This window comes from Actinophytocola sp. (assembly GCF_035762905.1).
Taxonomy (GTDB): domain Bacteria; phylum Actinomycetota; class Actinomycetes; order Mycobacteriales; family Pseudonocardiaceae; genus DASYTH01.
The window spans coordinates 1-57,671 of record NZ_DASUCC010000149.1; the positions used below are offsets into that span (position 1 = coordinate 1).

Here is a 57,671-nt window from a genome sequence, read left to right on the forward strand (position 1 = left end):
TTCGGCGCCGGCATCGCCACCACCTACGGCCTCCTCACCGGCGCCGGCATCGCCTACGGCCTCTTCTTCGCCACCGCCACCATCTGCCTCATCCGCGGCGGCTACCACTGGACCCTCCACATCACCAACAAAACCCGCACCCAGACACAGGCGGCGCCGGCGCCCGCGGCCACCGGCGACGAGCCCGGACCGGCGCAGATCAGGCTGGCGGCGTGACGATGACCGAGCCGCACCGCACCCCGCCCGGGCCGCCGCGCCGGGCGACGCTCGGCCTGCTGCGCAAGCTGAAGAACGACCGGCTGGCGTTGATGAGCCAGGCCCGGGCGGAGTACGGCGACGCGGTCCGGGTGGTCATCGGACCGAAGACGCTCTACATCTTCAACCATCCGGACCACGCCAAGCGGGTCCTGGCCGACAACGCCGCCAACTACCACAAGGGAATCGGCTACATCGAGTCCAAGCGGGCGCTCGGCGACGGGCTGCTCACCAGCGAGGGCGAGCTGTGGCGCAAGCAGCGGCGCACGATCCAGCCGGTGTTCCAGCACAAGCGGATCGCCGCGCAGGCCGACGTGATCGTCGAGGAGGCGGCCAAGCTGGTCGCCCGGCTCGGCGCGGCGCAGGGCGGTACGCCGGTGGACGTGCTCGAGGAGGTCACCGGGCTGACCCTCGGGGTGCTCGGCCGCACGCTGCTCGACGCGGACCTCGGCGCGTACGAGTCGATCGGGCACTCCTTCGAGGCCGTGCAGGACCAGGCCATGTTCGACATGGAGACGATGGGCATGGTGCCGGCCTGGGTGCCGCACGCCAAGCAGCGGCAGTTCCGCACGGCGCGGGCCGACCTGACCCGCATCGTTGAGCTGCTGGTCGCCGAGCGGACCGCGAACCCGCGGCCGGCGGCCGACGACGTGCTCAGCCGGCTGATCACCTCCACCGCCGAGGAGACCGACCCGCGGGTGGCGCAGGCGCGGATGCGGGACGAGCTGATCACCTTGCTGCTGGCCGGACACGAGACCACCGCGAGCACCATCGGCTGGACGCTGTTCCTGGTGAACCAGCATCCCGAGGTGGGCGAGGCGCTGCACGCCGAGGCGGTCGAGGTGCTCGGCGACCGGCGGCCAGGTTACCCCGATCTGGCCAAGTTCCGTTACACCGCAATGGTTCTGAACGAGGTCATGCGGTTGTTCCCGCCGGTGTGGATCCTCACCCGCAAGGCGGTCGACGCGGACGAGGTGGGCGGATTCCACGTGCCGGCCGGATCGGACGTGCTGATCTGCCCGTACACCCTGCACCGGCATCCGGACTTCTGGACCGAGCCGGACCGGTTCGACCCGGAGCGGTTCGACCCCGACCGCACCACCAACCGGCCGCGCTACGCCTACATCCCGTTCGGCGCCGGACCGCGATTCTGTGTCGGCAACCATCTCGGCCTGATGGAGGCCACGTTCGTCATCGCCATGCTGTTCCGGGACCTGCGGCTGGCCACCGTCGCCGGCCACACGGTCACCCCGGAGCCGATGCTCTCCCTCCGCCTGGGCGGCGGACTCCCGGTCACGGTCCAGCACCGCTGACCGGGTTCTGAAAGGAGGGGTTGCCGCGGCCGGCGGCAACCCCTCATGCCCGTTGCACTCCGCCGCACCCGAACCCCGCTCGGGTGCGGCTTTTTCCTGCCGGCAGCACCGCACGATCGAAGAAGCCCATTGGTTGCGTGACACAACTCTGAACCGTAGCATTTAGGTTGCGTGACGAAACCATATGTGGGACCAGGAGGCGATCACGATGCTGCAGCAGGGGAAACCGGTGCGGCTGACCGCCGGGCTGGCCGAGTTGGACGCTTGGGCGGCGGGAGCTCGCCAGTCCCAGAAGAATGTGCTCTACAAGGCACTGTTCGCGGTGACGGACGGAACAGTCTACCACCGCTACGACATTCTGCAGGACGCGGTGAACGCCTCGGAACATTTCGTTCTGATTCGCGAGGATCTGGTTCTCAAGTTTTCCTACGCAGACGGCGAGAACTTCGGGATTCTCTACATCGGCCCGCTGGAGAGCGCACCCGGACTTGATCTAGCTCTCGATCTTGCCTGACTCCATTCGGACCTTGAGCTTGTGTTGGTGATGTGCAAGTCTGGCGATGACGGGCGAAGGGCGCAAACGATTCAGAATTTCTTCGCAAGATCGCGGGGAGGTTGCATGTCCTCAATGGATGTGCCCGGCCTGGACGTGGCCGGGCGGGTACGAGCGCGTGACATTCAGATGGCCGCGGTCGCCGACGTCCGCCGCAGAGTCCTCATGGTGTCCGGAGCCATCGACGCCATCGACCACGACGTGTCGGTCTGCATCAACCTGCCCGAGCCGGGCCGCTGGCAGATCATCAAGTCGGAGACCAACCTGACCGAGCAGACCTGGGTCGCCATGCAGGTCACCACCGACGAGGACACGCACTTCGTGGACGACTCGGACGCGATGATCCTGTCCCGCCAGTTCGCCAAGACATTCATGACCCCGGACCTGCGCCGGCTCACCTTCTACGAGGGCGAGGTGCGGCCGGGCGAGGCGGTGCTCAAGGTCTTCGAGATCGAGTCGTCCAGCCGGCGCCCGATGTACGCACACGCCAGATACAGCCCGATCTCCACGGAGACCGCCGAAGCGTCTTCCGAAAAGTTGCAGAAACTGATTGCGGACGGAATGCCGCAGCGACCGGTCCTCGAGCTGATCGTTCCCGTTACGGTTATCGGGTAATATGCGGCGCGCCGAGCCGCACATGCCGTGACCACATTCATTCCCGAACCGCATCTGTTGCGTTCGCCCCGCGGCCGGGACTGGCCGGTCCTGCCCGGAGCGGCCCCGGTCCCGGAGCCTGCGGCACCGCCCCGGCGGGTCGACGTCGCGATCGTCGGCGCCGGGCTGGCCGGGCTCGCGGTGACCTCGGCCCTGTGGCACCTCGGCGTGCACGACGTGGCGCTGCTGGACGCCACCGGCCGCACCGCGGGCCGGTTCTTCGACCGGGTGGACATGCTGCGCCAGCACGTGCTGCGCTCGCCCTACGAGCATCACCCGGGGGTCGAGGGCTACCGCGACTGCGAGTTGCTGGACTTCGCCCGCCTGCACTGGGCCCGGCTGACCAGGGTGGAGCGCCGGGAGATCCGGATGGCGCAGGCCGGGCACCGCTCGGTGGTGCCGGTCGACGTGTTCGAAGCGTACTGCCGGCACGTGGCCGCCATTCACCACGCGGACGAACGGCTCTGGCCGGCGGTGGTGCGCGCCGTGCGGCCGGACGAGGACGGCGTCGTCCTGCGGGCCGACGGGTTCGAGCTGACCGCCCGGTTCGCCATCCTGTGCCTCGGCGAGGAGCGCCGCGCCGCGCCCGAGTCCTGGTGGTCCGGCCGGCGGCCGGCCGGGGTCGGCTACTGGGACGAGCCGGTGCCGGACGCCGCCGAGAGCCTGGTCGTGCTCGGCGCCGGGCTCAGCTCGGCGCACCTGATCATGAACGGGCTGGCGGCCGGGCGCCGGGTGCACTGGGTGTTGCGCGCGGAGGCCGAACGGTTCCAGTGCGCCGACGTCAACTCCTCGTTCTTCCGCGCGGAGGGTCGGCACCGGTTCGACGGCGTGCCGTGGCCGGACCGGCTGACCCTGATGCGGCGCGAGCGGCGGGCGTCGGTGATGTTCGAGTTCCGGCCGCTGCTGGCGCGGGCCGAAGCGGACGGCCGGCTGGTCGTGCACCGCGGCCGGCCGGTCAGCGCGGTCACCGCGAAGCCGCACGGCCCGGTGCGCACCGAGCTCGCCGACGGCACCTGGGTGGAGGGCGACCACCTGGTGCTGGCGCTGGGCACCACGGTGTCCACCGGCGCGGCCCTGCTGCCGGACGGACTCGCCGGGCCGCGCGACGGCTGGCCGGACCTGGACGAGCGGACCCTGGCCTACCGCAACGCATCCCGGGTGTTCACGGTGGGCGCCGCGGCCGGCATGGTGCTCGGCCCGGCGGCCCGGAACATCGACGGCCACCGGGTGGCCACCGCCAGGGTGGCCGCCACGGTCGCCGCCCGGTTGGCCGGCGAGCCACCGGTCCCGGCCGACGAGAAGGCGCGTTCCCTTGTCTGACAACGAATCCTTCGACTCGCGCTTCACCCTGCCGGCGGTCGACGATCCGGCGGCGGTCGAGGTCGGCGTGATACTTCTTGGTCTGGACGCGGAACGGTTGCTCGCCGGGCTCGGCGTGGCCAGCATGGCCGACGACCCGACCACGGTCGCGCTGCTGGTCGACCGGATCCGGCACGGCGTGCCGGCCGGCATCACGCTGGCCGGCATGGTGCCGGCCGGGGTACACCGCTGGCGGTCGGTGCGCGCCGCGCTGGCCGGCACGGTCACCGGGGCGGCCGCCGTCCGGGCGGCCTGGGCAGAGGCGGTGCGGACGGTGGACGCCGCCGGCCGGACCGATCTCGGCCCGGCCAGCCGCGCCTACCTCGCCGCCTGCTGGATCCGTCAGTCCGAAGTGGACAGATATCTGGAGGATCACCATGCCGTACCTGAGGTCCCTGCCTGACGACGCGGTTCTGCTGCAGGTCTTCCAGCGCTATCCCGAGTACTCCCGGCCGGTGATCGACTACCACGAACTGGTGATGCGCGGCCCGTCGCCGTTCACCGTTGCCGAGCGCGAGCTGATCGCCGCCTACGTGTCCGGAGTGAACGCCTGCGCCTACTGCCACGGCGTGCACACCGCGACCGCGGAGGCGTTCGGGGTGCCGCCCGGGCTGCTCGCCGACGCCCTCGCCGACCTCGACTCGTCCGCCGTGGACGAGCGGCTGCGACCGGTGCTGCGCTACGTGGGCAAACTGACCAGCGCGCCGTCCCGGGTCGGCCCGGACGATGCCGACGCGGTGTTCGGCGCCGGCTGGGACGAGACCGCGCTGTACCACGCGGTGCTGGTCTGCGCGCTGTTCAACTTCATGAACCGGATGGTGGACGGCCTGGGCATCCGGGCGGACGAAAGCTACTACGCCGTTTCCGGAAACCGGCTGCACTCGGTCGGCTACGCCGGCCTGCAATCGCTGTTGGACGTCTCCTGACGTGCGGAAATGAGCACGCTCCGAGAAGGGATGCTTACTTGTCACCCTTTAGCGTGAATTAGGCACCCAACGGGATCGAGGAGGGGCAATGGGCGGCGTCATCGTCCGCACCGCACTGCGCGGCGCCCTGAAAACCGTCCGGCATGTCGCACCGGTCCGGCCGGGCCGGGCCGACGGCCTGGTCCGCCGGGTCTACCGCCAGGTCGAGCGGGACTTCGGGATGCTCGCCCCACCCATCGCGCTGCACTCCCCCGCCCCGGAGGTGCTGGCCGCGAGCTGGCTGATGCTGCGCGAGACGCTGATCGCCACCGGGTCGGCGGACCGGGCCACCAAGGAGGCCGTGGCCACCGCGGTGTCGGCCGCCAACGCCTGCCCCTACTGCGTCGAGGTGCACGACGCCACGCTGACCGGGCTGGGCGCGGCAGTGCCCACCGAACCCGACCCGGTCTCGGCCTGGGCCGCCGGCAGCGGGCTGCGGGCCGGCGGCGCGCTGCCGTTCCCGGCCGGGCAGGCGCCCGAGCTGGTCGGGGTCGCGGTCACCTTCCAGTACCTCAACCGGATGGTGAGCGTGTTCCTCGGCGACTCTCCCCTGCCACCCCGGGTCCCGGCCGGTGCCCGGGCGGGCGCCCGGGCCTTTCTCGGCCGGTTCATGAGCGGACCGGCCCGCGCCCGACACACTCCGGGCGCCTCGCTCGACCTGCTCCCCGACGCCCCGGTTCCGGACGATCTCGCCTGGGCCGCGGGCAGCCCGGAGATCGGCGGCGCGTTCGCCAGGGCGGCGGCGGCGATCGAAGCGGCCGGACACCGCTCGGTGCCGGCGCCGGTGCGCGCCCTGGTGGCCGCCGAGCTGGCCGGCTGGGACGGCCGGCCGGCCGGAATCGACCGCTCCTGGGTGAACCGGGCCGTGGCGGACCTGCCCGAGCCGGACCGGCCGGCCGGCCGGCTTGCCCTGCTCACCGCGGTCGCCGCCTACCAGGTGAACGACCGGATCGTCGCCGAGTACCGGGCGGCCGGGGCGGACGACCGGGCGCTGGTCGAGCTCACCGCATGGGTCAGCCTGGCCGCCGCGCGGCAGGTCGGCGGTTGGATCTGGGCGGGACAGCCGTATAGCTTGGGATAACGAGGCACTAACCTCGGAGGCGCCACAATGATCAAAGTACTGATCGCCGAGGACATGCACATGGTCCGTGGTGCTCTCGTCGCCCTGCTCAAGCTGGAAAGCGACATCGAGGTCGTCGCCGAGGTGTGGTCCGGAAACGAGATCATGCCCGCCGCTCGCGCGCATCATCCGGACGTCGCCGTTATCGATATCGACCTGCCCGGAAAAGACGGGCTCACCGCGGCCTCCGAGATCCACGAGCAACTGCCCGAGTGCCGCACGCTCATCCTGACCAGCCTTGGCCGGCCAGGCACGCTGCGCCGGGCGCTGGCCGCCCGGGTCGGCGGGTTCCTGCTCAAGGACGCACCGGCGGAAAAGCTGGCCAACGCGATCCGCGGGGTGGCCATCGGTCGCCGGGTGGTGGACGGCGATCTGGCGCTGGCCGCCTGGGACAGCGCCGATTGCCCGCTCACCGGGCGGGAGATCGAGGTGCTCCGGATGGCCGCAGACGGCGCGAATGCGGTGGAGATCGCCGCGCATCTCTACCTGTCCACCGGCACGGTTCGCAATTACTTGACAACAATTGTCAACAAGCTCAATGCACGGAATCGTGTGGACGCCATCCGAATCGCCAAAGAGGCCGGCTGGCTCTAGGCCGAAAAGTGCAATTGCCCGGCTGCCATTAGTTCCATTCCCATTCAGCGATCGGCCTGTTTCGCGCTACAACGGAACGTTGGCCTGGAGCCGGAACCGGCCGTCCGCCTCGATCCCGGCGGTCAGCTCGCCGCCGACCATGCCCACCCGGGCGGTCAGGTTCTGCAGCCCACTGCCGTTGTGCGCGCGGCCGGCAGCCTCGGTCACCCCGTCGTTGACGATCGCCAGCAGCACCGACGCGTCCCGCTCGTGCACGCTTATCTCGCAGTGCTCGCCCTTGCTGTGCCGCAGCACGTTGGTCACACCCTCACGCAGCACGGTGGCCAGCAGCGTGCTCACCCGCACCGGCAGCTCCCGGTAGCGCAGGTCCATCCGCACGTCCACGTCCGCGGCCAGCAGCAGCGACTCCGCCGTGTGCGACTCCTGGTGCAGCGACAGCTCCCGGTGCCCGCTGGCCACCGACCGCACGTCGGCCAGTGCCAGCCGGGAGATCGCCAGCACCTCGCCGAGCTGATCCCTGGCCCGGTCCGGATCCCGGGACACCAGCCGGTGCGCCAGCTCGCTCTTCAGCGCGATCGCCGACAGGCTCAGGCCGAGCAGGTCGTGCAGGTCCCGGGCGAACCGCAGCCGCTCCTCGGCCACCGCCGCCCGGGCCAGCGCGATCCGGGCCTCGCGCAGCGCCGCCACCGCCCGCACCATCCAGGTCAACCCGTACACCACGAGGCCGATCATCAACGCGCCCACCACGTTGTAGGCGACCCAGAGCATGGTGCCGCCCAGGCTCGCCTGCGCCACCGTCAGCACCGCCGTGATCAGCGCGAACATCACCCAGCCGAGCACCGGCGGCAGCACCAGCAGCACGCTGGCCAGCAGCACGCCGGGCAACGCCACCCAGGCGACCCCGTAGAGCAGCAGCGGCAGGAAGACCAGCAGCGCCTGCAGGGCCAGCAGCGCGTAGCTGACCGGGGTGCGGAACTGGACGCCCGGCCGGCTGTAGTGCAGCCACTGGATCAGCAGCAGCGCGGTCGTGCAGCCGATGCTCACCACGTCACCGGCGTCGTTGTTCATCTCGACCAGCAGCACCAGCCGCAGCGATGCCGAGACGTACATCAGGATCAGCACCGTGCCGAGCACCGCCCTGGCCGCACCGGTCGCGGTCCGGGAGATCAGCTCGTCGGGCTGGGCGGCCCCGGCGTCGTCCCGCTCGCCGGCCACCGGAACCCGCATGTGCAGCCGGAACCGGCGGCCGTCCGGATCGAGGCCGGCGGTCAGCTCGCCGCCCAGCTCGGCCACCCGGCCGGCCAGCCCGGCGACCCCGCCGCCGGCCCGGAGCGGGTCGTCGAAGTCGGGATCGACCACCCCGTCGTTGACGATGTCCAGGGACACCCGGTTGCCCGACTGGCGCAGCACGAACTCGCACCGCTCGGCCTCGCTGTGCCGCAGGATGTTCGTCGCGCCCTCGCGCAGCACCTCGGCGATCAGGCTGCGGATCGGCACCGGCAGCTCGGCGTGCTTGAGCTCCATGCGCAGGTCCACCCTGGCCGCGGCGAGCACCGCGGTGGCGGCCCGGGACGCCTCGTCCAGGTTCAGCTCGCGGTAGCCGCGCGCAACCGACCGCACGTCGGCGAGGGCCCGGCGGGAGATGTCCAGGATCTCGGAGAGCTCCCGCCCGGCCCGGTCCGGATCCTTGTCCAGCACCCGCTGGGCCAGCTCGCCCTTCGGGGCGATCTCGGACAGCCGCAGGCCGAGCAGGTCGTGCAGATCCCGGGCGAACCGCAGCCGCTCGTGCGCCACCGCCGCCCCGGCCAGCTCGCTGCGCGCCGCGTGCAGTTCGGCGATCACCCCGGCCAGCCGGGTCAGCCCGTAGACGCCGAGCGCGAAGGCCGACACCGAGATGGTCAGGTAGATCCCGTTCAGCACCACCCCGCTCAGCGCCGCCTCCAGCCATGCGGTGCTGACCACCATCAGGCCGAACGCGATCCAGGCCAGCACCCTCGGCAGTACCAGCAGCACGGTGCCGCCGACCAGGCTGGGCAGGCCGAGCCAGGAGTCGCCGTACTCGATCACCGGCAGGTACACCAGACACGCCTGGACGGCGAGCAGCAGGTAGCTGGTCCGGGACCGCAGCTCGACGCCGGGCCGGCTGAAGTAGAACACCTGCATGCCGAACAGGGCGAGCAGCAGGCACGCCGCGACCAGCACCGACGGCAGGCTGGCGCCCGAGACGATCACGAACAGCAGCGCGACCAGGCACAGCCCGAAGAACACCGCGGCCACGATGGTCCGGGCCATGGCAAGGGCGATCGGCGCGGGACCCGGCCGCACCTCGGCCGTCTCCGGATCATGGTCCGGCGCGCCGGCACCGGCCTGATCAGGTTCGGTTCGAGCGACCGAGGACATGACGTTCACCCGTCGTCAACGAATCGTTGAGCCAAGCGACCCTACGCCCCCAATACACATCGTTATCCGTAATTATACCTATTCACGGCGAATGCGGAGCCAATCGCCGGTAGCCGACGATACAGTCGCCGACACCAATCTCCGCCGGCCAGTCCAGCCGCAACGCCGTATCGGTGACATCACCGGGATCGATCGCCGGCACACAGGCGGCCAACCCCATCGCCGTTGCGGCCAAGCACAACATCTGCTGCAACGCCCCAACATGGGTCAGGGCAAGGGAGTAGGCGATCCCGCGGTACATCCACGCGGACCTGGCGACCCGGGCGGTCAGCGTGATGAGCGCGGGCGGCCGCCGGATCGTGCCGGTCGCGATGCTGGCGAGGTCGAGCAGATCGTCCAGCTCCGGCTGCGAGTCGTTGATCAGGGTCAGGGCGTGCTGCTGCGGGTCGTAGTGGTAGATCGCCCGGGGCAGGCCCGCACACCGGTGCAGGCTCAGGTACAGCTCGAGCTCGTGCAGGCCGTGGATGCTCAGGTAGGGCCGGTCGGAGATCCGGTAGGTCACCTCGGCACCGGCCGACGCCGGGGCCACCGAGCGGATCCGCGCGGCGCGGAACAGCAGCTCGCCGATCTGCTCGGCGGACAGCTCCCGGTCGGAGAGGTCCTCGCACAGCCGGAAGCCCTCGATCACCTCGGTCAGCGTGGGATCCTGGGTCACCAGCTCCGGGGTGGTCGGCCGGTACAGCGGGAACCGCCGGCCCGGCGGAACCGCCTTGACCAGCGGCGGCGACGGAAGCCGCCCGGCGTACGGGAACACCGCCCCGGTCGGGCCGCCGTGCCGGCCCATCCGGCTGCGCGAGTGGAACAGCAGATCGTGATGCGACCAGGGAATCAGGTCGGGGTCGTCGTCCTCGGCGAAGTGCACCGTGCGGGTCTGCGGGTCCCAGTCGCCGAACGCCACGATTCCGGTCGCGGCCAGGTAGGCGACCACCTCGGCGACCACCGGCCGGTCCGCCCGCACCGCGTCGGCCAGTTCGGTGACCGCGATCGGGGCGCTCAGCGCGGCGGCCACCGCGGAGGCCACGGTCCGGTGCAGCACGACCTCGTACTGGGCCAGCGGGGACTCCAGCACCAGCTCGCCGTCCCGGGCGCGCATCGCGGCGAATCGGGACAGCCGAACCGGCCGGTCCGGGTCCACCTCGGGCAGCCGGAACGCGGCCTGCCGCACGATCGGGACGGCGGACAGCACCGGCCCCTCGCCGTCCGGCAGACCGAGCGAGTGCACCACCGAACCGCTCAGCGCCTCGAGCACCCGCCACAGCCGGGCCCAGTCCCTGGCCGCGCGCCGGGTCCGCGGATCGGCGTCCGGAGAACGCCCGGGCGGTACCAGGTTCTGCAACGATATCGGTCCGAAGCTCATGCGACGCAACGATTCCCGCACCAACTCGCCGGGCTCGTCGATTCTGGTCTCCCCCCAGCGGGTGACCACGACGAGCCGGTCCTCCTCGGTCGGCGTCTCCACGAGCACGTCCTCGCGCAACGACCACAGCCGGATCCGGGCGGCCGAGCCTTCGCCGGGCGCCTTCGACAACGTCGCGCTCCTTGTGGTGATCATCGGTACACCCTCAGAGGAACATCGGGATCGGATTCATCTCTTCGTAGGACCGCGGCTCGGCCAACCGGCCGAGCCGAACCGGAACATCGTAGAGCCGCCCGGGGCCCAGCCGGGCCCAGAAGTGCCGCATCCCGGGGACGATCACGCGCACCACCGGAAGTCCGACGTCCGGCCTGGTCTGGTCCAGCACGAGAACCTCCATGCCACGGGCCTCGATTCCATTTTGGACATACTGAACGTCACGCAGCAGATCCTGGCTGGGGGTGTAGTCGTAGGCCAACGGCGTCCGGCGCCGCGCCCGCGGGTCGGGTGCGAGATAGGGCTGGTTGGCCACTGTCGCGGTGCGCCACCAATGAACCGCGTCCGGGTCGTCGCAGCGGTATCGGGCGCCGGAACCGTCGTCGATGACCTGTGGCATCAACTGGTTCAGCTCGGTGAGGGCCCGGCGCAGGGCCACCCGGGGATCCAGGTGTGCACCGAAGCCGAACATGATGTCCTCGGCCGGCCCGGAAAGCCGCCGGGACAACGCGACCAGCACCGGGATGCCGAGATCGGAGGTCACGTCGAGCACCCAGACCTCGCGGCCGAGACCGGCGTAGACCGCCCGCAGCTCGTCGATCCACGGATCGCGGAACGAGTCCAGATCGACGCCCGGCGCGCGGGTGCGGTTGTACCACCAGATCGCCACGGCGTCCCGCTCGACCAGCTCCAGCATGCCCTGCAGGACGGCGTCCTCCAGGCTGCTGCCGGCCGCGCAACCGTTGGCGTCGGCGAAGACGTAGTCGTGTCCCTGCTCCACCGGCGCGCCGAAGTAGAGCAGGCCGGTCGGCAGCAACCGGTGCCGCTGCTGGGTGAGCGACCACACCGGGGTCCACTCCACGAACGCGTGCTCGTCGAACGGCTCGCAGACGTGCTGGAACGGCGCATGCGTGGCGTTCCACTCATGCCGGCCGGGGTACTGCCGGACGTGGTAGAGCTGGCATTCGTTCGGCGGGATCGCCGCCTCACCGAGTGAGTGCAGGCTGCCGCGGATCCGCAGCTCGTCCCCGGTGAAGTTGACCGAATAGCGCTCGACCGCCTCGCACAGCGCGCTCACCCTCGCGTTCAGCGCGGTGGTTCCCTTGCCGCCGTTCTGCGCGCGCAACGCCGCCCGCAGCTCGTCCACCCGGCCGGTCTGCGCGGCGGCCAGGTTGGCCCCGGACCGGAACGAGTTGAAGAACTCCGGCCCGCGCTCGTCCCGGCGGATGTCCTTGACCAGGCCGGTCACCGGGCTGATCAGATGCCGGTACCGGTCGAGCATGGCCTCGGGCGACAGGGCCCGGTGCCCGCCGTCGTAGCTGCCCTTGTGCCGCGCGGTCAGCACCACCTGCCGGTGGGCCTGTTCCCGCAACAGGGCCGGATCCCCGCACACCACGCACTGCGGCCGCGCCGCGAAGGCGTGGTGCTCACCGCGCAGCTCAAGGCTGTCCATGGTCCAGACCGCCCGTTGGCCCGAGTGCCGGTAACCGGCCAGCCATTTGGTCGCCTCCAGCGCGATCAGCTGCACCGCCGCGCCGGCCAGCGGCGGGACCGAGGCAACCGGACGCGGGGCCGGACCGCGCCGGCCGAGCGCGTTCTGCGCACACGCCTCGGCGGTTCGGTTGCCCCACAACCGAACCGCGAGACAGTGCCAGCAGCCGGCCTGGACCGGCTGGAAGATCGGGCCGATCCACACCTTGGCGCCGACCGGATTGGCCAGCAGCCACGGCCGGTTGGCCGCCCGGTGCGCGGCGTCCACCTCGGCGAGTCTCGGGTTGAGGTAGTCGTCGCACAGCACGACCGACAGATCGGCCTGGCCCGGGCCGGGATCGGCGTCGGGAAGATCGGAGACGACGGTCAGCCGCGCCGACCGCAGGGCGGTCAGCGCGGCCGTCGCGTCGACATCGCCGACGGTGAGCAGCCGGAGGGTTCCGGTCGCGGTGCCGGACACGGCCGCGGCCGCGTCGACGCCGCTGGCGTCCCAGTAGGCGAGCGTGCTCTCGTCGGTCTGGGCAGCGGCCGGGGCGCGCAGCACGACCAGTCCCGCCTCGGCGAGCTGGGCGATCAGGGCCGCGACCTGGTGCGGTGCCATATCGTTCGACAGGGCATCGAGAACCGCCGCAAGGTTCCTGGTGCCGTCGAGCAGGGTGGCGAGGGTCTCGATCCGGGAGCCTTTCAGCATCGTCACGCCGTCCTCGCTGAACAAGTAGGCACCCGCGCCGGCCGCCACCTCGGCACGCAGGTGCCGCTTGAAGCCGACCAGCTGGGTCATGGCACCCCCGCTGCTCATTACGCCGCAGCCTTCTCCGAATATCCCAAATGGACATTGCAGCTGCACATGGCCACCGCAGCCGGCGTGTCCGAGTTCGTCCAGTGGTCGAACCGGTCGATCGTTATCTCGTTCAAATTGTCGGGATCGCCGCTCTCGAAGCCCAAACTGGATAAGAGAGACATCAGGTTGGCATCTGTGACCTGCATCAACATCGGGGACTCCTGGGGTCGGGTCCGGGTCTCTGATGCTGGGAATCGTCCGGCTACGCACCGTTCCCGGCCAAGTGCCGACCTCACGGCTCGTCTGTGTTTTATTCATACTCGAGCGGGCCTTTATTCAGGCTCGACCGGTGGCCGGCTCACTGCCCGACCGGGTGACGGTTCTGCGACCGTTTCCAGTGCTGAGAACCCCACAGCCGGGAGGAGGCCCTCCGATGCAGGTACAGGTGCTCGGGCCTCTGCACGTAACGGAGAACGGGCGATCGATCACGCCGACCGCGACCAAGGCCCGGCAGACGCTGGCGATGCTGGCGCTGCACGCAGGTCAGGTGGTTCCGGTATCCACGCTGGTGGAGGAGCTGTGGGGGCTGGAGCCCCCGCGCAAGCCGCTCCAGTCCGTGCAGACCTACATCCTGATCCTACGCAGGATGATCAACAAAGCCAGGGCGGGCGGCACCGGGACGGCGAAGTCGGTACTGGTCACCTCGCACGGCGGCTACACGCTCAACGTGCCCGCCGAGGAACTGGACGTCCGGCGCTACGAGCGCGCCGCGGCGTCCGGCCAGCGTGCCATGCAGGCCGGGGACTACGAGTCGGCATCCCGGCTACTCCGTTCGGCGCTGTCCATCTGGCGCGGACCGGCCCTGGTCGACGTCCAGGTCGGTGGGCCACTCAGCGTAAAGGTGAACGGGCTCGAGGAGCACCGGCTCGGCATCCAGGAAACCGGCATCGAGGCGGAGCTTCGGCTCGGCCAGCACCAGATGCTGCTCGGCGAGCTCGGCGAGCTGAGCGCCCGGTATCCCATGCACGAGAACGTGTGCACCCAGTACATGACCGCGCTGTACCGGTCCGGCCGCAAATGGCGGGCCCTTGAGGTGTTCCACAAGCTTCGCGACACGCTGGTGACCGAGCTCGGCGTCGAGCCGTCCCCGCACGTGCAGTACGTGCAGCACGCGATCCTCAACTCCGATCCCCGGCTGGACGAGCCGGCGAGCTGGCGGCAGACCCCGGCCCAGGGCTTCGCGGCGGCCGCCGCCGACCCGCGGGCGGACCTCGCGCACCGGTTCCGCAAGGCGGTGGCGCGGTCGGCAACCATCGCGGGCCGGGACACCGAACCCACGGCAGGAGCCGTCTAGGCGAGCGGTGCCCGACCCAATTGGAGACGAGATGCCGACGTACGCACAGCGTGTTGCGGTCGCCAAGGAGCTGTGCCGGGAGCTGATGGCCGTGGGGTTCGGCCCGTTCCTCGGCAGCCCGAGCACGATCCTGTCGCCGTTCTACGCCGCACTGGACAAGCACCGCGGGCTGCTCGTGGTGGCCAGGGACGACAACGCCATCGGGGTGGCCGCGGGCGCGTCGCTTGCCGGCCAGTACCCGGTGGTGCTCATGCCGAGCTCCGGGCTCGGCCAGTCGGTGGCCGCCATCGCCTCGCTGGTCGTGCCCTACCGGATCCCGATGCTGTTCGTGGTCAGCCTGCGCGGCGGCAACCCGGAGGCGAGCCGGGACAGCATGATCATGGGCCGGCTGACCGAACCGCTGCTCGACGGGCTGGGCATCGAGGCCATCCCGCTCGATCCCGAGATCCGGCCGACCAGGCAGGTCAACCGCCTGCGGGACATCGTGCGCGGTCAGTCCCGGCCGGCCGCGCTGCTGGTCCCGCCGGACACACTGGGGGTAGGAACATGAACCGCACCGCGGCCATCCAGGCCATCATCAACGCCACCGTGGACGAGCCGATCATCTTCGCGGCCGGCGAGCCGGCCCGGATCGCCCGGCGGATCGCCGACCGGCCCAACCACTTCTACCTCACCGGGTCCAACGGCCTGGTGTCCTCGGTGGGCATCGGCGTCGCGCTGGAGACCCGCCGGCCGACCGTGGTGGTCGACGGCAACGGCAGCCTGCTGACCAACCCGGGCGGCCTGATCACCGCCGGCCTGATCACCGACCTCCCGCTGGTGCACGTGGTGCTGGACACCGCACTGGCCACCGCGAGCGGCGGGCAGTTGCTGCTGTCCCGCCGGGTCGACCTGTGCGGGCTGGCCCAGGCGGCCGGGTACCCGAAGGTGTTCAGCACCGGGGCGCTGGACGAGTTCACCGGCCTGATCCGCAGCCAGATCCCGACCTGCTCCGCGCCGGTGTTCATCCGCAGCGTGCTGGCCGAGGACGACGAGGTCATCCCGGTCCGCCTCGGCGCCGACCTCGAGCAGCACGCCCGCCGGTTCTACGACCACGTCAGCGCCCCGGAGTGGCTGGCCGCCTAAGGGGATCCCGTTCCGAGGCGGCGGGCCGTCGCGGCGTCGGGGGCGGTCAGGACGGCGTGGGCCAGGCGTTCGCACTCGGTTAGCGTGCGTTGGGCGAGTGCGGCCCGCACTGCCGGGATGGCCGGGCCGGCCATGGACAGGCTGGTGATGCCCAGCCCGGCGAACACCGGGGCGAGCGCCGGGTCGGCGGCCGCCTCGCCGCACACGCCAACCGGTTTGCCGGCCGCCCGCCCGGCCGCCGCGCACGCCGCGACCAGCTCGAGCAACGCAGGCTGCCAGGGGTCGAGCAGGTCGGCCAAGTCGCCGTTGGTCCGGTCGGCGGCCAGCGTGTACTGGCTCAGGTCGTTGGTACCGATGCTGAGGAAGTCGACCACCTCGAGCAGCCGGCTCGCCTGCAGGGCCGCGGCCGGAACCTCGACCATGACGCCGGCCGCCGGCAGCCCGGCCGCGCGTACCCGGGCGGCGAACTCCGCCGCCTCGGGCCGGGTGGCCACCATCGGCGCCATCACCCACACCTCGGCGCCGGTCGCCTTCGCCGCCCGGGCGACGGCTTCGAGCTGACCGTCGAGCACCTCCGGCCGGGTGCGGGCGACCCGCAACCCGCGCACGCCGAGTGCCGGGTTGTCCTCGGCGGGCATTCCCAGGAACGGCAACGGCTTGTCGGCGCCGGCGTCCAGGGTGCGCAGCACCACCCGGCGCCCGCCGAGCGCGGCGAACACCTCGGCGTAGGCGTGCTCCTGCTCGGCCACCGAAGGCGCGGAAACCCGGTCAAGGAACAGGAACTCGGTGCGGAACAACCCCACCCCCTCGGCGTCGGCGTCGATGCCGGCCGCCGAGCCCACGTTCAGCAGCAGCCGCACCGGATGCCCGTCGGCGGTGCGTCCCGGACCGCTGCTTTCGGCAAGCCGCAACCGGTCCCGCTCGGCCTCGGCGCGGATCGACTCCGCCGCGCCGGCCGGCACCGGAGCCACGGCACCGGTCGCGCCGTCCACCGCGACGACGGTTCCGTCGGCCAGGTCCAGGATCCCCGGGCAGGACACCACCGCGGGCAGGCCGAGCGACCGGGCCAGGATCGCGGTGTGGCTGGTCGGTCCGCCGCGCCGGGTCACGACCGCGAGCACCCGGGCCGGGTCCAGCCGCGCCGTGTCCGCCGGCGCCAGATCCTCGGCGATCAGCACGAACGGGGTGCCGGGCTCGGGCACGCCCGGCATCGGCAGCCCGAGCAGATGCGCGAGCGCCCGGTCCCGGATGTCGTCCAGGTCCGCGGCCCGCTCGGCCAGGTAGCCGCCGAGCGCGGCCAGCGTGTCCCGCTGCTCCGCCACCGCTTCGGCGATCGCCCACTCGGCCGGCCGGCCGGCGCGCACCCGCCGGGCCACGGCGTCGAGCAGGGTGGGATCCGCCGCCATCAGCGACGCGACGTCGAGCACCTCGGCGGCGGTTCCGGTTGCCGCCTCGGCCAATCCGGTCAGGGTGCCGGCGACGAACCTCAGAGCGCCGGATGCCCGACCGACCTCCCCGCCCAGGTCGGCAACCACGGGTTCCTCGTCCGGCAACCTGGGCGGCGGGGCCATCCGGTACACCGGCCCCGCCGTCCGCCCCGGGCTCACCCCGAGGCCGAGCAACCCGTCCGTCACGCCCGGCCGGTGGCCAGGTCGATCAGCCGGCTCATGATCCGCTCGCCGTCGGCCCGCAGGCCGTTGTGGTCGTACTCGTTGGTCACCCAGCCACGCATCCCGCGCACCAGCCGGGCGGTCTCCATCGAGTACCGCGCCTCGACGTACGGGTCCTCCGCGTAGATCGCGGCGGCCACCGGAACCTCGTTGGACCGCAGCGCATCCTCGTCGTACAGGCGCGGCCAGGTGCGGGTGGCCAGCAGCTCGGCGGCCTCCCGGAACGGGGTCAGCGCGGCGATGTCGGTGAACATCCAGGGAAACACGTGCTCGCCGGTGAGCAGCGCGGTGTCCTCGGCGTACCACTGGGGCAGCACCCGGGCGGCCGACCAGTTCGTCACGCCGCCGTCGGCGTAGCAGGCCTCGTGCACGACGGCGTAGAGCGGGTTGCGGGCGAACGGCATCGGGCTGAGGTCGAGGTCGTAGCGGAACGCCGGGGAGTCGGCCGGCAGCTCGAGCAGGTAGTGCAGCCCTTCGGCGCCGTCGCTCATGCCGAGATGGCTGCCGAGCTGGCGGAACCGCCGGGCGGTCAACCGGTCGCCGCCGGGCAGCCGGACGTCCTCGGCCTCCAGCCAGGCCACCAGATCGCGCATCCGCTGCCGGTCGGCCGGATAGCGCTCGTAGTAGCGCTCCACCCGGTCCAGGATCCGGGCGTAGGTGGCCCGGTAGACGTCGTCGATGTCCACCGCCACCGGGGGCACGCCGCCGGTGATGAACGCCTGGCGCAGGCCATGCGGCGCCCGGGAAAGGTAATTGAGCACGCAGAACCCGCCGAACGACTGGCCGAGCACGCTCCACTTGTCCACGCCGAGCGCGACCCGGATCAGCTCGGCGTCGGCCACGATCGAGTCGGCCCGGAAGTGGCTGAGGTAGTCGGCCTGCTCCGCGGGGGTCTTGCCGGACAGGTCACCGACCGGGGTGGACCGCCCGGTGCCGCGCTGGTCGAGCATCAGCACCCGGTAGTCCCACAGCACCCGGCTGAGCCAGCCGGGCGCCAGCGGGTTGCCCTTCGGGCGGGGCGCCTCGAACCCGGGGCCGCCCTGCAGGAAGACCAGGAACGGCCGGTCCCGCCCGGCCGGGTCGGCGACCTCCCGGGCGAACACCGTGATCTTCTCGTGGTCCGGCCGGGAATGGTCGAGCGGCACCTGGAACTCGTGCTCCACGAGCACGAGTCCGGCCGTGGCGACGGTGACGGTGGCGGCCATGGCACCGATCCTCGCACGCCGGCGGCGGAACTACGCCTGGGGCCGCACGATCATGTCGTCGACGTCGAAGCCCTGCTCCAGCGCCTTGAACTCGACCATCATGTCCACCACCGGCTGGATCCGGGCCGAGTCGAGGTCGGACACGAACTCGGTCAGGGTGGTCTGCTTCGCCGTCTCCGCGTCCACCTTGGCGATCTTCATCAGCAGCGGGTCGACCTTGCTCCGGTCGGCGCGCACCTCGTCGGTGGCGCGCTTGAGCGCCCGCTGGAACGCCGCGACGGCGTCCTTGTTGGCGTCCACGAACGGCGCGGTCGCGCCGTAGCCGGTCAACCCGAGGTGCGCGGTCGGGCCGGCCAGCGTGTCGAACAGCGGGCGGGCGCCGAGCGTGCGTTTCGCCTGCTGCAGGAACGGTTCCACGAAGAACGCGGCGTCGATCTGACCGGCGGAGAGCTGCGCGGGCATCTGCGGGAACGGCAGTTCCACCCACTGCACCCCGTCGGGGTCCATGCCCGCGGCCTTCAACTGTGCCTGCACCAGCAGGTGCGAGATGGTGAACCGGGCGGTGATCGCGACCCGTTTGCCGGCCAGGTCGTTGATGCTGGCGATCGGGGAGTTCGGCATGGTGACCACGACCGCGTAGCCGGGCGCGGCCGAGGTGGCGTCGGCCACCAGCCGGACGTCCGCGGCGTTCTTCGCCTTGGCCACGAAGAACGGCGTGAAGCTGGAGAAGGCGAACTGCACCTCGCCGGCCGCGAGCTTGGTGACGCAGTCCGCGCCGCTCGCCGCGGTGACCGTCTCGACCTCGAGGCCCTCCTCGGCGAAGTAGCCCGCGTCGATGGCCAGTTGCAGCGGCACGACGTCCATGGTCGGCAGGATGGCGACCTTGACCCGCTGTCGCTGCTGATCCCCTTGGGCGGCCGGTGTTTCCTCACCCCCCAGCAGGCCGCAGCCGGCCAGGGTCAGCGTGATCGTCAGGGCGGACAGGATCGACAGGAATGCGGTTACGCGCCGTTGAATCCCCATCACCCAAGCATGCGCCTTCAGCGCCGGACTGGTAAGGGGCCGCTCCGGTGAACCTGCCTGGCCAGCACCGCCCCGGCCACGGCGCCGAACAGCAGGTGGTCGAGCACCTGCGGCAGCACCGGAAGCGCCCGGATCCGGGGCAGCCGCCGCCCGACCAGGCCGAGATCGAGCGCCGCGATGGCCGCGCCCGCGGCCACGCCGAACGGAACCGTCCGCCTGCGGGGCAGCACGGCGGCGAGCACGACGCCCCAGCCGACGGAGAGTCCACAGTGGACCGGAAGGGCGGCCGCCAACAGCCGGCCCCGGCGGGTCTCGTTCGGCAGCAGGATCGATCCGGCCGCCACCGTGGCCTCCAGCACGTCGCGGCCGGCGAGCAGCGCGTACACCGTCGACGGGGCACCGCTGAGCACGCCGGCCACCAGCCCGGCCCGCACCCCGGCCCGGATCACCCGCCGCCCCTGGCGTAGCGGCGCACGGCCAGCGGGAGGAACACGGCCACGATCAGCACCGGCCACACGATAGCCATCAGCAGCGCGTGCTGGGTGACCCAGGAGTCGGCGGGTGCGTCGGGGTTGCCGAACAGGTCACGGGTCGCGGAGATCGTCGCGGACAGCGGGTTCCACTCGGCCAGCGTGCCCAGCACGCCCGGCATGGTCTGCGGCGGCACGAACGTGCTGGCCAGGAAGGCCACCGGCCAGACCAGGATCTGAACGGCCGCAACGGATTCCGGGCCGCGCACGACCAGCCCGAGGTAGATGCCGAACCACAGCATGGCGAACCGCAGCAGCACCAGCAGCCCGATGGCGAGCGCGGTCTCGGCCGGGCTGCCGTGCGCCCGCCAGCCGATCAGCAGCCCGCAGCCGATCAGCACGGCCAGGCCCACAAGGGAGTGCGCCAGGTCGGCGACGCTGCGCCCGGCGACCACCCCGGACGGCGCCATCGGCAGCGACCGGAACCGGTCGGTCACGCCGCGCGCGGCGTCGGTGCTCACCGCGACCATGGTGGTCTCGATGCCGAACAGCATGGCCATCGCGAACGCCCCGGGCATCAGGTACTCGCGATAGTCCGCGCCCCCCGGAACCTGGATGGCGCCGCCGAACAGGTAGCCGAACATCAGCACCACCAGGACCGGGAACAGCAGGCCGATCACCACCGGCGCGGGCTGGCGGGCCCACCGCGCGAAGTCCCGGCGGGCGATCGTCCAGGTGTCGGTCAGCGCCCAACGAACCGTGGTCATGCGTCCGCCTTTCCGGTCAGGTGCAGGAATGCCTCGTCCAGCGTCGGCCGGCGCAGGGCGATGTCCTCGACCCGGATACCGGCGTCGGACAGCGCCCGGACCGCCTCGGTCAGCGCACTCACCCGGTCCTGGACGGCCACGCCGACCCGGCGGGTCTCCGCCTCGACCTCCGGCTCGGCGCCGGCCACCCGGGCGGCGATCGCCGTGGCGGCCGGCAGGTCCGCCGGGTCGTGCAGCACCAGGTCGAGCCGGTCGCCGCCGGCAACGGACTTGAGCGCCTCCGGGCTACCCTCGGCGATCACCCGGCCGGCGGCAAGCACCGAGATCCGGCCGGCGAGCTGGTCGGCCTCGTCCAGGTACTGGGTGGTGAGCAGGACCGTGGTGCCGCCGGCCACCAGCTCACGCACCGATGCCCACACCTCGTTGCGGCCGCGCGGGTCCAGGCCGGTGGTGGGCTCGTCCAGGAACAGCACGGCCGGGGCGAGGATCATGCCGGCGGCCAGGTCGAGTCTTCTGCGCTGGCCGCCGGAGTAGGTGCCGGCCGGCCGGCGGCCGAGCTCGCCGAGCCCGAACCGGTCGAGCAGCTGGCCGGCCCGGCGTGCCGCGGCCGCCGCGTCGAGGTGGTTGAGCCGGGCGAACAGCTCGAGGTTCTGCCGGCCGGACAATGCTTCCTCGAGCGCCAGGTGCTGGCCGACCAGCCCGATCCGGGTGCGCACCTGGCGGGCCTGCCGGACCACGTCCAGGCCGGCCACCTCGGCTCGGCCGCCGTCCGGCCGGGTCAGGGTGGTCAGGATCCGCACCGCGGTGGTCTTGCCGGCCCCGTTGGGCCCGAGCAGCGCGTGCACCGTGCCGGCCGGGACGGCCAGCTCGAAGCCGTCCAGCGCAACCGTATCGCCGTAGCGTTTGCGCAGGTCATCGGCGCGAAGTGCGAGTTCAACAGGCATACCGTACATTGTACCGTACAGTCTACGGTACGCGACCTGAGCTAGGGTTGGCGGCGCCATGACGGAGTACAGCGGCAGCGGAGACCCGGCCCGCAGCCTCGCCCTGCTCTGGCGGACCCGGGAACGGGTCAGCCGCAAGGGCCGGCCGGACCTGTCCGTCGAGCTGATCGTCCGGGCCGCCATCGAGCTTGCCGACGGCGCCGGGCTCGGCGCGCTGTCCATGCGCCGGGTCGCCGAACGGCTCGGCGTCGGCACCATGTCGCTCTACACCTATGTGCCCGGCAAGGCCGAGTTGCTCGACGTCATGCTGGACACGGTCTACGGCGAGGTGCCCGAGCCGCCCGCGGAAACCGGCTGGCGGGCCCGCCTCGAGCGCATCGCCCGGGACAACCTGGCGCTCTACCAACAGCATCCGTGGCTGCTGCAGGTGGCCACCAGCCGGCCGGTGCTCGGCCCGAACGCGATCGCCAAGTACGACCGGGAACTGCGGGCGATCGACGGCATCGGGCTGACCGACGTCGAGATGGACTCGGTGCTCACGCTGATCTCCGGGTACGTGCACGGCGCGGCCAGGGGTGCCGCCGAAGCAGCCGCGGCCGAACAGCGCACCGGCCTGACCGACGAGCAGTGGTGGTACGCCCATGTCCCGTTCCTGGAACGGATCATGGACGCGCAGCGCTACCCCACCGCGGCCCGGGTCGGCGTCGCCGCCGGGGAACAGCACCAGGCCGCCTACGACCCCGAGCACGCCTTCGAGTTCGGCCTGCGGCGGGTGCTCGACGGAATCGACGTACTGATCACGGCCAGAAAAGGCTAGGCTCGGCAACCGATTCGGCATTGTCGACACTCGGGGGAGTGGTCTCGAATGCGGAGCTGGCTGCTGGCGATCCTGACATTGTTGGTGGGCCTGGGGGTGGTTCCGGCCGCGGCCAGTGCCGATCCGGGTTCCCGCGCCGACACCGGGCCGATCCGGCCGGTCCGGGCGTGCGCCGAGCTGGTGCGGGACTTCGCGATTCCCGGTGCGGCCACGCACGTGACGGCCGCGACCGTGGTGCCGGCCGGTGCCGAGCCGGAGCACTGCGACGTGCGCGGCTTCGTCGAGCCGGCGGTCAACTTCCAGCTCCGGCTGCCCACCGCCAGCTACCGGGGCCGCTACCTGCAGTACGGCTGCGGCGGGTTCTGCGGGCTGATCTTCCCGACGCCGTTCCGGGACTGCGGGCCCCGGGTCGGCGACTTCGCGGTGGCCGCCACCGACGACGGACACGTGGGCGAGGGGCCGTTCCCGCCGTCGGACGCCCGGTGGGCGGCGAACGACCAGGCCGCCAGGGACGACTTCAACTTCCGCGCGCCGCACGTGGTCTCCGTGGCCAGCAAGCGGATCATCGCCGAGTTCTACGGAAAGCCGCCGGTGGCCTCATACTTCGACGGCTGCTCGGACGGCGGCCGGGAGGCGCTGCTGCTGGCCCAGCGCTACCCCACCGACTTCGACGGTGTGATCGCCGGCGCGCCGGCCGGCATGTGGAGCCCGCTGCTGCTGTACCAGGCCTGGATCGCCCGGGCGAACACCGATGCCGCGGGCGGCCCGGTGATCACGGCCGCGAAGTTGCCGGCGCTGTCCGCGGCGGTGCTGGCCGCGTGCGACGGGGTGGACGGCCTGACCGACGGGCAGATCGACGACCCGCGCGGCTGCCGGTTCGACCCGGCGACCATCCGCTGCGCCGGCGCCGACGCGCCCACCTGCCTGACCCCGGCCCAGGTCGACGCCGCGCGCAAGCTCTATGCCGGGCCGACCGACGCGCGGGGCACCCGGCTCTACCCGGGGGCGCAGCCGTTCGGCTCGGAATTGGCCTGGGACGGCTGGATCATCGCCAACCCGCTGTTCGGACCGGAGCCGGCGGCCACCGGGCTGGCCGACAACTACCTGCGCTACCTGGGCTATCCGATCGGCACGCCGCACTCGTCGCTGGCCGAGGTCCGGTTCAGCACGGGTGAGCTGCTCCGGCTGACCCCGGAAGGGGTGGACGCCAACGCGATGGGCCTGGACCTGAGCGCGTTCCGCCGGGCCGGCGGCAAGGTGATCCTCTGGCACGGCTGGGCCGACCAGGGCATCCCGCCGGCCGGCACGGTCGACTACTGGGACCGGCTGGTGGACCGCAACGGCGGGCTCCGGGACACCCAGCGGTTCGCCCGGCTGTTCATGGTTCCGGCGGTGTTCCACTGCGCCGGCGGAACGACGCTGACCGAGTTCGATCCGCTGCGGGAACTGGTGGACTGGGTCGAGCTGGGCCGGGCGCCGGAGCGGGTGATCGCCACCGGACGGGACGCGGCGGGCAACGTCACCCGAACCCGACCGGTGTTCCCGTATCCGTTGCGCGCCGCTTACGACGGCAGCGGGAGCATCGACGACGCGGCCAACTTCGTGCCGAGCCGGCCGGCTCGGAGCGACGACCGGATCCGTTGGGCCGGGGAGTTCCTGTACCGCCTGCCGGGGCCCGTGGCCGGGTAGTTCGCGCCGGACGGTAGCAGGGGTTAGGCCATTCGAGTGATGGCTGGTCTAGACCTTGACAGCTCAGTGGTCTAGACCACATAGTCAGGCCAAACCCCTGCATCTCCGAGGAGACATCGATGTCTCGAATCCGATGGCATCTGCCCGCGATTGTCGCGTCCATCCTGCTCGTGATCGTCGGGATCCTGGTCGTGCCCGCCCAGGGTGCGGGCGGGGTCAGCGCGACGTTCAGCAGGTCGTCCGACTGGGGCACCGGCTACGAGGGCAAGTACACGATCAGCAACGGCAGCGCCGGCGCGCTCACCTCCTGGCGGGTCGAGTTCGACCTGCCCGCCGGGCACCGGATCGGCTCGCTGTGGGACGGCAGCTTCACCGCGAGCGGGCAGCACGTGACCGTCAACAACTCCTGGAACGGCAACGTGGCGCCGGGCGGCACCGCCAGCTTCGGCTTCAACGTGGTCTACTCCGGGGCCTACTCCGCGCCGGCCAACTGCCGGCTCAACGGCGCGTCCTGCGACGCCTCCGGGACTCCGCCGACCACCACCACGACCAGGACCACCACCACGACGACCACCACGACCACGACCACCTCTCCCCCGCCGCCCGGCGGCCGCAAGAACCTCGGCTACTTCGTGCAGTGGGGCGTCTACGCGCGCAACTACCACGTCAAGAACATCCACACGAGCGGCTCGGCCGCCAAGCTCACGCACATCAACTACGCGTTCGGCAACGTGACCAACGGGCAGTGCACGATCGGCGACAGCTTTGCCGACTACGACAAGTTCTACGATGCGGCGTCCAGTGTGGACGGTACGACGGACACCTGGGACACCGGCGCGCTGCGCGGCAACTTCAACCAGCTGCGGAAGTTGAAGCGGATGTACCCGAACCTGCGGGTGCTGTTCTCGTTCGGCGGCTGGACCTGGTCCGGCGGCTTCGGCCAGGCCGCGCGCAACGCGACCGCGTTCGCCGACTCCTGCTTCCGGCTGGTGGAGGACCCGCGCTGGGCGGACGTGTTCGACGGCATCGACATCGACTGGGAGTACCCGAACGCCTGCGGGCTCAGCTGCGACACCAGCGGGCCGGCCGCGTTCCGCACGCTGATGCAGGCGCTGCGCTCCCGGTTCGGCTCCAACAACCTGGTCACCGCCGCGATCACGGCCGACGGCAGCAACGGCGGCAAGATCGACGCGGCCGACTACGGCGGCGCCGCGCAGTTCGTCGACTGGTACAACGTGATGACCTACGACTTCTTCGGCGCGTTCGCCCCGCAGGGCCCGACCGCCCCGCACTCGCCGCTCACCTCCTACACCGGGATTCCCACCCAGGGGTTCAACACCGACGCTGCGATCCAGAAGCTGAAGAGCAAGGGCATCCCGTCCGGGAAGCTGCTACCGGGCATCGGGTTCTACGGCCGCGGCTGGACCGGCGTGACGCAGAGCGCGCCGGGCGGCTCGGCCGGCGGGGCGGCACCCGGCACGTTCGAGCCGGGCATCGAGGACTACAAGGTGCTCAAGACCCGTTGTCCGGCCAACGGAACGGTGGCCGGAACCGCCTACGCGTTCTGCGGCGGCCAGTGGTGGAGCTACGACACCCCGAGCACGATCGCCGGGAAGCTGACCTATGCCCGCAACCAGGGCCTCGGCGGCGTGTTCTTCTGGGAGCTGTCCGGGGACACGACCAACGGTGAGCTGATCACCGCGATCCGCAACGGGCTGTAACGGCATCCAGGCTCGGCCCCGGTCCGGTTGGGGCGTTTCCGGACCGGGGCCGTTCCACGTCCCATTGACCTCTAGTTAACTTGAGGTTCTACCTTCGCGGCATGCATGCGATCCAGCAACATGAGTTCGGGCCGGCGGAGAACCTGCGCTACGAGCGGGTCGCCGACCCCGTCCCCGGCCCCGGCCAGGTCCGCATCGCCGTCGGCGCGGCCGGCATCCACCTGCTCGACACCACCATCCGCAAGGGCGTCGAGGGCGGACCGTTCCCACTGCCCACCCTGCCCATGATCCCGGGCCGCGAGGTGGCCGGCGTGGTCGACGCCCTCGGCGACGGCGTTGCGCAACGCTGGCTCGGCACCCGGGTGGTGGCCCACCTCGGCCAGCCCAGCGGCGGCTACGCCGAACTGGCCCTCGCCCCCGCCGACGCCCTGCACCGGCTCCCCGACGACCTCGCCGACGACGCGGCCGTCGCCATGATCGGTACCGGCCGCACCGCCATGGGCATCCTGGAGACCGCCGCCCTCACCGCCGACGACGTCCTGCTGGTCACCGCCGCTGCCGGCGGCCTCGGCAGCCTGCTCGTCCAAGCGGCCCGGTCAGCCGGCGCCATCGCCGTTGGCGCGGCCGGCGGTCCGGCCAAAGTGGACCAGGTTCATCGGCTCGGCGCCCACATCGCCGTCGACTACACCCGTCCCGACTGGACCGACCAGGTCCGCGCCCAACTGGAGGACCGCACCATCACCGTTGCCCTCGACGGCGTCGGCGGCCCCATCGGCCGCGCCGCCCTCGAACTCCTCGGCGTAGGCGGCCGCCTCATGATGTACGGCTGGTCGAGCGGCACCCCGATCCCGCTCACCGCCATGGACCTGTTCTCCCGTGGCCTCACCGCGGGCGTCGCGGTCGGACCGAAACTGTTGCGCCGGCCCGGCGGCCTCCGCGACCTCGAAACCCGCGCCCTCGAAGCCGCCGCGACCGGCCGACTCACCCCGCTGATCGCCAACCCGTTCCCGTTGGCCGCGGCGGCCGAAGCCCACACGGCCCTGGAAACCCGTGCCACGATGGGCAAGGTGATTCTCAAGCCATGAGGTGATGCGGATGACCGGGGACGGCGCGGTGCGGTTGCTGCGCGCCAATCCGGCGTTCCGCGCCCTGACGATCTCCCGGCTGGTCTCGTTCGTCGGCGACTCGGTCAGCCTGGTCGCCCTGATGCTGTACGTGGCGTCGACCACCGGCCAGGCGTTGGCGGTGTCGGTTCTGCTGCTGGTCGGCGACTTCGCCCCGGCCCTGCTGAGCCCGCTCACCGGCGCCGTCGCCGACCGGTTCGACCGCCGCCGGGTCATGATCATCTGCGAGCTGGCCCAGGGCGTGCTGCTGGTCCTGGTCGCGTTGACACTGCCGCCGTTGCCGATCCTGCTCGCCCTGGTGGCGGTGCGCTCCACCCTCGGCCAGACCTTCGCGCCGGCGTCCCGGGCCGCCGTCCCCGCCCTGGTCTCCGACCAGGACCTGCCCGCCGCCAACTCCACCATCGGCTTGAGCACCAACGGCGCGGAGGCGATCGGCCCGTTCATCGCCGCCGCCCTGGTTCCGTTCATCGGCGTGCAAGGCGTCCTCCTGGTCGACGCCGCGTCGTTCCTGGCCTCCGCGCTGTTGCTGACCCGCCTGGGTCCGCTGCCGCCCGGCCCCGCGTCCCGCCGGCTGCTCCGCTCGGCCAGGGCCGGCCTCGGTTACGTCTTCTCGGTTCCCGTCATCCGCACCATCGCCGTCTCGTTCTGCCTGGTCGTCGCGTTCAACGGCATCGATGACGTTGCCGTCGTCGTGCTGGTGCGCGACACGTTGGGCGCCCCGGACTTCACCATCGGCCTGATCCTGGGCGGCGTCGGCGCCGGACTGCTCGCCGGCTACCTCCTGCTGTCCCGCTACCGCCGCTCGATGACCGCGCTGTTGATCCTCGGTTTTCTGGTCAGCAGCGTCGGAAACCTGCTCACCGGCCTGATCTGGGCGGTCGGCGCCGCGTTCGTCGTGCAAACCGTCCGCGGGATCGGGTTGGCCGCAATGGATGTGGCCAGCAACACGCTGCTTCAGCGGCTCGTCCCCGCGGCGCAGTTGGGCCGGGTGTTCGGCAACTTCTACGGTCTCATAGGGATCGCGGCGGCGGTCTCCTATGTGGCGGGTGGCATCCTGTTGGACGCGACCGATGCCCGGGTGACCTTTGTGGTCGCCGGCATCGGCGGAACATTGACGGCCGTGTTCGCCTGGATGAAGTTGTCCCGGCGGCGTGCGACGGGAGACGCTACTTCAGAAATCGGCTGATCGATTCGACGACGCCTTCGCGTTGATCGGCGAGGTAGAAGTGGCCGCCGGGAAATACCTGCACGCTGAATGGGCCGGTGGTGTAGGTGCGCCAGTTCTCCGTTTCCGGAACGGTGACGTGGTCGTCGGAGTCGCCGGTGAGGACGTGGATCGGGCAGGTGAGTGGCGGGCTGGGGACATAGGTGTAGGTCTCGGCGGCGCGGTAGTCGTTGCGGAGGGTGGGAAGGATCATTTTGAGCAGGTCGGGGTCGGCGAGGACTGCTGAGTCGGTGCCGCTCATCTCGACCAGTTCGGCGATCATGGTGCGGTCGTCGCTGCGGTGGATGCCTTCGTCGCGGACCTCGGCGGGGGCGCGGCGGCCGGAGGCGATGAGGGCGCTGGGGACGATGTCCTTCGTGTGTTCGAGGCGGCGGGCGACTTCGTAGCCGATGGTGGCGCCGAGACTGTGTCCGAATAGGACGACCGGGCGGTCGAAGTACGGAAGCAGGGCGGCGGTGATCTCGTCGGCCAAGTCGGGGACATTGTCGATCAGGGGCTCGCCGTAGCGGTCCTGACGGCCGGGGTACTGGATCGACAGAACGTCGGCCAGTGGGGACAGGTCACGCGAGAACGGAAAATAGTAGCTGGCGGAGCCGCCGGCGTGTGGGAGCAGAACCACGCGGACCGGTCGGTCCGGCGCCGAGTGGAACCGGCGGATCCACGATCCGCTCACCATTGACCCCCTTCGTCTGCCAAAACCCGACGACCGGCCTAAGTTGATGCCATGACGCAGGCGGTATGGACCGAAGTAGACCAGTACTTTACCGGGCAGCTGGTGCCGCACGATCACGCACTGGACGCCACCCTGGCGGCCAGCAACGCCGCCGGGCTGCCGGCGATCAACGTCGCGCCCAACCAGGGCAAACTGCTGAACCTGCTGGCGCAGATCAGAGGCGCGCGACGAATACTGGAGATCGGGACGCTGGGCGGCTACAGCACGATCTGGCTGGCCAGGGCGCTGCCGCCGGACGGGCGACTGGTCACGATGGAGTACGACCGCCGGCATGCCGAGGTGGCCAGGGCCAACATCGCCAGGGCCGGACTGGCCGACCGGGTGGACGTTCGGGTCGGGGCGGCGCTCGAGTTACTGCCGGCGCTGGCCCGGGAACGGCCGGAACCGTTCGACCTCTTCTTCATCGATGCCGACAAACAGAGCAACGCCGACTACTTCCGTTGGGCGCTGCGGTTGTGCCGGGTGGGCAGCCTGATCATCGTCGACAACGTGGTGCGCGGCGGGCGGGTGGTCGACGGGCGCAGCGACGACCCCGGCGTGGTCGGCACCCGGCGGCTGATCGACGCGATGGCCGCCGAACCCCGGGTCACCGCCACCGCGGTGCAGACCGTCGGGTCCAAGAGCTACGACGGTTTCGCCATGGCCCTCGTGATCGCCTGAGTCCCATCGCCCGCGGATAGCCGACCGCGCAACGAATCCTCGGCCTAGGACTCGCCTGCGTTCACCGCGTCCGACCCGCCGGGGTGGAACTCGGCGATCCGGTTCGGCGCGACGATGCCGGGCAGCATCAGGTTCCACATGTCGCCGAGGCCGGTGCGCATGTTGCCGCGCCGCATCCCGACCCACCAGAGCACCTCGATGCCCACACAGATCGTCACCACCAACGTGCCGACCACGTCGACCTGCACGCCCTCGTCCAACTCGCCGGCCCGCTTGGCCCGGTGCAACGTGGTGTCGACGGTGGACAGCAGCTCGGCGTAGAAGTCCACGAAGGGCCGGTCGCCGCGCTCCCGTGCGGTCCGCAGGCTGGCCCTGATCACCGGCTCGCTGGCCAGCCAGCGGGCCAGCACGTGGGTCATGTCGATGAGGGACTGCAGGGCCCGGGTCTCGGTGGCGCGCTGCCGGTCCACGAACGACCGCAGCATGCCGCGCGCCTCGGCCTGGATCGCTCCGCCCAGTTCCTGCTTCGACGCGAAGTGGAAGTAGAAGGCCCCCTTGGTAACCCCGGCCGCCCGGCTGACGTCGTCCAGCGTCGCACCGGCGAACCCGTCCCGGTCGAACAGCTCGGCGGCGGAACGGATCAGGTGCAGGCGGGTGTACTCGGACCGGGCTTGCTTCGTCACGACCCGTTCCGCCAACCGGAGATCCACGTCGATGCGGCGGTCAACGACATTGAGCCGAGCCTCCTCGCGCGCTCTGTGCCCGACCGCCGCCAGCCGGCCGAAATCCCGCAGGTCCACCCCTGCCGCCCATCGTATCGAGGAGGCGGCGCCGGCCGTCCGATACCCGGACAGTTCTGGCTAAATGGTGAAAACCGCCCACTTTCGGCGGTTCATTGCCCGCAAGCCCGTTCCTAACATTCTCCGTTGACCTCGAAACCCTGCTCGAGGTCAGTGAAGGAGAAATCCCAATGAGGGTTCGTACCCTGCTCACCGCGGCCGTCACCGCGCTGGCCGGACTCCTGATTCCGGGCACCGCGGCGGCCGACGAGGTAACCCCGTTCATCGTGGGTGGCCGCAACGCCACCCAGGTGTACCCGTTCATGGTGTCGCTGCAGTCCAGCTCCGGCGGACACTCCTGCGGCGGCTCGCTGATCCGGGCCAACTGGGTCGTCACCGCCGCGCACTGCGGCACGCCGTTCCAGGTTCGGGTCGGCACGACCAACCGCACCTCCGGCGGCACCGTCGCCCGGGTGGCACAGCGGATCGGGCACCCGTCGCAGGACATCGCCCTGCTGCGGCTGGCCACCTCGGTCGGCCAGGCGCCGATCGCGATCGCGGCGACGTCCGGCCCGTCCGGCACCGCGAGCCGGATCATCGGCTGGGGTCAGACCTGTGCGCCGCGTGGCGGTTGCGGTGCTCCGGTCACCCTGCAGGAGCTGGACACGTCGATCGTCGCGGACAGCCGCTGCCTCGGCATCCGGGCCAGCACCGAGATCTGCACCAACAACCCGGGCGGCAACAGCGGAGCCTGCTACGGCGACTCCGGCGGCCCGCAGGTGAAGTCGGTCAGCGGCGCGTGGCAGCTGATCGGCGCCACCAGCCGGTCCGGCAACGGCAGCTCGACCTGTGCCACCGGCCCGTCGATCTACGTCGACGTGGTGGCGATGCGGAGCTGGATCACCAGCAACATCGGCGGTTAGCGCAGCGGTGACGGGGACCCGGCGGCGTGCTCGCGCAGCAGCGCGACCGTGCGCTCCGGGTCCTCCCACCAGAACAGGTGGCCGGCGCCGTCGAACAGCTCCAGCCGGGCGTTCGGGATCAGCTCGGCGATCCGCACGCCGTTGCCCACCGCCAGCATCTCGTCCTCGGTGCCGTGCATGACCAGGGTCGGCGCGGTGATCCCGGCCAGCCGCGCGATCGCGTCGTGCCCCATCCCCGCCTGCAGTTGCATCAAGATCACCTGCGCCGGCACCTTGACCGCGAGCGCCACCTCACGGAACGCCGCGAAGTGCGCCGGGTCGGCGGCGTAGCGGGCCGACAGGTTGACCTCGAACGCGGTCCGCACGGCCAGCTCGGCGTCCCGGGTGGCGCTCGCCCCGACCGCCCGCTGCGCGCCGGTTGCGCTCAGATCCCCGCCGGCACCGGGATACGTGCAGCCGAGGGCCAGCGTGCGCACCCGCTCGGGCCGCAACAGGGCCAGTTCCTGGGCGACCATGCCGCCGAGCGAGATGCCGAACACGTGCGCGCTGTCCCACCCGGCGAGGTCCAGCACCCGGGCGGCGTCGCCGGCAAGGTCGGCGATGGTGAACGGGCCGTCGGCCCGGTCGCTGGTGCCGATCCCGCGATGGTCGAACGCGACGATGTCGAAGTCCTTCTCCAGCAAGGACAGGAACGGTTCGCCCCACATGCGGTGGTGGCCACCCATACCCATGATCAGTAGCAGCGGCGCCCCGGTGCCGCGCCGGATCCGGTGCAGTTGCGGACTCGACATGTCCGCAGCCTAAGCGAGCGGTCAGGCCGGGTGTTGCGCGAAGGTGCGGCGGTAGTCGGTGGGAGCGACGCCGACCACCCGGTGGAAGTGGTGGCGGAGCAGGGCGGCGGAGCCGAACCCGGCCCGCTCGGCGATCTCGTCGACGCCGAGCTGGGTCTGCTCGAGCAGTGCCCGGGCGTGCAGCACCCGCTGCATGGTCAGCCAGCGGTGCGGGGTGGTGCCGGTCTCGGCGACGAACCGGCGGGCGAAGGTGCGCTCGGACAGCCGGGCCCGGCCGGCCAGCGCGCTGACCGTGTGCTCGTCGGCGATGTTGTCCAGCATCCAGGTCAGCACCGGCTCCAGGCTGTCCGCGCTGCACTCCGGGATCGGCAGCTCGACGAACTGGCGCTGCCCACCCTCCCGCTGCGGCGGCACGACCATGCGCCGGGCGATGGCGGCGGCCGGCGCGGCGCCCAGCTCGCGACGGACCAGGTGCAGGCAGGCGTCGATGCCGGCCGCGGTGCCGGCGCTGGTGATGATGTCGCCGTCGTCGACGAACAGCACGTCCGGATCCAGCAGCGCGTTCGGGAACCGGGCGGCGAAGGTGTCGGCGTAGCGCCAGTGCGTGGTGCACCGGCGGCCGTCGAGCAGGCCGGTGGCGCCGAGCAGGAAGGCGCCGCTGCACACCGAAAGGAGGGTGCTGCCGCGGGCCGCGGCGGCGCGCAGCGCGTCGAGCACCGCGGGCGGGTACTCGTCCCTGATGTCGCAGGCCGGCACGGCGACCAGGTCGGCGCCGGCCAGCGCGTCCAGTCCCAGCTCGGGAATAACCCGCATGCCGATGCTGGTTCGCACGGGTGTCCCCGGGTGTTCCGCGCAGACCCGGAACTCGACGGCCGGGACCCCGTCCTCGGTGCGGTCGATGCCGAAGACCTCGCAGATCGTGCCGAACTCGAACATGGCGAAGCCTTCGACGAGGACCACGGCGACGGTTCTGAGCATGGACAAGAGCATACTTGGCAGGATTTTGTCGCACAAGGTCAGATCTGCCACTGGTGGCAGCATCTCGTCTAGCGCAAAATTCATGCCATGGACATCGTGATCGCCTTCATCATCATCGGACTCCTCGCCTACGGCCTGGAGCGCAACCGCCGGCACCAGGCCCAGCCCGGGTCCCGGATGGCCGGAACCTCGGACGTCGTCGACCGGGACATCGAGCGGCTACGCAACGACCTCCGGGCCCGGTTCTGACCTTGCCTGCGCCCCGCGGCGCTGGAATGCTGACAAAACATTCCAGCCGGACTGTAAGTTCGCGGGGCGCAAGGGAGCGGGACATGGCGCGGCAGATCCGTTCGCTGGCCGGAAAGGTCGTCGTGATCACCGGAGGCGGCCGCGGCATCGGGGCCGCGACCGCCGGGGCGCTGTCCCGGCTCGGCGCCGTGGTCGCCATCGGTGACCTGGACGTGGACGTGGCCAAGCAGACCGCCGACCGGCTCGACGACGCCGTCGCCCTGCCGCTGGACGTGACCGACGCGGACCGGTTCACCGCGTTCCTCGACGAGGTCGAGCGGACCCTCGGCCCGATCGACATCCTGATCAACAACGCCGGGATCATGCCCATCGCGGTGCTCGACGAGGAGGAGGACCGGACCACCCGGCGGCTGCTGGAGATCAACCTGCACGCGGTCATCCATGGCACCCGGGAGGCCGTGCGGCGGATGAAGCCGCGCGGCACCGGACACATCGTGAACATCGCGTCGGTCGCCGGAAAGGCCGGTTTCCCCGGCGTGGCAACGTACTGCGCCACCAAGCACGGCGTGGTCGGGCTGTCCGAGGCGGTCCGGGCGGAGCTGCGCGGAACCGGCGTGGACATCTCGATCGTGCTGCCGTCGATCGTGCGCACCGAGCTCACCGCCGGGGTCGAGGACGCCCGGTTCGTCAAGTCCATCCAGCCGGGCACGGTGGCCGAGGCGGTCGTCGGCGCCCTGCAGCGGCCCCGGTTCGAGGTGTACGTGCCGCGCTCGCTCGGCACGATCAACCGGTTCACCCGGTTACTGCCCCGGGCCGCGGGCGAGTGGATCGCCCGCGCGTTCAAGGGCGATCAGGTCATGATGAACGCCGCGCATTCGACCGCCCGCGCGGACTACGAGGCCCGCGCCGCGGCCAGCGCCCCGGCCGTCGACGGGGAGTCCGGCGCGTGAGGCCGGTGCCGACCGAGCAACTGCGCCACTACGTCGTGGCGTCCACTTCGGACACCGTGACCCCGGTCGAGGTCTACACCGGCGCGGAGCTGGCCACCCTGCCCCGGTCCGGTCCGGCCGACGTGCTGACCGCGGTCGAGCGTGGCCGCCGGGCCCAGACCGCTTGGGCGGCAACGGATCTCGCCGACCGCAAGGCGATCTTCGCGCGGTTCCACGGGCTGCTGCTCGCCCACCGCGAGGAGCTGGCCGACCTGGTGCAGGCCGAGACCGGCAAGGCGCGCCGGGACGCGTTCGAGGAGATCGCCGAACCGGTCCTGGTCACCAGCTACTACCTGCGCCGGGCCGGCGCACTGCTGCGGCCGCGGCGCCGGGCCGGGGCGATGCCGCTCGCCGTGCGCGCCACCGAGCTGCGCGTGCCGCACGGCGTGGTCGGCGTGATCGCGCCGTGGAACTACCCGCTGGCACTGTCCATGGCCGACGCCATTCCGGCTTTGTTCGCCGGCAACGCGGTGGTGCTCAAGCCGGACAGCCAGACCGCGCTGAGCCCGCTGCTCGCCGTCGACCTGATGCACCGCGCCGGGCTACCAGAGCACCTGATCCAGGTGGTGCTCGGCGACGGGCCGGTGATCGGCGCCGCCGTTGTGGACAGTACCGACTTCGTCGCGTTCACCGGCTCCACCCGGACCGGCATCGAGGTGGCCGCCCGCGCCGCCGAGCGGCTGATCGGCTGCTCGCTGGAGCTGGGCGGCAAGAACCCGATGATCGTGCTGGACGACGCCCCGCTGGACCGGGCCGCCGCGATCGCCGCGCGCGGCGCGTTCGCCAACGCCGGTCAGCTGTGCCTGTCGATGGAGCGCATCTACGTTCCCGAACCGACATTCGACGCGTTCGCCAAGCGGCTGGTCGCGGTCACCGAGAACCTGCGGCTCGGTGCTGGTTACGACTACGGCTTCGACGTCGGCTCGCTGGTCTCGGCGGCACAGCTCAAACGGGTCAGCGAACACGTCGACGACGCGCGGGCAAAGGGGGCAAGGGTGCTGTCCGGCGGCCGGCCCCGCCCGGACCTCGGCCCGTACTTCTACGAGCCGACCGTCCTGGCCGAGGTCAACCCGGACATGCTGTGCCACACCGAGGAGACCTTCGGCCCGGTGGTCTCCCTGTACCCGTACCGCACCCTCGACGAGGCCGTGCTGCTGGCCAACCAGAGCGCCTTCGGCCTCAACGCCAGCGTGCTCGGCGACGCCCGCCGCGCGGCCGCGGTCGCCCCCCGGCTGCGGGCCGGCACGGTCAACGTCAACGACGCGGTGAACTCGGCCTACGGCAGCACCGATGCTCCGATGGGAGGAATGCGTGCCTCCGGTCTCGGCCGGCGGCACGGCGCGGAGGGTCTGCTGAAGTACACCGAGGCGCAGACCGTGGCGGTGCAGCGGATACCGGTGCTCGGGGTGCCGCGCTGGCTGCCGTTCCGGGTGTACGCCCGGGTGCTGGTCGGGGCGCTGAAAGCGTTGCGCCGGTTGCGGATCCGGTAATCGCCCCGATCGGGTGAACACAGTGGAATTGGCATCGCCCGCACCGAACACTGTGAACTGTTAAAACAGGATTCCACCTGTTTGCCGGCTTGTGGCACCTGGACACCCAGGTGAACATCAATCAACCCCGGGTGCCGGGTACCACCTCCAGCGCCGGCCGGCCGGCGCTCCCTGCGGGAGGCAACTCGTTGAATCGTAAACGTTTCACCATGGCCGGCGGGATCATCGCCGCCGCGGCAATCGTCATGTCGATGAGTCCGGGCATGGCCGCGGGTGACCGGGCGCAGCCCGGCGCCGAGGAGCGAACCAGCGCCGAGTACAGCGTCCTCGGCGTCACCACCTTGGCTGCGCGCAACGCGATCGCCGGCACCGGCGCGGCGATCAACGGACCGGAGGACAGCCGGCTGCTGATCACCGCCACCCCGGAGGAGATCGCCAAGATCCAGGCACTCGGCTTCCAGGTCGAACTGGACACCCCGCGGACCACCGGCGAGAACGAGGCGGCTCCGCTGGACTTCCCGCCGGCCGACTCGAACTACCACAACTACGCCGAGATGACCGCGGAGATCGACCAGGTGATCGCCGCCAACCCCACCCTGATCAGCAAGCAGGTGATCGGCACCAGCTTCCAGGGCCGGGAGATCTGGGCGCTCAAGATCTCCGACAACGTCGCGGTGGACGAGAACGAGCCCGAGGTGCTGTTCACCCACCACCAGCACGCCCGCGAGCACCTCACCGTCGAGATGGCCGTCTACCTCGTGCACGAACTGGTGGAGAGCACCGACACCCGGGTGCGCAACCTGGTGAACGGCCGCGAGATCTGGATCGTCCCGGACATGAACCCGGACGGCGGCGAGTACGACATCGCCACCGGCACCGGTTACCGGTCGTGGCGCAAGAACCGCCAGCCGAACACCGGATCGTCCAACGTGGGCACCGACCTCAACCGCAACTGGAACTTCAACTGGGGCTGCTGCGGCGGGTCGTCCGGCAGCACCGGCAGTGAGACCTACCGCGGCCCGTCGGCCGAGTCCGCCCCGGAGGTGCGGGTGGTGGCCGACTTCGTGCGCACCCGCGTGGTCGGCGGCGTTCAGCAGATCAAGATCGGCATCGACTTCCACACGTACAGCGAACTGGTGCTCTGGCCGTACGGCTACACCACCGCCAACACCGCGCCCGGCATGTCGCAGGAGGAGTACAACACGCATGCCGCGCTGGGCCAGCAGATGGCGGCCACCAACGGCTACACCCCGGAGCAGGCCTCCGACCTCTACATCACCGACGGCTCGATCGACGACTGGCTGTGGGGCAACCAGCGGATCTACTCGTACACCTTCGAGATGTACCCGGCCAGCGGTGGCGGCGGCTTCTACCCGCCGGACGAGGTGATCACCCGGGAGACCACCCGCAACCGGTCCGCCGTGCTGCTGCTGCTGGACTACGCCGACTGCCCGAAGCGGGTCCTCGGCCTGACCTGTGACGGCACCCCGCCGCCGCCCGGACGCAGCTTCGAGAACGCCACCGACGTGACGATCCCGGACCTGGGCACGGTGAACAGCCCGATCACGGTGTCCGGCGTGCCGGGCAACGCGCTGGCGAACAGCACCGCCGAGGTGCACATCCAGCACACCTACCGCGGTGACCTCGTGGTCGACCTGGTCGCGCCGGACGGTTCGGTCTACAACCTGCACAACCGCACCGGCGGCAGCGCCGACAACCTGGACCAGGTCTACACGGTGAACCTGGCCACCGAGGCGGCCAACGGCACCTGGAACCTGCGGGTCCGGGACGCCGCCCGGCTGGACACCGGATTCATCAACTCCTGGAAGCTCACGCTCTAACCGCGAAAAACGGGAAACGCAGCGCCGGTCGGGCCGCGTCACGATCATGTGCCGTCGGCTGATGAAACGTGGCGTAGCTCGGCCACTCCCCCACATTCCTGCCCGGAAGGACCCTGCCTTGACCATGCGCTCAGTACTGACCAGAGCCGGCGTTCTCGCCGCCGGCCTCGCGGCGGTGATCAGCACCGCAGGCACCGCCACCGCGTCCGCCGACCCCACGCCGGACGACGTGTTCCCCCAGGTCGTCGGCGGTGTCCGGGCCGCACAGGGTGAGTTCCCCTGGATGATCCGGCTGTCCATGGGCTGCGGCGGCAGCCTGATCCGGCCGAACATCGTGCTGACCGCGGCGCACTGCGTGAACGGCACCGGCGACAACGCCAACATCACGGCCACCGGCGCCGCGGTGGACCTGCAGGACCCGGCCCGGGTGGCGATCCGGTCCAACTACGTGCACCAGGCGCCGGACTACGACGGCGACGGCCGGGACTGGGCGCTGATCCGGGTGCAGTCCGCGTTCAATCTGCCGCTGATGCGGATCGCCACCACCAATGCGTTCAACAGCGGCACGTTCACCGTGGCCGGCTGGGGCGCGGCCAGCCAGGGCGGTGGCCAGCAGCGGTTCCTGCTCAAGGCCGACGTGCCGTTCATCACCGACACCCAGTGCGCCGGCGCCAGCGGCTACAGCGGACTGATCTTCGGTGAGGAGATCTGCGCCGGCAACTGGGACAACGGTGGCACGGACACCTGCCAGGGTGACTCCGGCGGCCCGATGTTCCGGCGGGACAACAACAACGAGTGGATCCAGGTCGGCATCACCAGTTGGGGCATCGGCTGTGCCCGGCCGCGCGCCCCCGGCGTCTACACCGAGGTGAGCACGTTCGCCGCGGAGATCAACGCGGCCGCGGACAGCCTCGGCGGCACCCCGCCGCCCCCGCCGCCGCCCGGCCGGTCCTTCGAGAGCACGACCGACGTGGCGATCCCGGACCTGGGCACGGCGAACAGCCCGATCACGGTGTCCGGGGCGGCGGGCAACGCCGGTGCCACCAGCACGGTCGAGGTGCACATCCGGCACACCTTCCGCGGTGACCTGGTGGTCGACCTGGTCGCGCCGGACGGTTCGGTCTACAACCTCCACAACCGCACCGGCGGCAGCGCCGACAACCTGGACCAGACCTACACGGTGAACCTGGCCAGCGAGGTGGCCAACGGCACCTGGAACCTGCGGGTCCGGGACGCCGCCCGGTTGGACACCGGGTTCGTCGACTCATGGCGGATCACCATCTAGACCCGCATAACCGCAGGTCACGGAGGCCATCTCCCCCCCGGAGGTGGCCTTTCCGTCGTGTTGCGGGCAAGATACGGGTCAAGTTACCGAAAGGTAGCCGGACGGAGGACACACATCATGCGCGAGCTCGCGGTTCCCTCGCGGTTCACGATTCCCGAGAGTGGCGGGCTGGCCGATCTCGTCTTCAGCAATGCCGACGAGGCGCCCGACGCCGTGGTGTTTCGGCGCAAGACCGGCGACGCGTGGACCGACGTCAGCACCACCACGTTCCGCGACGAGGTCGTCACGGTGGCCAAGGGCCTGATGGCCTCCGGCATCGGCGCCGGCGACCGGGTGGCCATCCTGGCCGCGACGCGCTACGAGTGGACCCTGTTCGACTTCGCGATCTGGGCGGCAGGCGCGGTGCCGGTCCCGATCTACGTCACCTCCTCGGCGGAGCAGATCCAGTGGATCCTGTACGACTCCGGCGCGGTCGCCGTCATCGTGGAGAACGCGGAGCACGCGGCCAAGGTGGCCGGCATCCGGTCGCAGGTGCCGGCGCTGCGTGAGGTGTGGCAGCTCGACGACGGCGCCGTGGCGCAACTCGGCCAGGCCGGGCGCGACATCGCGACGGACGAGGTGGACGCCCGGCGCGGTGCGGTCACCCCGGACGACCTGGCCACGATCATCTACACCTCGGGCACCACCGGCCGGCCGAAGGGCTGCGTGCTCACCCACCGCAACTTCCTGTCCGCGTGCGGCAACGCCACGGAGTACCTCACCCCGCTGTTCAAGACCGGGGACGCCGCGACCCTGCTGTTCCTGCCGATCGCGCACGTGTTCGGCCGGATGGTCGAGGTGGCCTCGTTCATGGCGCGGGCGACGGTCGGGCACTGGGCCGACGTGAAGACGCTGACCGACAACCTGGTCCAGTTCAAGCCGACCTTCATCCTGTCCGTGCCCTACGTGCTGGAGAAGGTCTACAACGGCGCCCGGCAGAAGGCGAACGCCTCGGGCAAGGGCAAGATCTTCGACCTCGCGGTGAGCACCGCGGTGGCCTACAGCGAGGCGGACGGCAAGCCCGGGTTGGGCCTGCGGCTCAAGCACGCGGTGTTCGACCGCCTGGTGTACGGCAAGCTGCGGGACGCGCTCGGCGGCAAGGTGCGCTACGCCATCTCCGGCGGCGCGGCGCTGTCCCCGCGGATCGCGCACTTCTTCCGCGGCATCGGACTGATCATCTTCGAGGGCTACGGCCTGACCGAGTCCACGGCGGCCTCGGTGGTCAACTCTCCGGAGAAGGTCAAGCTGGGCACGGTGGGGCAGCCGCTGCCCGGCACGTCGGTCCGGATCGACGACGACGGCGAGATCCTGCTGCGCGGCGGCGGCATCTTCACCGGCTACTGGCAGAACGAGTCGGCGACCAAGGAGGCCATCGACGAGGCCGGCTGGTTCCACACCGGCGATCTCGGCGACCTGGACGGGGACGGCTACCTGCGGATCACCGGCCGCAAGAAGGAAATCCTGATCACCAGCGGCGGCAAGAACGTCGCGCCGTCGGTGATCGAGGACCGGATCTCGGCCCATCCGCTTGTGGGGCAGGCGATGGTGGTCGGCGACGGGCAGAAGTACGTGGCCGCCCTGGTGACCATCGACATGGACTACTTCTCCTACTGGAAGACCTCACGCGGCAAGGCGGTCGGTGCCTCGGTGGCCGACCTGTCGCAGGACACGGATCTGCTGGCCGAACTGCAGCAGGCGGTCGACGACGGCAACGCGGCCGTCTCGCAGGCCGAGTCGGTCCGCAAATTCCGGATCCTGGCCGTCGAGTTCACGCCGGAGAACGGATATCTCACGCCCTCTCTGAAACTCAAGCGGAACGTCATCATGAAGGACTTCGCAAGTGATGTAGAGGCTCTGTACTCTTGATTTCGGGGACCAGCAATAACTGCTTGGCAGGCCTTGTATCCGGTGGGTAGTTGCCGACGAAGGCAACTAACGGGGCGCAGTCGTCTGGTCACCCTACTCACCCGGTTACGCCGAACGGCCTAGCGCGGACGGTTGTCCGCACCACAGGGAACGTGATTGCCCCTCGCTTTTGGCGTAGGCGCGAGTAAGGTCACGGCCCAGCAAAGAGTGATTTTGATCTCGCATCGGGGTGGATGGAGGACTAACGGCGATGGGGCGGCACTCGTCGACCACCCGGCGGTCAAAGCGTTCGCCGGTGTTGCTCTTGAGCGTTCTGCTCGTCGTTCTTCTGATCGGCTGGTTCACCTTCGACTTCCTGCGCGACCGGTTGCAGGCCTCCGGTTGTGACGTGGTCACAACGCTGAACGTGACCGCGGCGCCGGACATCGCGCCGACCGTCACCCAGGCTGGCCGCAAGGCCGCGGAAGCAGGCAACCCGGGCTGCTACAAGGTCAACGTCTCGCAGCGCGACTCCGCGGTCACCGCCGAGTCGCTCGCGGTCTCCGACGGCACCGAGCCGCCCGACGTGTGGATCCCCGAGTCGACCATGTGGCTGCAGCGCGCCCAGGACAAGGGCGCCTGGAACTCCCCGATCGAAGGCACCTCGATCGCCAGCTCGCCGGTGGTCATCGGGCTCACCGAGGAGAAGGCCACCGAGCTGGGCTGGCCGAACGAGAAGATCGGCTGGGCCACGCTGCTCGGCCCGAACTCCCCGGTCACGCTCGGAATGCCCGACCCGGCAAAGGATCCGGTCGGCATCTCGACCCTGTTCGGACTGCGCGACGTGGTCAAGAACGCGGCCGACCCGGCCGCCGCCGGCACCGCTGCGATGCGCAAGCTCGCCCCGAACACGCTGGCCGCGAACTCGGAGCTGCTGGCCCGGCTGCCCGGCGGCACCAGCCAGGCCGCCCCGCTGGACGGGTTCCCGATCTCGGAGAACGCCCTGCTGCGGCACAACGTCCGGCAGGAGGGCGGGTTGCTGGTCGCCGCCTACGCCGACTCCCCGGTGCCGTCCCTTGACTACCCGTACGTGGTGCTGCCGGAGGCCTCCGAGGCCAAGCGCGAGGTGGCCCAGAAGTTCCTCGAGCTGCTGCAGAACCAGGAGACCGCCGACGCGCTCGCCGACGCCGGCTTCCGCACTCCGGACGGCAAGTCGCTGCGCGAGCGGACGCAGGACCAGCGCACCAGCAGCGAGCCGCTGAACCGGGTTCCGGTTCCGGACCCGGCGGACGGCCTTGCCGTGCTCAACACCTGGGCCGCGGTCAACCTCAGCGGCCGGGTGCAGGTGCTGATCGACGTGTCCGGCTCGATGGCCGAGCCGGTCCCGGGCACCGGCAAGACCCGGATGGATCTGACCATGCAGGCAGCGGTGCAGGGCACCGGGTTGTTCAAGCCGACCACCAAGATCGGCTGGTGGACGTTCTCCACCAAGCTGGACGGCGACCGGGACTACACCGTGCTGCTGCCGATGCGGACCGTCGCCGAGCACCTGGCCGCGGGCGCGATCGACACGCTGAAGTCGGTGCAGGCCAAGGAGGGCGGCGGCACCGGCCTGTACGACTCGGTGCTGGCCGCCATGCAGGACGCACGAGCCAACTGGGAGCCGGGCCGGATCAACGTGGTGACCGTGCTGACCGACGGGAAGAACGACGACAAGGACAGCATCACGCTGGAGCAGCTGCTCGTCGAGCTGAAGAAGCTGCAGGACCCCAAGCGGCCGCTGCTGTTGACCGCGATCGGCATCGGCGACGGCGTGTCCCAGGCCGAGCTCAAGGCGATCGCCGAGCCGACCGGGGGCGCGGCGTTCGTCACCCCGGACCCCACGAAGATCAACGAGATCTTCTACGCCTCGCTGTCGAAGATGCTCTGCCAGCCGCCCACCTGCAAGGCCGGCAACGGCCGTTGACCCCCCGAAACTAATACGGCGCGTGTGTGGCGTGGTGCCCGAGCAGCCGGGCGGCCGGACGCAGCCGCAGGTACAACAGTGTCTTGATCAGCACGTTGCGGGTGAACCAGGGCAGCTCGCGCAGCACCCGCAGCCGGTCGGTGACCGACGGGCGACGCAGCACGAACCGGGCCAGCGACCCGGCCCGGTCCAGGTAGGTGTAGCGGACGCCGGCCAGCACCTTGGCCAGCGTGCCGAGCGTGACGCCGACCGAGGAGTAGCAGTCGTGCACCAGGATCTCCGCGCCCGGCGGCATGTACGCGGACCAGCGCAGGTCGTCGGTGTAGGTCCAGTAGTCGTGCTTTCCGTCCACGTAGAGCATGGCGACCGGCCGGTCCCAGCCGGGACGCAGCCGGGTGCTGAAGCCCACCACCAACTCGACCACGTCCCGCAGTCCGGCGGCGGCCATGTTGGCCTCGAACCGCTCCCGGATCGACGCGCCGCCCAGCCAGCCGACGAACGCGTCGACCGCGACCACCCGGGCGCCGACCGCCCGGGCCGCGGTGCCCAGCACCACCGTCGACCGGCCCTGATGGCTGCCGATCTCGACGATCGTGTCGCCGGGCGCGAGCCGCAGCGCCGCGTCCCAGAGGGTGTGCGCCTGGTCCCGGGTCAGCCAGCCGGGAATGGCCTCGGCCAACTCCCAGGCCCGGTCGAAATCGGACGCGCCCACCGGTTCCATCCGCAGTACCTGCCTCAACGTGGCGAAACGAACGCGCTGGACTCTAGCGAGCGGCCGATCCGGCTGCTAGAAGGTGTGCGATGACCCTCAATCCGCCCGTGACGCAGGTGCCGGCGCCGGAGTCCGGCGAACCGGCACCCCGGCGCGGAGTTCCCCTGACCGCGGTGGTGCTGCTGGTCGCGCTGGTGCCGTTCGCCGTGCATGCCGTGGCCGTGCTGCGCGGGTTCTTCTGGCAGGACGACTTCATCATCACCTACCGGGCCGCCCAGGCCGGTCCGCTCGATCTGGACTACCTGTTCCAGGCCTACAACGGCGAGCACCTGGCACCCGGGATGTTCCTGCTGGCCTGGCTGGTGACCGCGCTGGCCCCGCTGAGCTTCACCGCGGCGATGCTGCCGGTGCTGGCCATGCAGGCGGCCTCCTGCTGGCTGTTCTGGCGGCTGCTGGTCGACTGCTTCGGCCGGCGCTGGGCGCTGGTGCCGGCGTTCGCGGTGTTCACCTGCTCGCCGCTGATCCTGCTGCCCACCCTGTGGTGGGCCTACGCGGTGCAGCTGATCCCGTTGCTGCTCACCATGATCGGCGCACTCGGCGCGCACGTGCGGTACCTGCGCGACGGGCGGCGCCGGCACGCGGTGTACGCGCTGCTGTGGACGCTGGCCGGGCTGGCCTTCTACGAGAAGGCGGTGCTGTTCCCGGCCCTGCTGCTGGCCGTGACCGTGCTGCTGACCCCGGGCGGCACCGGCCTCGGCACGGCGCTGCGCCGGTACCCGCCGGTGTGGCTGGCGCACGCGGCCCTGCTCGCCGGCTACGCCGGGCTCTACGTCAGCAGCACCACGACCGCCGGGAGCGCCGGCGCCCAGCGCGCCGGGTTCGGCGACCTGGCCCGCGGGATGTTCGTGGACACGTTCCTGCCCGGGCTGTTCGGCGGGCCGCTCGTCGGATCCGGCGGGGGCGTGTCCTGGGCGCCGCCGCCGGTCGGGGTGCGGATCGCCGTGCTGGTGGTCGCCGCGGCGATCGTGGTGGCCGGACTGGTCCGCGGCCGCGGCCGGGCCGGGATGGCCTGGCTGATGCTGGCCGCCTACCTGGCCGTGGATCTGGTCCTGCTGGCCGTGACCCGGCTGTCGCTGGTCGGCCTGATCGTGGGCACCGACCCCCGGTACGTGGCCGACGCGGTCCCGGTCGCGGCGCTGTTCGGCACGTTCGCGTTCCTCACCCCGCGCGAGATCGGCGCACCGGACCCGGAGCCGGAGCCCGCGCTCACGGCGCAGCGGATCCGCAGGCCGGCCGCGCTCGCCGTCGCCGGGCTCACGATCGCGTTCATGATCAGCGCGACGGTCAGCCACCTGCGCCTTGCGGCGGTCGCGCCGACCGGCGCGGCCCGGGACTACGTCGCCACCGCCCGGGCGGAGCTGGCCGGCAACCCCGACATGGTGATCTACGACGGCCCGGTGCCGAACCGGGTCCTGCTCGACCTGTTCGTCGCCGACGCCCGGCCGTCCCGGGTGCTCGGCCTGCTGCCCGGGCCGCCCCGGTTCGACCAGCCGGCCGAGACCATGCACCTGCTCGACGAGAACGGCCGGCCGCACCCGATCAAACGCGTGGAAAACGGCGCGCCAGGTATACCTGGCACCCAGAAGGACTGCGGCCACCTGGTGAGCGAGGCGCCGACCGCGGTCCGGCTGACCGGAGCCGTGTTCGGCAGGTTCGTCGCCCGGCTGGAGTACTACACCGCGGACAGCGGCGAGGGATGGGTGAGCGTGGCCGACATGGTGGTCCGGGTCGAGTTCGAGCGCGGCGTCCACGTGCTCCACGTACCCGTCGAGGGGTTGTTCGACACCGTCACGCTGCGCCGGGCGATCGGGGTGGCACCGGTGTGCGTGGTGAAGCTCGAGGTCGGGGTGCCCCGTGCCTAGCACGCCGAAGTAAGGTTCCCGCCCTGCCCATGGTTACCACCGCCGCTCCCCCCGCTCCGCCGCGACCCAGGCACCGCAACACCTGGCGCAGGCGGTTACGCCGGCTGCCCCGGTCGGTCGGGACGTGGCTGGCCACGCTGCCGCGCACGCCGGCCGCGTGGATCATGCTCGGCCTGGTCGCGGTGTCCTTCCTGCAGCGCCCCGGCCGCACCACCTTCGACACCAAGCTCGACCTGGTGGTCGACCCGGTCGGGTTCCTGGCGCGCGCGCTGCACCTGTGGAACCCGCAGGCCTACGCCGGCGAGCTGCAGAACCAGGCCTACGGCTACCTGTTCCCGATGGGCCCGTTCTTCGCCGCCGGCCACGCGCTCGGGCTGCCGCCGTGGATCACCCAGCGGATCTGGTGCGCGCTGCTGCTGTGCCTGGCGTTCGGTGGTGCCCTGCTGCTGGCCAGGGCGCTGCGGATCGGGACAGAACCGGCGCGGCTGGCCGGCGCGCTCGGCTACGCCGTCGCGCCCCGGGTGCTCACCGAGATCGGGCCGGTGTCCGCGGAGATGCTGCCGGCCGTGCTGCTGCCGTGGATCATGCTGCCGCTGGTGCGGGCCGGGCGGATCGGCTCGCCGCGCCGGGCCGCGGGCCTGTCCGCGCTCGCCGTGCTGTGCATCGGCGGGATCAATGCGTCGATGGTGGTCATGGTGCTGCCGCTGCCGGCGCTGTGGCTGCTCACCCGGAAATGGACCCGGCAGCACGTCAAGCTGGTGCTCTGGTGGTGCGGCGCGGTGCTGGCCGCCACGCTCTGGTGGATCCTGCCGCTGCTGCTGCTCGGCCAGTACAGCCTGCCGTTCCTGGACTACATCGAGTCGGCCGCCGACACCACCGCGCCGATGTCGCTCTACGAGGCGGTTCGCGGCACCAACCAGTGGGTGGCCTACGTGGTGTCCGGCGAGCCGTGGTGGCCGTCCGGGCACCTGCTGATCGACAACCCGGTGCTGATGCTGGCCACCGGCCTGGTCGCCGCGATCGGACTGGCCGGCCTGGCCCGGGTCGGCCTGCCCGAGCGCCGGTTCCTGGCGCTGGCCGTGCTCACCGGGATCACCCTGCTGACCATCGGTTACGCCGGCACGCTTGACGGTCCGCTTGCCGGCGTGGTCCGGCCGCTGCTGGACGGTCCGCTGGCCCCGCTGCGCAACGTGCACAAGTTCGAGCCGGTGCTGCGGCTGCCGCTGATGCTGGCGTTCATGCACGCGGTGTCCGGCAAGCTGCCCTGGCTGGTCGGCACCCGGTCCACGGTGGTGGCCACCAGGGCCCGGCTGGCCGTGGGGTTCCTGCTGGTGCTGGTGCTGGCCGCGCCGGCGTGGCTGGGCACCCTGCGGCCCGGCCCGGGCTGGGACGAGGTGCCGCAGTACTGGCGCTCGGCGATGACCTGGCTGAGCACCACCGACCCGGCCTCGCGCACGCTGCTGCTGCCGGCGTCCGGGTTCGGCGAGTACACCTGGGGGCGCACGGTCGACGAGCCGGCGCAGCCGCTTGCCGGCGCGCCGTGGGGGGTGCGCAGCCAGATCCCGTTGGGCTCGGAGGGCAACACCCGGGTGATGGACGCGGTCGAGGACGTGCTGGCCGCCGGGCGCGGCGCGCCGGGACTCGCCGACTACCTGGCCCGGGCCGGCTACCGGTTCCTGTTGGTGCGCAACGACCTCGACCGGACCGGCGGCGTCTCGCTGTCCATGACGATGCTGCGCGCCGGGCTGGCCGCGTCGCCGGGGATCAGCCGGGTGGCCGGGTTCGGACCCGAGCTGACGCCGGGTGCGCGGTCGGCGGTCAACCCGGTGGACCGGTCCGCGCCGCCCGCGCAGGCGGTGGAGATCTTCGAGGTGGACCGGGCGGTCCAGCCGGTGAGCGTGGTGGCCGAGCGGGACGCGGTGACGGTCAGCGGCGGGCCGGAGTCGCTGCTGCCGCTGCTCGGTTCGGGCCAGTTGGACCCGGACCGGCCCACGGTGCTGGCCGGGGACGGCGGCGCGCCCGCTGCCGACGAGTGGCTGATCACCGACGGGTTGCGGTACCGGGAGCGCAACGTCGGCCGGGCCCGGGACAACCTGAGCCAGACGATGACCGCCGACGAGCCGGTCCGGCAACCCCGGCCGGCGGTGGACCTGTTGCCGTTCCAGGGAACGCGGCACCAGACGACGGCCGCGTTCCGCGGCGTCCGGGGGGTCTCCGCGTCGACCGCGGTGAGCTTCGCCGACGCCGCGAGCGGGACCGAGCCGTCCCGCCAGCCGTTCGCCGCCATCGACGGCGACACCCGCACCGCGTGGCACTCGTCGAGCTTCACCGGCCCGGCCGGGGAGTGGCTCCAGGTCGACCTGGACACCCCGCGCCAGGTCGAGAACATCACCCTGCAGCTGGTCTTCGACCTCCGGGTGGGCTGGCCGGTCACCCGGGTCCGGATCACCACCGACGCGGGCTCGGTGGACCACGACGTGACCGAGGCCGCGGAGCCGCAGGTGCTGGCCACCCCGCCGGGGCTGACCAACAAGGTCCGGGTCACGGTGCTCTCGGTCAGCGGGAACCGGCAGAACGGCAACGTCGGCATCACCGAGCTGACCATCCCGGGCATCACCGCGCACCGGGCACTGCAGGTGCCGGCGGACGCCCGGCCGGACCGGGAACAGTTCGCGAGCTACACGTTCACCCGGGACACCCAGCCGCGCTACGCCTGCGTGTCCGACGAGCGCGGTCAGCGCTGCCACCCGAGTCTGGCCAAGGACGGCGAGGAGCCGGACGGCATCCACCGGCTGTTTCCCAGCAGCAGCACGGCGAACTACCGGGTGACCGGGACCGTGCTGCCGGCCGCGGGCGGGATCAGCCCGGTGACCCCGGACGGGTACCAGGTGTCCGCCTCGTCCCAACTTGCCGGCGACCCGGCCGCCGGGCCGCTGGCCGCGGTGGACGGCGACCCGAACACCACCTGGATCGCCGAGGTGACCGACGTCCGGCCGACGCTGCGGCTGCGCTGGCCGCAGCCGCGCACGATCACCGGCATCCGGCTCACCACCCCGCCCGCGTCCGGCGCGGCCCGTCCGTCCGAAGTGGACATTCGAACGCCGACCGAGTTCCGGACCGTGGCGCTGACCGGGGACGGGGTCGCGGACCTGCGGCTGACCACCGACCAGGTGGAGATCACGGTGCTGCGGGTGAGCGGGGCGACGGCGGCCACCTCGCTCGGCCCGGCCCGGGAACGCAACCCGGCCGGCATCGGCGATCTGCGACTGTCCGGTGTGGACGAAATGGCCGATCGGCTGGCCGCGGACACCCCGTTCACCGTGCCGTGCGGCGCCGGACCGAAGCTGGAGATCGACGGGTTCACTTACGACACAACGGTTTCCGGAACGCTGGGGGATGTCACGGGGCACCGGCCGCTGCCCTTCGGCACCTGTTCGGACCTGGCCGAGGGCGTCGACCTTCCGGCCGGGGAGCACGAGCTGCGCACCGAACGATCGCTGTCGTTCGTGGTCCAGGACCTCTCGCTGAGCATGACCGGGCGGCCGACCGGCGCGCCACAGCACCGCGATTTCTCGGTGCGCCAGTGGGATGAGACGCACCGCGAGATCGAGGTGGGTCCCGGTCCGGCCGCGCTGCTGAGCGTGCGGGAGAACGCCAACGACGGCTGGGTGGCCACGGTGGACGGTCAGCAGCTGACGCGCACCCGGGTGGACGGCTGGCAGCAGGCCTGGGTGCTGCCGGAGGGGGCCGGCGGGTTGGTGCGGCTGGAGTTCGTGCCGGACACCGACTACCGCAACCGGCTGCTGGCCGGGGCGATCGCGGTGCTCCTGCTGCTGGTCGTGGTCGCGCTTCCGGTGCGGCGGCGGCGGTTCGAGCCGGTCCGGCCGGGCCGGTGCCGATGGGTGCCGGTGCTGATGGTCGGGCTGATCGCCGTGCTCGGCGGGATGCTGCCGGTGGTGCTGCTGATCGGCTGCCTGCTGCTGCGCGCGCTGTGGCCGCGGTCGGCGGAGCTGATCGCGTTCGGCGGCATGGCGGTGGCCACCGCGGTCGCGGTCGCCGGCCGGCTGCTCGGACACCAGCAGGGCTGGGCGTACGGGTACGTCGCCCAGGCCGGCGTGCTGCTGTCGGTGGCCGCGGTGGTCGCGGCCTGCGTGGACTGGTTCGGGGTGCGTGGGCGACGAACCCGCCGGCCCGCACCGGAATCCGGTCCCGGATCCGGGTCCGGACCCTGGCCCGAGTCCGATCCGGATCCCGAGCCCGAACCGCGAACCGAGCCGATTTCCGTAGTGGAACCGGAACCCGAGCCGAAGCCCGAAGCCGAACCGGAACCTGCGTCCGAACCGGTGCCGGCACCTGAACCGGAGCCCGCGCCGGAACCCGTGCCGGAGCCGGAACCCGCCCCGGGCCGGGCGTGACCGCCGGCGCGGAGCCGGCGGCGCGGCCGGTCGGCGCGCACCGGTGGGTGCTGCCGGCGGTGGCGCTGGCGGTGGCGCTGGCGGTGCTGGCGCCGGTGCTCGGGCGCGGGTTCGTGCTCGCCTACGACATGGTGTTCGCGCCGCGGCACACGCTGCTGCCGGACAGCCTCGGCCTCGGCTCGATGCTGCCCCGGTCGGTGCCGTCGGACGCGGTGGTCGCGTTCGCCACCTGGCTGGTGCCCGGCGACATCGTGCAGAAGCTGGCGCTGGCCGCCGCGCTGTTCTTCGCCGCGCTCGGCGCCGGGCGGCTGGTGCCGACCGAGTCGGTGGGCACCAGGGTGGTCGCCGCGCTGGCCTACGCCTGGAGCGCCTACGTGGCCGAGCGGCTGTTCATCGGGCACTGGCAACTGCTGCTGGCCTACGCCTGCCTGCCGTGGATCTTCCGGTTCGGCCTGGACCTGCGGCAGGGTGTGCCGAAGGCCGGCGCCCGCCTGGTCCTGGCCAGCGTTCCGGCCGTGCTCACCGCGCCGGGTGGCATTCTGGCCGCGCTGACCGCGATGGCCGCCGCCGGCCGGCGCCGGCTGCCGTTCGTGGCCGGCGTCATGCTGGTGCTGAACGCGCCGTGGCTGCTGCCCGGCCTGCTGCACCCCGGCGCGTCGGCCGCCTCCCCGGACGGCGTGGCCGCGTTCGCCGCGCGGGCGGAGAACTGGGGCACCGCCGTGGTGACCCTGCTCGGCCTCGGCGGGGTGTGGAACTCGGAGGTGACCCCGGTCAGCCGGAGCAACCCGGTGCTGCCGCTGCTCACGCTGGCCATGGTCGCCGCGGCGCTGCTCGGCCTGCGGGTGCTGGCCCACCGTTGGGGCGTCGCGCCGGCCCGGGCGCTGGTGCTGCTCGGTGCGTTCGGCGTGCTGCTGGCCGCCCTGCCCACCTTCCCGGCCGGCACCGCGCTGATGCGCTGGCTCACCGAGCACGGCCCCGGTTTCGCGGTACTGCGCGACTCCCAGCGTTGGATCGCCTGGTGGGCGCTGCCGCTTGCGCTCGGCTTCGCCCTCGCCGCCGAAGCCGCCGGCCGCTGGCTGACCACCACCGCGGGCCCGCGCCTCGTCCTCGTCGTCGCCGCGCTGTTCCCGATCGCGCTCCTGCCGGACCTGGCCTTCGCCGGGTTCGGCCGCCTCACCACCGTGCATTACCCCCCGGACTGGACCCGGGTCCGCGAGATCATCGCCGCCGACCCCGGCCCCGGTGACGTGCTCACCCTGCCCCTCGGCTCGTTCCGCCAGTTCGACTGGAACGCCTGGCGCACCCAACTCGACCCCGCGCCGCGGGTCCTCACCCGCCCCACCGTGCTGGACGACACCCTGTTCGTCGGCGGCCGCCCGGTACCCGGCGAGGACCGCCGGATCCCCGAGCTCAGGGCCGCCCTCCCCGACGCCGCCGCCCTCACCCGAGCCGGCATCACCTGGCTGCTCCTCGAGAAAGGCACCGCCGGCTGGCGCGCCGCCCCCATCCCGCCCGGCGCGGTCACCGTGTTCGACGGCCGCTGGCTCACGCTCTACCGCCTACCCGGCCAGGCGCACCCCTACAACCCCCCCGGTCCGCCCGCTGCTCTGATACTGTCCGGCGACCTCGCCGCGATCATCTTGATAGCAAGTTCCCTGTTGTGGTGGGGGTTACCGACCGGTAAATTGAGCCCCGCCCAGCGAACCAGGACAAGGGAGTAGCCGTGCGATTGATCATCGGCGCAATCGTCGCCGTAGTTGGGGGAATCGCGCTCGCCTCCGGCGTCACCGTCGCGGTCAACCTCAGCTCCGCCCCCGACAAGGGCATCAACATCGACGAGGCCAGGACCCCCGACCCCTGGGCCGGCGCCACCAACTACGGCACCCCCTAACCCCACCCACCCCACCCCACCCCGCACCCCCACACCCGAGTTCCCGGCTCCAGCACCCGAGTCGCCAACTCAGACACCCGCGCGCCCATCTGCAGCACCCCAGTCACCAACTCAAACACCCGAGTTCCCAGCTGCAGCACCCGATTCACCGCGTCCAGCAGCCGAGTTGCCAACTCCAGCAACCGAATTGCTAGGCCCAACACCCGAGTTGCCAACCCCGCCAACCGAGTCGCTGGCCTCAAGCACCCGGGTCGCCAGTGCGGCCCCGAGTTCCCGGCTCCAGCAACCCGAACCCCGGCCTGAGCAACTAAGTTGCCAACCCCAGCACCCGAGTTGCCGGCCTAGCAAGCCGAGTTGCCAACCCCCGGCAACCCCAGTCGCCGGCCCAGCACGCCAGGCGCCAGTGCGGCCCCGAGTTCCCGGCTCCAGCAGCCGAGTTGCCAACCCCAGCAACCGAGCCGCCGGCCCTAGCAGCCGAGTTGCCAACTCCAGCAACCGAATCCCGGTTCGGGCCAACTGCAGCCGGACCACCTGCCAAGGTGACGTCCCCTGCCCGGTGCACGGTTGTGGGCAGGCCGCGCCCCGCGATCGTGCACTGGGCACCTGTCCACAGCCGTTGCCGCGGAACGCCGGGCCCAGCCCTGCCAAGCCGACCACCCAGAGCGTTCCGATGTAGCCGGGGACCCCTGCCAACCGGCAACTCGCTGAACCGGAACCGGCAACTCGCCCACCAACCGGTAACTCAGCTGCCCGACCCCGGGACTCAGCTGCCCGACCCGGCAACTCAGCCGCCCAACCTGGCAACTCGGGTGCCCAACCCCGGGACTCGGTTGCCTGACCCGCAACTCAGCTGCCCGACCCCGGGACTCGGCTGCCCGACCCGGCAACTCAGCCGCCCAACCCGGCAACTCAGCCGCCCAACCCGGCAACTCGGCCGCCCGACCCGGCAACTCGGGTGCCCGACCCGGCAACTCGCGGTGCGGCTATTGGCGTAGGGCGTCGGTGATCGCTTGTTCGAAGGCGTCGATGGCGCGGTCCCAGCCAAGGGTTTCGGCGCGGGTTCGGCCGGCTGTGCCCATGCGATGGTGTTCTTCGCGGTCGGTTAAGAGGCGGTCGACGTGGGCGACGAGGTCTTCGAAGTCGGCGGCGAGTAGACCGGTTGAACCGTCCACAATGGAGTCTGCGACACCACCGGCGGCGCGGTAGGCGATCGACGGGACGCCGTGTGCGGCCGCCTCCATGATGGAGATGCCCCAGCCTTCCTTCACCGACGGGCACAGGTGCAGGGTGGAGCGGGCCAGGATCTCATGTTTGTCCTGCTCGTCCACCCAGCCGTGCAGCACGACGCGGTCCTCCACCCCGCGCAGCTGCGCGTGCCGGCGGACGTGATCGTGCCACCAGCCCTGGCCGACCACCTCGAGGCGGAGTTTGGGCCACTGGTCGGATAACCGGGCCAGCACGTCGATCGCGTGCTCGACGCGCTTGTGCGGCACCAGGCGGCCGACCACGACCAGCATCGGGTCCTCGTCGGGCTCGGCGTGGGTGCGCGGCGCCGGGTCGAGGCCGGGCGGGATCACCGTGCTGCGCTCGCGGGCGATGCCCAGCGTGGCCAGTTCGGACCGGCTGGTCTCCGAGACGGTGACATACCGGCAGCCACGGTAGAACCGGGGGGCCAGCCGGGACTCGATCCACCAGCCGAGCCGGCCGAGGCGCTCGCCGAGCACCGGGCGCCACTGTTCCCGGTGGACGTGGTGCACCAGCACCAGCACCGGGCAGCGGGCCAGCAGCCGGGAGAAGAACGGCACCCCGTTCTGCACGTCCACGATCACGTCCGGCCGCTCCGCAGGGATGGCCAGCAGGGCCCTCGGGTACACGCCGTACCGGCCGCCCCGCCGGCGGATCCGCACACCGGCACGCCACTCCTCGGCCGGGGCGCCGGGATGCGCCGCGCACCGGATGGTCACCCGGTAGCCGCGCCCGGCCAGGCCCTCGGCCATGCGCTCCAGATAGCGTTCCGAGCCACCGCCGTCCGGATGGGTGGTGTCGCGCCAGTTGAGGAGCAGCACATGCGGTCGTGCGGCGGTCCGTTCCAAACCCGTCAACCTCGCTCCAACCGACCTAACCCCCATGTTAAGTTACCGGCGGGTACAACTTAGACGAATTATTGGCGGAAAGCGACCCCCTTGATGAAAAAAGAGGCCACACTGAGCCGCTCGGTCCGGCTGTTCAGGGCATTTCTCGTCGAACAGTCCGACCCGGACCATTTCTACCGAACGCTGGCCGACGACTCGGTCCGGCAGGTGGCCTCATTCACCCCGCTGGATGCCCGTGTCGTGCTCGATGTCGGCGGCGGCCCGGGCTATTTTTCGGATGCATTCCGGAACGCCGGAGCGCACTATCTCGGCATCGACCCGGACGTCGGCGAGCTGTCCGCGCGGGGCCGCCCCGGCACCGGCATGGTCCGGGCCAGCGGCACGGAACTACCGGTACAGACCGGTTCCGTCGACCTGTGCTACTCGTCGAACGTGCTGGAACACGTGGCCGAGCCGACCGCGATGCTGACCGAGATGGTCCGCGTGACCAAGCCGGGCGGAATCGTGTTCGTCTCGTTCACCCCGTGGTTGTCGCCGTGGGGCGGACATGAGACCGCACCCTGGCACTATCTCGGCGGAATGTTCGCCCGCCGGCGTTATACCAGGCGACACGGACGGGAACCGAAGAACCGATTCGGCGAAAGCCTGTTCGCGATTTCCGTGGGGTCCGCGCTGCGCTGGGCGAATAACTGCGGCAGCGCCCGGCTGATCCGGGCGCTACCGCGTTATCACCCGTGGTGGGCCACCTGGGTGGTTCGTATTCCGGTGCTCCGGGAATTCGTTTCCTGGAACCTGGTCATGGTGCTGCGGAAAAGCTAGGCCGGGGTCGGCTGCCGGTCGTCCTCCGGCGAGCGGTGCACCACCCCGCGCCGCGGCTCGCGGTTGGCCCGGATCGCCAGGACCAGCCCGAGCACGATCAGCACGCCGCCCCCGATCCACAGGTAGATCGGCAGGTCGGTGAGCAGGAACAGCTTGGACTTGTTCGCCGTGGCATCGGCGACGTTCTGGGCGACCGTCTCGTCGGTGAAGGTCAGCGTGCCGTCGAACACCACGGTGCCCTGCCCCGGTTGCTGACCCGGCTCGACCAGTTCCTGGTGCTGCGCCTCCTGGCCCCGGACGATCTGACCGGTCACCGGCTCGACCCACATGGTGCGCCGGGTGTTGTAGTAGAGGTCGACCTTGATGGCCGGTTCGGTGCTGCCGACCAGTGAACCGGGCACGGTGCGCTCCTCGACCTTGGTGGCCGGGATGTCCTGCACGAACCGGTACGTGGCCAGCCCGTCGACCTCCTCCTCGCCGTCGAACCGGGCGTCGGTGGCGGCCCGCACGGTCAGGTCGTACATGGCGTAGGTGCGCTTCTCAGTGCCGAACGGGAACTTGAAGTTCCCCCCGGGCTGCGGGACGTCCTCTTCCCGGACCGCCTCGAAGTCCTCGTTGGTCCGCGCCTTGACATAGCGGAGGTTGCACGGCTCGACCGCCTCGTTGGTGTGCCGGTCGAGACACAACTGCCGTTCGGTGGCCTTCACCCGGTTGCCGTCCTGGTCGACCAGATCGACGGCCTCGATCCAGCTGACCACGGTGCCGCCCTCGGTGACCTCGGGTTGGGTCAGGTCACCGGTCACGTACCGGTTGGCGGTCAGGTTGAGACCGCTGCGGATCTCCGGCGACGGCGTGCTGTCGGCCGTCGTGACGATCACCAGCGCGGTCACGTCGTTGCCCGTCGCGACGGACACGGTCTTGGGGTCAAGGGGTACTTTGGCCAGCTGAGGATACGCGTACAGCCGGAGCAACAGCCCCAGTGCGACCGCGAAGACCCCCAGCCCCAGCAGGACGAACCCCACGATGCGGCGCAAAAATTCCTCCTCGACTCTGAGCCTGGTCACACAGGTTACTCAGTAGTAACCCACTAGCAATCGGCCATTCGGCGGTACCTGGACACTGATCGGCCCGAGGGTCAACGCAGGTTACGCTGCCGCCGTGGCGCGATTGCTTCCGGTCCGGCCGGTGACCAAAGCGGTGTCCGCGGTGTCCGCGTTGGTGCCGGATCGGTTGCTCACCGCCGGCATCGCGCTGACCTACCGGCGGTTCGAACCGGAACTGCGGCGGCTGGACGACTTCTGCCCGCGGCGCGGCACCGCGTTGGACGTCGGTGCCTGGTACGGGCCATGGTCGCGGGCGCTGGCCCGGCAGGTGGACACGGTGATCGCGTTCGAGCCCAACCCGGAGGTGGCGGCGGTGCTGGCCAGCACCGTGCCGGGCAACGTGCGGGTGGTGCGGTCCGCGGCCAGCGATCACATCGGCGAGGAAACGCTGTGGGTGCCGGGCGAAGGTCTCGGCACCGAAGGGGTGGCCTCGCTGCGCGCCCCGGCGAACCCGGGCGCCCGCGCGGTTTCCGTGCCCACCACCACGATCGACGCGCTCGACCTCGCCGACGTGACCATGATCAAGCTCGATGTGGAGGGCGCGGAGCTGGCAGCGCTGCGCGGCGCGGCCGACACGCTGCGCCGGTGCCGGCCGGTGCTGCTGATCGAGCTGGAGTACCGGCACGGTCCGGTGGACGAGGTGCTGGCGTTCCTCGGCGAGTTCGGCTACTCCGGCGAGATCCTCCTCGGCCGGACCTGGCGCCCGCTGGCCGGCTTCGATCTCGCCGGGCACCAGCGGGCGGTTGCGCCCCGGTTCCGCGGCTACCTGCACACGGTGTTGCTCGGCGGACCCCGCTACGTCAACAACATCCTGTTCCGGGCGCCATGACCGCCCCGGCCAGCCGAGCCGGCGTACGTGCGCTGGTCACCGCCTCGGCGACGGTCACGCTGGCCACCGTCGTGGTCAACCTGGCCAGCTACGGCCTGATCGCGACCGGCACCAGGGTGCTCGGGCCGGATCACTACGGCGAACTGGCGGCGCTGCTCGGGTTGGTGTTCGTCGGCTCCGTTCCGGCGGTCACCCTGCAGGTGGTGCTGGCCCGGCGGGTGGCGGCCGGAGAGCGCGGCGGGCTGGGCCGGGCGGCGGTGCTCACCGCGGTCGTGGTCGGCGCGGTGGCCGCGGCGACCGTGCCGGTGCTGTCCTTGGTACTGCACATCTCCTTGCCGGCACTGGTCTTCCTGGTCGTGGCGCTGCCGGCGGTGACGCTGGCCGGCGCGCCGACCGGGGCGGTGCAGGGCCTGCACCTGTTCGGCCGGCTGGCCACGCTGATCGTGATCGCCGGGGTCGGCCGCATCGGCGGCGGCCTGGCCGGGCTGCTCGCCGGCGGCACCGCGGCGGCGGCGATGGCCGGGGTGGCGATCGGGTCGTGGCTGGCCCTGCTGGCCGCCGCGGCCGCGGTGCGCGGTCCCGGCCGGACGGTGCTGGCCGCGCCGGGGGAGGGCCGCGGCCCGCTCGGCGAGATCGGCTACGCGGCCCTGACCATGCTCGGCTTCGCCGCGATCAGCACCGCGGACGTGTTGCTGGCGCACCGGTACCTGCCGGCCGAGCAGGCCGGCCTGTACGGCGCGGGCGCGATCGTCACCAAGGCCGCGTTGTGGCTGCCGGCCGCGGTGACCATGATCGCGCTCCCCCGGCTGGCCGTGCCCACCCAACGCCGGGCCGCGCTGCGGGTATCCGCCCTTGCGCTGGCCGGGATCGGTGTCCTCGAGGTGGCCGGCATCCTGCTGCTCGGCCCGTTCCTGTTCCCGCTCGCGGTCGGCGAGGAGTACCGGCCGGTGATCGACTGGCTGTGGCTGTTCGCGTTGGCGGGCGCGGTGCTGGCGATCACCCAGCTCGTGGTCATGTACCGGGTCGCCGGCACCGACCGGGTGGTACCGGTGTTGCTGTGGACCGCGCTG

Annotated in this window: 49 protein-coding genes and 1 pseudogene (1 of these 50 running past the window's edge); 33 read left to right on the plus strand and 17 right to left on the minus strand. The window is 71.3% G+C overall.

Annotation, left to right across the window (positions count from 1 at the left end):
* From VFV67_RS32365 to VFV67_RS32405, 9 genes and pseudogenes are all read left to right on the plus strand, one after another.
* Positions 1-216, plus strand: a pseudogene (locus tag VFV67_RS32365) (enediyne biosynthesis protein); the annotation flags it as partial.
* Positions 217-218: 2 nt separating this feature from the next.
* Complete coding sequence (locus tag VFV67_RS32370; RefSeq protein ID WP_326474612.1) at positions 219-1,568, plus strand: cytochrome P450; 1,350 nt, start codon at positions 219-221, stop codon at positions 1,566-1,568.
* Between the two features lie 208 nt (positions 1,569-1,776).
* On the plus strand, positions 1,777-2,082 hold the full coding sequence (locus VFV67_RS32375) for a DUF6235 family protein (protein WP_326474508.1): 306 nt from the start codon (positions 1,777-1,779) through the stop codon (positions 2,080-2,082).
* Between the two features lie 168 nt (positions 2,083-2,250).
* Positions 2,251-2,736, plus strand: coding sequence for a DUF6423 family protein (locus VFV67_RS32380; protein ID WP_326474613.1), 486 nt, complete (start codon positions 2,251-2,253; stop codon positions 2,734-2,736).
* Positions 2,737-2,763: 27 nt separating this feature from the next.
* Positions 2,764-4,095 (plus strand): FAD/NAD(P)-binding protein, encoded by a 1,332-nt coding sequence (locus VFV67_RS32385; protein ID WP_326474509.1) that lies wholly within the window; start codon positions 2,764-2,766, stop codon positions 4,093-4,095.
* Entirely contained in the window at positions 4,088-4,537 is a 450-nt protein-coding gene (locus VFV67_RS32390; protein ID WP_326474510.1) for a DUF6187 family protein, read from the plus strand. The genes VFV67_RS32385 and VFV67_RS32390 overlap by 8 nt, the downstream gene beginning before the upstream one ends.
* Positions 4,512-5,060 carry a carboxymuconolactone decarboxylase family protein gene (locus VFV67_RS32395; protein ID WP_326474511.1) on the plus strand — a complete coding sequence of 183 codons (549 nt, stop codon included), beginning with the start codon at positions 4,512-4,514 and terminating at the stop codon, positions 5,058-5,060. Before VFV67_RS32390 ends, VFV67_RS32395 begins: the two co-directional genes overlap by 26 nt.
* Positions 5,061-5,148: 88 nt before the next feature.
* The gene (locus tag VFV67_RS32400) at positions 5,149-6,180 is read left to right on the plus strand and encodes a carboxymuconolactone decarboxylase family protein (RefSeq protein ID WP_326474512.1); all 1,032 of its coding nucleotides are present in this window, start codon (positions 5,149-5,151) and stop codon (positions 6,178-6,180) included.
* A 27-nt stretch (positions 6,181-6,207) separates the two neighbouring features.
* Positions 6,208-6,813: a response regulator transcription factor gene (locus VFV67_RS32405; protein WP_326474513.1), complete on the plus strand. Its 606-nt coding sequence runs from the start codon at positions 6,208-6,210 to the stop codon at positions 6,811-6,813.
* Between the two features lie 66 nt (positions 6,814-6,879).
* Here the strand turns inward: VFV67_RS32405 and VFV67_RS32410 are convergent, their stop codons facing one another.
* From VFV67_RS32410 to VFV67_RS32425, 4 genes are all read right to left on the minus strand, one after another.
* A complete protein-coding gene (locus VFV67_RS32410; protein WP_326474514.1) occupies positions 6,880-9,213 on the minus strand; it encodes a sensor histidine kinase in 2,334 nt (777 codons plus the stop codon).
* 82 nt (positions 9,214-9,295) lie between these two features.
* Complete coding sequence (locus tag VFV67_RS32415) at positions 9,296-10,825, minus strand: SagB family peptide dehydrogenase (protein ID WP_326474515.1); 1,530 nt, start codon at positions 10,823-10,825, stop codon at positions 9,296-9,298.
* 10 nt (positions 10,826-10,835) lie between these two features.
* Positions 10,836-13,115, minus strand: coding sequence for a TOMM precursor leader peptide-binding protein (locus tag VFV67_RS32420; RefSeq protein ID WP_326474516.1), 2,280 nt, complete (start codon positions 13,113-13,115; stop codon positions 10,836-10,838).
* Positions 13,116-13,132: 17 nt separating this feature from the next.
* Positions 13,133-13,327 (minus strand): hypothetical protein, encoded by a 195-nt coding sequence (locus tag VFV67_RS32425; RefSeq protein ID WP_326474517.1) that lies wholly within the window; start codon positions 13,325-13,327, stop codon positions 13,133-13,135.
* Positions 13,328-13,548: 221 nt separating this feature from the next.
* Between VFV67_RS32425 and VFV67_RS32430 the strand changes: the two genes are divergently transcribed.
* Genes VFV67_RS32430 through VFV67_RS32440 form a run of 3 tightly spaced genes read left to right on the plus strand, consistent with a single transcriptional unit; the run spans position 13,549 to position 15,594 of the window.
* On the plus strand, positions 13,549-14,469 hold the full coding sequence (locus VFV67_RS32430; RefSeq protein ID WP_326474518.1) for an AfsR/SARP family transcriptional regulator: 921 nt from the start codon (positions 13,549-13,551) through the stop codon (positions 14,467-14,469).
* Positions 14,470-14,500: 31 nt separating this feature from the next.
* A complete protein-coding gene (locus tag VFV67_RS32435; RefSeq protein WP_326474519.1) occupies positions 14,501-15,019 on the plus strand; it encodes a hypothetical protein in 519 nt (172 codons plus the stop codon).
* Positions 15,016-15,594 carry a hypothetical protein gene (locus VFV67_RS32440; protein WP_326474520.1) on the plus strand — a complete coding sequence of 193 codons (579 nt, stop codon included), beginning with the start codon at positions 15,016-15,018 and terminating at the stop codon, positions 15,592-15,594. Before VFV67_RS32435 ends, VFV67_RS32440 begins: the two co-directional genes overlap by 4 nt.
* On the opposite strand, the gene ptsP is transcribed toward VFV67_RS32440, so the two are convergent.
* From ptsP to VFV67_RS32470, 6 genes are read right to left on the minus strand one after another with little or no spacing between them, the layout of a single operon-like run.
* Positions 15,591-17,228 carry a phosphoenolpyruvate--protein phosphotransferase gene (ptsP, locus tag VFV67_RS32445; protein WP_326474521.1) on the minus strand — a complete coding sequence of 546 codons (1,638 nt, stop codon included), beginning with the start codon at positions 17,226-17,228 and terminating at the stop codon, positions 15,591-15,593. The two genes, VFV67_RS32440 and ptsP, sit on opposite strands and share 4 nt — an antisense overlap.
* A complete protein-coding gene (locus VFV67_RS32450) occupies positions 17,225-18,469 on the minus strand; it encodes an alpha/beta fold hydrolase (protein ID WP_326474522.1) in 1,245 nt (414 codons plus the stop codon). Before VFV67_RS32450 ends, ptsP begins: the two co-directional genes overlap by 4 nt.
* Positions 18,470-18,499: 30 nt before the next feature.
* Complete coding sequence (locus VFV67_RS32455) at positions 18,500-19,492, minus strand: ABC transporter substrate-binding protein (RefSeq protein ID WP_326474523.1); 993 nt, start codon at positions 19,490-19,492, stop codon at positions 18,500-18,502.
* Positions 19,493-19,509: 17 nt separating this feature from the next.
* Positions 19,510-19,941 (minus strand): hypothetical protein, encoded by a 432-nt coding sequence (locus VFV67_RS32460; RefSeq protein WP_326474524.1) that lies wholly within the window; start codon positions 19,939-19,941, stop codon positions 19,510-19,512.
* Positions 19,938-20,729, minus strand: coding sequence for an ABC transporter permease (locus VFV67_RS32465; protein WP_326474525.1), 792 nt, complete (start codon positions 20,727-20,729; stop codon positions 19,938-19,940). The genes VFV67_RS32460 and VFV67_RS32465 overlap by 4 nt, the downstream gene beginning before the upstream one ends.
* Positions 20,726-21,673 (minus strand): ATP-binding cassette domain-containing protein, encoded by a 948-nt coding sequence (locus tag VFV67_RS32470; protein ID WP_326474526.1) that lies wholly within the window; start codon positions 21,671-21,673, stop codon positions 20,726-20,728. Before VFV67_RS32470 ends, VFV67_RS32465 begins: the two co-directional genes overlap by 4 nt.
* A 58-nt stretch (positions 21,674-21,731) precedes the next feature.
* On the opposite strand from VFV67_RS32470, the gene VFV67_RS32475 reads away from it, so the two are divergent.
* The 5 genes from VFV67_RS32475 to VFV67_RS32495 all read left to right on the plus strand — a co-directional run bounded on the left by VFV67_RS32475 (position 21,732) and on the right by VFV67_RS32495 (position 28,210).
* Positions 21,732-22,490, plus strand: coding sequence for a TetR/AcrR family transcriptional regulator (locus VFV67_RS32475; RefSeq protein ID WP_326474527.1), 759 nt, complete (start codon positions 21,732-21,734; stop codon positions 22,488-22,490).
* Between the two features lie 48 nt (positions 22,491-22,538).
* Positions 22,539-24,179 (plus strand): tannase/feruloyl esterase family alpha/beta hydrolase, encoded by a 1,641-nt coding sequence (locus VFV67_RS32480; protein ID WP_326474528.1) that lies wholly within the window; start codon positions 22,539-22,541, stop codon positions 24,177-24,179.
* A gap of 119 nt (positions 24,180-24,298) precedes the next feature.
* Entirely contained in the window at positions 24,299-25,900 is a 1,602-nt protein-coding gene (locus tag VFV67_RS32485; RefSeq protein ID WP_326474529.1) for a glycosyl hydrolase family 18 protein, read from the plus strand.
* A 101-nt stretch (positions 25,901-26,001) separates the two neighbouring features.
* Entirely contained in the window at positions 26,002-26,985 is a 984-nt protein-coding gene (locus tag VFV67_RS32490) for a zinc-binding dehydrogenase (protein WP_326474530.1), read from the plus strand.
* Positions 26,986-26,995: 10 nt separating this feature from the next.
* Positions 26,996-28,210, plus strand: a complete 1,215-nt coding sequence (locus VFV67_RS32495) for an MFS transporter (RefSeq protein ID WP_326474531.1) — start codon at positions 26,996-26,998, stop codon at positions 28,208-28,210.
* On the opposite strand, the gene VFV67_RS32500 is transcribed toward VFV67_RS32495, so the two are convergent.
* The gene (locus tag VFV67_RS32500; RefSeq protein ID WP_326474532.1) at positions 28,191-28,868 is read right to left on the minus strand and encodes a thioesterase II family protein; all 678 of its coding nucleotides are present in this window, start codon (positions 28,866-28,868) and stop codon (positions 28,191-28,193) included. The genes VFV67_RS32495 and VFV67_RS32500 overlap by 20 nt on opposite strands.
* Before the next feature lie 105 nt (positions 28,869-28,973).
* On the opposite strand from VFV67_RS32500, the gene VFV67_RS32505 reads away from it, so the two are divergent.
* On the plus strand, positions 28,974-29,642 hold the full coding sequence (locus VFV67_RS32505; protein ID WP_326474533.1) for an O-methyltransferase: 669 nt from the start codon (positions 28,974-28,976) through the stop codon (positions 29,640-29,642).
* A 44-nt stretch (positions 29,643-29,686) separates the two neighbouring features.
* Here the strand turns inward: VFV67_RS32505 and VFV67_RS32510 are convergent, their stop codons facing one another.
* Positions 29,687-30,325: a ScbR family autoregulator-binding transcription factor gene (locus VFV67_RS32510; protein WP_326474534.1), complete on the minus strand. Its 639-nt coding sequence runs from the start codon at positions 30,323-30,325 to the stop codon at positions 29,687-29,689.
* A gap of 287 nt (positions 30,326-30,612) precedes the next feature.
* Between VFV67_RS32510 and VFV67_RS32515 the strand changes: the two genes are divergently transcribed.
* The gene (locus VFV67_RS32515) at positions 30,613-31,344 is read left to right on the plus strand and encodes a serine protease (RefSeq protein WP_326474535.1); all 732 of its coding nucleotides are present in this window, start codon (positions 30,613-30,615) and stop codon (positions 31,342-31,344) included.
* On the opposite strand, the gene VFV67_RS32520 is transcribed toward VFV67_RS32515, so the two are convergent.
* Positions 31,341-32,135, minus strand: a complete 795-nt coding sequence (locus tag VFV67_RS32520; RefSeq protein WP_326474536.1) for an alpha/beta fold hydrolase — start codon at positions 32,133-32,135, stop codon at positions 31,341-31,343. The two genes, VFV67_RS32515 and VFV67_RS32520, sit on opposite strands and share 4 nt — an antisense overlap.
* A 21-nt stretch (positions 32,136-32,156) precedes the next feature.
* On the minus strand, positions 32,157-33,113 hold the full coding sequence (locus VFV67_RS32525) for a GlxA family transcriptional regulator (protein WP_326474537.1): 957 nt from the start codon (positions 33,111-33,113) through the stop codon (positions 32,157-32,159).
* Between the two features lie 87 nt (positions 33,114-33,200).
* On the opposite strand from VFV67_RS32525, the gene VFV67_RS32530 reads away from it, so the two are divergent.
* From VFV67_RS32530 to VFV67_RS32560, 7 genes are all read left to right on the plus strand, one after another.
* On the plus strand, positions 33,201-33,362 hold the full coding sequence (locus VFV67_RS32530; RefSeq protein WP_326474538.1) for a hypothetical protein: 162 nt from the start codon (positions 33,201-33,203) through the stop codon (positions 33,360-33,362).
* Between the two features lie 83 nt (positions 33,363-33,445).
* The gene (locus VFV67_RS32535; RefSeq protein ID WP_326474539.1) at positions 33,446-34,312 is read left to right on the plus strand and encodes an SDR family oxidoreductase; all 867 of its coding nucleotides are present in this window, start codon (positions 33,446-33,448) and stop codon (positions 34,310-34,312) included.
* Positions 34,309-35,841, plus strand: coding sequence for a succinic semialdehyde dehydrogenase (locus VFV67_RS32540; RefSeq protein ID WP_326474540.1), 1,533 nt, complete (start codon positions 34,309-34,311; stop codon positions 35,839-35,841). The genes VFV67_RS32535 and VFV67_RS32540 overlap by 4 nt, the downstream gene beginning before the upstream one ends.
* 188 nt (positions 35,842-36,029) lie before the next feature.
* Positions 36,030-37,682 (plus strand): M14 family metallopeptidase, encoded by a 1,653-nt coding sequence (locus VFV67_RS32545; protein WP_326474541.1) that lies wholly within the window; start codon positions 36,030-36,032, stop codon positions 37,680-37,682.
* Positions 37,683-37,806: 124 nt separating this feature from the next.
* Entirely contained in the window at positions 37,807-38,967 is a 1,161-nt protein-coding gene (locus VFV67_RS32550) for a trypsin-like serine protease (RefSeq protein WP_326474614.1), read from the plus strand.
* A gap of 117 nt (positions 38,968-39,084) precedes the next feature.
* The gene (locus VFV67_RS32555; RefSeq protein WP_326474542.1) at positions 39,085-40,872 is read left to right on the plus strand and encodes a long-chain fatty acid--CoA ligase; all 1,788 of its coding nucleotides are present in this window, start codon (positions 39,085-39,087) and stop codon (positions 40,870-40,872) included.
* Positions 40,873-41,167: 295 nt separating this feature from the next.
* The gene (locus VFV67_RS32560; RefSeq protein ID WP_326474543.1) at positions 41,168-42,817 is read left to right on the plus strand and encodes a substrate-binding and VWA domain-containing protein; all 1,650 of its coding nucleotides are present in this window, start codon (positions 41,168-41,170) and stop codon (positions 42,815-42,817) included.
* Between the two features lie 10 nt (positions 42,818-42,827).
* Here VFV67_RS32560 and VFV67_RS32565 read toward each other — a convergent pair whose 3' ends face one another.
* Complete coding sequence (locus tag VFV67_RS32565; RefSeq protein ID WP_326474544.1) at positions 42,828-43,529, minus strand: class I SAM-dependent methyltransferase; 702 nt, start codon at positions 43,527-43,529, stop codon at positions 42,828-42,830.
* A gap of 107 nt (positions 43,530-43,636) precedes the next feature.
* On the opposite strand from VFV67_RS32565, the gene VFV67_RS32570 reads away from it, so the two are divergent.
* The 4 genes from VFV67_RS32570 to VFV67_RS32585 are packed head-to-tail and all read left to right on the plus strand — an operon-like array spanning position 43,637 to position 51,757.
* Positions 43,637-45,451 carry a hypothetical protein gene (locus VFV67_RS32570; RefSeq protein WP_326474545.1) on the plus strand — a complete coding sequence of 605 codons (1,815 nt, stop codon included), beginning with the start codon at positions 43,637-43,639 and terminating at the stop codon, positions 45,449-45,451.
* Positions 45,452-45,480: 29 nt separating this feature from the next.
* Positions 45,481-49,866: an alpha-(1->3)-arabinofuranosyltransferase gene (locus VFV67_RS32575; RefSeq protein WP_326474546.1), complete on the plus strand. Its 4,386-nt coding sequence runs from the start codon at positions 45,481-45,483 to the stop codon at positions 49,864-49,866.
* Positions 49,863-51,587, plus strand: a complete 1,725-nt coding sequence (locus VFV67_RS32580) for a hypothetical protein (protein ID WP_326474547.1) — start codon at positions 49,863-49,865, stop codon at positions 51,585-51,587. The genes VFV67_RS32575 and VFV67_RS32580 overlap by 4 nt, the downstream gene beginning before the upstream one ends.
* A 2-nt stretch (positions 51,588-51,589) precedes the next feature.
* Positions 51,590-51,757: a hypothetical protein gene (locus tag VFV67_RS32585; protein WP_326474548.1), complete on the plus strand. Its 168-nt coding sequence runs from the start codon at positions 51,590-51,592 to the stop codon at positions 51,755-51,757.
* 983 nt (positions 51,758-52,740) lie between these two features.
* Here VFV67_RS32585 and VFV67_RS32590 read toward each other — a convergent pair.
* Complete coding sequence (locus VFV67_RS32590; protein WP_326474549.1) at positions 52,741-53,859, minus strand: glycosyltransferase family 4 protein; 1,119 nt, start codon at positions 53,857-53,859, stop codon at positions 52,741-52,743.
* Between the two features lie 84 nt (positions 53,860-53,943).
* Here VFV67_RS32590 and VFV67_RS32595 point away from each other — a divergent pair, with 84 nt between their 5' ends.
* The gene (locus tag VFV67_RS32595; protein ID WP_326474550.1) at positions 53,944-54,669 is read left to right on the plus strand and encodes a class I SAM-dependent methyltransferase; all 726 of its coding nucleotides are present in this window, start codon (positions 53,944-53,946) and stop codon (positions 54,667-54,669) included.
* On the opposite strand, the gene VFV67_RS32600 is transcribed toward VFV67_RS32595, so the two are convergent.
* Positions 54,666-55,703 carry a DUF3068 domain-containing protein gene (locus VFV67_RS32600; RefSeq protein WP_326474551.1) on the minus strand — a complete coding sequence of 346 codons (1,038 nt, stop codon included), beginning with the start codon at positions 55,701-55,703 and terminating at the stop codon, positions 54,666-54,668. The genes VFV67_RS32595 and VFV67_RS32600 overlap by 4 nt on opposite strands.
* Before the next feature lie 124 nt (positions 55,704-55,827).
* On the opposite strand from VFV67_RS32600, the gene VFV67_RS32605 reads away from it, so the two are divergent.
* Positions 55,828-56,601, plus strand: a complete 774-nt coding sequence (locus VFV67_RS32605; RefSeq protein ID WP_326474552.1) for an FkbM family methyltransferase — start codon at positions 55,828-55,830, stop codon at positions 56,599-56,601.
* On the plus strand, positions 56,598-57,671 hold the 5' portion of the coding sequence (locus VFV67_RS32610) for a hypothetical protein (RefSeq protein WP_326474553.1). It continues 171 nt past the right edge of the window; only the first 1,074 of its 1,245 coding nucleotides appear in the window; its start codon is at positions 56,598-56,600; its stop codon lies off the right edge, out of view. The genes VFV67_RS32605 and VFV67_RS32610 overlap by 4 nt, the downstream gene beginning before the upstream one ends.

Bases quoted from the DNA above. Each gene is read 5' to 3' on its own strand.
- VFV67_RS32370 (WP_326474612.1), top strand. From the start codon at position 219: ATGACCGAGCCGCACCGCACCCCGCCCGGGCCGCCGCGCCGGGCGACG.
- VFV67_RS32375 (WP_326474508.1), top strand. From the start codon at position 1,777: ATGCTGCAGCAGGGGAAACCGGTGCGGCTGACCGCCGGGCTGGCCGAG.
- VFV67_RS32380 (WP_326474613.1), top strand. From the start codon at position 2,251: ATGGCCGCGGTCGCCGACGTCCGCCGCAGAGTCCTCATGGTGTCCGGA.
- VFV67_RS32395 (WP_326474511.1), top strand. From the start codon at position 4,512: ATGCCGTACCTGAGGTCCCTGCCTGACGACGCGGTTCTGCTGCAGGTC.
- VFV67_RS32400 (WP_326474512.1), top strand. From the start codon at position 5,149: ATGGGCGGCGTCATCGTCCGCACCGCACTGCGCGGCGCCCTGAAAACC.
- VFV67_RS32405 (WP_326474513.1), top strand. From the start codon at position 6,208: ATGATCAAAGTACTGATCGCCGAGGACATGCACATGGTCCGTGGTGCT.
- VFV67_RS32410 (WP_326474514.1), bottom strand. From the start codon at position 9,213: ATGTCCTCGGTCGCTCGAACCGAACCTGATCAGGCCGGTGCCGGCGCG.
- VFV67_RS32415 (WP_326474515.1), bottom strand. From the start codon at position 10,825: ATGATCACCACAAGGAGCGCGACGTTGTCGAAGGCGCCCGGCGAAGGC.
- VFV67_RS32420 (WP_326474516.1), bottom strand. From the start codon at position 13,115: ATGACCCAGCTGGTCGGCTTCAAGCGGCACCTGCGTGCCGAGGTGGCG.
- VFV67_RS32425 (WP_326474517.1), bottom strand. From the start codon at position 13,327: ATGTTGATGCAGGTCACAGATGCCAACCTGATGTCTCTCTTATCCAGT.
- VFV67_RS32430 (WP_326474518.1), top strand. From the start codon at position 13,549: ATGCAGGTACAGGTGCTCGGGCCTCTGCACGTAACGGAGAACGGGCGA.
- VFV67_RS32435 (WP_326474519.1), top strand. From the start codon at position 14,501: ATGCCGACGTACGCACAGCGTGTTGCGGTCGCCAAGGAGCTGTGCCGG.
- VFV67_RS32440 (WP_326474520.1), top strand. From the start codon at position 15,016: ATGAACCGCACCGCGGCCATCCAGGCCATCATCAACGCCACCGTGGAC.
- VFV67_RS32450 (WP_326474522.1), bottom strand. From the start codon at position 18,469: ATGGCCGCCACCGTCACCGTCGCCACGGCCGGACTCGTGCTCGTGGAG.
- VFV67_RS32455 (WP_326474523.1), bottom strand. From the start codon at position 19,492: ATGGGGATTCAACGGCGCGTAACCGCATTCCTGTCGATCCTGTCCGCC.
- VFV67_RS32465 (WP_326474525.1), bottom strand. From the start codon at position 20,729: ATGACCACGGTTCGTTGGGCGCTGACCGACACCTGGACGATCGCCCGC.
- VFV67_RS32470 (WP_326474526.1), bottom strand. From the start codon at position 21,673: ATGCCTGTTGAACTCGCACTTCGCGCCGATGACCTGCGCAAACGCTAC.
- VFV67_RS32475 (WP_326474527.1), top strand. From the start codon at position 21,732: ATGACGGAGTACAGCGGCAGCGGAGACCCGGCCCGCAGCCTCGCCCTG.
- VFV67_RS32480 (WP_326474528.1), top strand. From the start codon at position 22,539: ATGCGGAGCTGGCTGCTGGCGATCCTGACATTGTTGGTGGGCCTGGGG.
- VFV67_RS32485 (WP_326474529.1), top strand. From the start codon at position 24,299: ATGTCTCGAATCCGATGGCATCTGCCCGCGATTGTCGCGTCCATCCTG.
- VFV67_RS32490 (WP_326474530.1), top strand. From the start codon at position 26,002: ATGCATGCGATCCAGCAACATGAGTTCGGGCCGGCGGAGAACCTGCGC.
- VFV67_RS32495 (WP_326474531.1), top strand. From the start codon at position 26,996: ATGACCGGGGACGGCGCGGTGCGGTTGCTGCGCGCCAATCCGGCGTTC.
- VFV67_RS32505 (WP_326474533.1), top strand. From the start codon at position 28,974: ATGACGCAGGCGGTATGGACCGAAGTAGACCAGTACTTTACCGGGCAG.
- VFV67_RS32515 (WP_326474535.1), top strand. From the start codon at position 30,613: ATGAGGGTTCGTACCCTGCTCACCGCGGCCGTCACCGCGCTGGCCGGA.
- VFV67_RS32520 (WP_326474536.1), bottom strand. From the start codon at position 32,135: ATGTCGAGTCCGCAACTGCACCGGATCCGGCGCGGCACCGGGGCGCCG.
- VFV67_RS32525 (WP_326474537.1), bottom strand. From the start codon at position 33,113: ATGCTCAGAACCGTCGCCGTGGTCCTCGTCGAAGGCTTCGCCATGTTC.
- VFV67_RS32530 (WP_326474538.1), top strand. From the start codon at position 33,201: ATGGACATCGTGATCGCCTTCATCATCATCGGACTCCTCGCCTACGGC.
- VFV67_RS32535 (WP_326474539.1), top strand. From the start codon at position 33,446: ATGGCGCGGCAGATCCGTTCGCTGGCCGGAAAGGTCGTCGTGATCACC.
- VFV67_RS32550 (WP_326474614.1), top strand. From the start codon at position 37,807: ATGCGCTCAGTACTGACCAGAGCCGGCGTTCTCGCCGCCGGCCTCGCG.
- VFV67_RS32555 (WP_326474542.1), top strand. From the start codon at position 39,085: ATGCGCGAGCTCGCGGTTCCCTCGCGGTTCACGATTCCCGAGAGTGGC.
- VFV67_RS32575 (WP_326474546.1), top strand. From the start codon at position 45,481: ATGGTTACCACCGCCGCTCCCCCCGCTCCGCCGCGACCCAGGCACCGC.
- VFV67_RS32595 (WP_326474550.1), top strand. From the start codon at position 53,944: ATGAAAAAAGAGGCCACACTGAGCCGCTCGGTCCGGCTGTTCAGGGCA.